The sequence below is a fragment of the Hydrogenophaga palleronii NBRC 102513 genome, from assembly GCF_001571225.1.
GTDB lineage: Bacteria > Pseudomonadota > Gammaproteobacteria > Burkholderiales > Burkholderiaceae_C > Hydrogenophaga > Hydrogenophaga palleronii.
In genome coordinates, this window is the sequence record NZ_BCTJ01000010.1 from 1 (window position 1) to 55,876 (window position 55,876).

Annotated in this window: 55 protein-coding genes (1 of these 55 cut by a window edge); 37 read left to right on the forward strand and 18 right to left on the reverse strand. The window is 64.7% G+C overall.

Translation table 11 applies throughout. The annotated features are described in order from the left end of the window. Positions 1–129: 129 nt before the first annotated feature. Genes HPA01S_RS09125 through HPA01S_RS09140 form a run of 4 tightly spaced genes read right to left on the reverse strand, consistent with a single transcriptional unit; the run spans position 130 to position 3,079 of the window. The gene (locus tag HPA01S_RS09125; protein WP_066269132.1) at positions 130–780 is read right to left on the reverse strand and encodes a glutathione S-transferase family protein; all 651 of its coding nucleotides are present in this window, start codon (positions 778–780) and stop codon (positions 130–132) included. A 2-nt stretch (positions 781–782) separates the two neighbouring features. Beyond that, entirely contained in the window at positions 783–1,763 is a 981-nt protein-coding gene (locus tag HPA01S_RS09130) for an amidohydrolase (protein WP_245638606.1), read from the reverse strand. Continuing rightward, positions 1,763–2,446 carry a dienelactone hydrolase family protein gene (locus tag HPA01S_RS09135; protein ID WP_066269136.1) on the reverse strand — a complete coding sequence of 228 codons (684 nt, stop codon included), beginning with the start codon at positions 2,444–2,446 and terminating at the stop codon, positions 1,763–1,765. Before HPA01S_RS09135 ends, HPA01S_RS09130 begins: the two co-directional genes overlap by 1 nt. Before the next feature lie 30 nt (positions 2,447–2,476). Then, positions 2,477–3,079: a 2-hydroxychromene-2-carboxylate isomerase gene (locus HPA01S_RS09140; protein WP_066269137.1), complete on the reverse strand. Its 603-nt coding sequence runs from the start codon at positions 3,077–3,079 to the stop codon at positions 2,477–2,479. A gap of 96 nt (positions 3,080–3,175) precedes the next feature. Between HPA01S_RS09140 and HPA01S_RS09145 the strand changes: the two genes are divergently transcribed. The 5 genes from HPA01S_RS09145 (at position 3,176) to HPA01S_RS09165 (ending at position 9,675) form a co-directional block, all read left to right on the forward strand. Next, positions 3,176–3,925 carry an SDR family oxidoreductase gene (locus tag HPA01S_RS09145; protein WP_066269362.1) on the forward strand — a complete coding sequence of 250 codons (750 nt, stop codon included), beginning with the start codon at positions 3,176–3,178 and terminating at the stop codon, positions 3,923–3,925. Between the two features lie 2 nt (positions 3,926–3,927). Then, positions 3,928–4,425, forward strand: coding sequence for a MaoC family dehydratase (locus HPA01S_RS09150; protein ID WP_066269138.1), 498 nt, complete (start codon positions 3,928–3,930; stop codon positions 4,423–4,425). A gap of 69 nt (positions 4,426–4,494) precedes the next feature. Next, the gene (locus HPA01S_RS09155) at positions 4,495–5,115 is read left to right on the forward strand and encodes a MarC family protein (protein ID WP_066269141.1); all 621 of its coding nucleotides are present in this window, start codon (positions 4,495–4,497) and stop codon (positions 5,113–5,115) included. 528 nt (positions 5,116–5,643) lie between these two features. Next, positions 5,644–6,621, forward strand: a complete 978-nt coding sequence (locus HPA01S_RS09160; RefSeq protein WP_066269365.1) for a Bug family tripartite tricarboxylate transporter substrate binding protein — start codon at positions 5,644–5,646, stop codon at positions 6,619–6,621. Positions 6,622–6,909: 288 nt separating this feature from the next. After that, positions 6,910–9,675: a winged helix-turn-helix domain-containing protein gene (locus HPA01S_RS09165; RefSeq protein ID WP_157084948.1), complete on the forward strand. Its 2,766-nt coding sequence runs from the start codon at positions 6,910–6,912 to the stop codon at positions 9,673–9,675. 80 nt (positions 9,676–9,755) lie between these two features. On the opposite strand, the gene HPA01S_RS09170 is transcribed toward HPA01S_RS09165, so the two are convergent. The 3 genes from HPA01S_RS09170 to HPA01S_RS09180 all read right to left on the reverse strand — a co-directional run bounded on the left by HPA01S_RS09170 (position 9,756) and on the right by HPA01S_RS09180 (position 14,000). Then, positions 9,756–10,760: a PDR/VanB family oxidoreductase gene (locus HPA01S_RS09170; protein WP_245638607.1), complete on the reverse strand. Its 1,005-nt coding sequence runs from the start codon at positions 10,758–10,760 to the stop codon at positions 9,756–9,758. Beyond that, positions 10,757–11,860: a Rieske 2Fe-2S domain-containing protein gene (locus HPA01S_RS09175; RefSeq protein WP_066269143.1), complete on the reverse strand. Its 1,104-nt coding sequence runs from the start codon at positions 11,858–11,860 to the stop codon at positions 10,757–10,759. Before HPA01S_RS09175 ends, HPA01S_RS09170 begins: the two co-directional genes overlap by 4 nt. A 370-nt stretch (positions 11,861–12,230) precedes the next feature. Then, positions 12,231–14,000 (reverse strand): sigma-54-dependent Fis family transcriptional regulator, encoded by a 1,770-nt coding sequence (locus HPA01S_RS09180; protein WP_066269145.1) that lies wholly within the window; start codon positions 13,998–14,000, stop codon positions 12,231–12,233. 276 nt (positions 14,001–14,276) lie between these two features. On the opposite strand from HPA01S_RS09180, the gene HPA01S_RS09185 reads away from it, so the two are divergent. After that, a complete protein-coding gene (locus HPA01S_RS09185; RefSeq protein ID WP_066269150.1) occupies positions 14,277–15,278 on the forward strand; it encodes a PDR/VanB family oxidoreductase in 1,002 nt (333 codons plus the stop codon). Between the two features lie 68 nt (positions 15,279–15,346). Further along, positions 15,347–16,459: a Rieske 2Fe-2S domain-containing protein gene (locus HPA01S_RS09190; RefSeq protein WP_084360576.1), complete on the forward strand. Its 1,113-nt coding sequence runs from the start codon at positions 15,347–15,349 to the stop codon at positions 16,457–16,459. 12 nt (positions 16,460–16,471) lie between these two features. Here HPA01S_RS09190 and hpaI read toward each other — a convergent pair whose 3' ends face one another. From hpaI to hpaR, 10 genes are all read right to left on the reverse strand, one after another. Then, complete coding sequence (gene hpaI, locus HPA01S_RS09195) at positions 16,472–17,284, reverse strand: 4-hydroxy-2-oxoheptanedioate aldolase (RefSeq protein WP_066269151.1); 813 nt, start codon at positions 17,282–17,284, stop codon at positions 16,472–16,474. Further along, on the reverse strand, positions 17,281–18,309 hold the full coding sequence (locus HPA01S_RS09200) for a 2-dehydropantoate 2-reductase (protein ID WP_066269152.1): 1,029 nt from the start codon (positions 18,307–18,309) through the stop codon (positions 17,281–17,283). The genes hpaI and HPA01S_RS09200 overlap by 4 nt, the downstream gene beginning before the upstream one ends. Beyond that, the gene (locus tag HPA01S_RS09205) at positions 18,306–19,067 is read right to left on the reverse strand and encodes a class II aldolase/adducin family protein (protein ID WP_066269154.1); all 762 of its coding nucleotides are present in this window, start codon (positions 19,065–19,067) and stop codon (positions 18,306–18,308) included. The genes HPA01S_RS09200 and HPA01S_RS09205 overlap by 4 nt, the downstream gene beginning before the upstream one ends. Before the next feature lie 35 nt (positions 19,068–19,102). Beyond that, on the reverse strand, positions 19,103–19,930 hold the full coding sequence (hpaH, locus tag HPA01S_RS09210) for a 2-oxo-hept-4-ene-1,7-dioate hydratase (protein WP_066269156.1): 828 nt from the start codon (positions 19,928–19,930) through the stop codon (positions 19,103–19,105). 4 nt (positions 19,931–19,934) lie between these two features. Further along, positions 19,935–20,381 (reverse strand): 5-carboxymethyl-2-hydroxymuconate Delta-isomerase, encoded by a 447-nt coding sequence (locus tag HPA01S_RS09215; protein WP_066269158.1) that lies wholly within the window; start codon positions 20,379–20,381, stop codon positions 19,935–19,937. Between the two features lie 10 nt (positions 20,382–20,391). Continuing rightward, positions 20,392–21,315, reverse strand: a complete 924-nt coding sequence (hpaD, locus tag HPA01S_RS09220) for a 3,4-dihydroxyphenylacetate 2,3-dioxygenase (RefSeq protein ID WP_066269161.1) — start codon at positions 21,313–21,315, stop codon at positions 20,392–20,394. A 116-nt stretch (positions 21,316–21,431) separates the two neighbouring features. Next, positions 21,432–22,907: a 5-carboxymethyl-2-hydroxymuconate semialdehyde dehydrogenase gene (gene hpaE, locus HPA01S_RS09225; protein ID WP_066269163.1), complete on the reverse strand. Its 1,476-nt coding sequence runs from the start codon at positions 22,905–22,907 to the stop codon at positions 21,432–21,434. A 5-nt stretch (positions 22,908–22,912) separates the two neighbouring features. After that, a complete protein-coding gene (locus tag HPA01S_RS09230; protein ID WP_066269165.1) occupies positions 22,913–23,692 on the reverse strand; it encodes a fumarylacetoacetate hydrolase family protein in 780 nt (259 codons plus the stop codon). Further along, positions 23,689–24,345, reverse strand: a complete 657-nt coding sequence (locus HPA01S_RS09235; RefSeq protein WP_066269167.1) for a fumarylacetoacetate hydrolase family protein — start codon at positions 24,343–24,345, stop codon at positions 23,689–23,691. The genes HPA01S_RS09230 and HPA01S_RS09235 overlap by 4 nt, the downstream gene beginning before the upstream one ends. Further along, entirely contained in the window at positions 24,342–24,836 is a 495-nt protein-coding gene (gene hpaR / locus HPA01S_RS09240) for a homoprotocatechuate degradation operon regulator HpaR (RefSeq protein ID WP_066269169.1), read from the reverse strand. The genes HPA01S_RS09235 and hpaR overlap by 4 nt, the downstream gene beginning before the upstream one ends. A 78-nt stretch (positions 24,837–24,914) precedes the next feature. On the opposite strand from hpaR, the gene HPA01S_RS09245 reads away from it, so the two are divergent. From HPA01S_RS09245 to rffA, 9 genes are all read left to right on the forward strand, one after another. Then, positions 24,915–25,955 carry an NAD(P)H-dependent flavin oxidoreductase gene (locus HPA01S_RS09245; protein WP_066269171.1) on the forward strand — a complete coding sequence of 347 codons (1,041 nt, stop codon included), beginning with the start codon at positions 24,915–24,917 and terminating at the stop codon, positions 25,953–25,955. A 111-nt stretch (positions 25,956–26,066) separates the two neighbouring features. Beyond that, positions 26,067–27,893 carry a hypothetical protein gene (locus HPA01S_RS09250; RefSeq protein WP_157084949.1) on the forward strand — a complete coding sequence of 609 codons (1,827 nt, stop codon included), beginning with the start codon at positions 26,067–26,069 and terminating at the stop codon, positions 27,891–27,893. Next, on the forward strand, positions 27,890–28,585 hold the full coding sequence (locus HPA01S_RS22670; protein ID WP_084360586.1) for a WbqC family protein: 696 nt from the start codon (positions 27,890–27,892) through the stop codon (positions 28,583–28,585). The genes HPA01S_RS09250 and HPA01S_RS22670 overlap by 4 nt, the downstream gene beginning before the upstream one ends. Next, a complete protein-coding gene (locus tag HPA01S_RS22675; RefSeq protein WP_084360577.1) occupies positions 28,582–29,514 on the forward strand; it encodes a glycosyltransferase family 2 protein in 933 nt (310 codons plus the stop codon). Before HPA01S_RS22670 ends, HPA01S_RS22675 begins: the two co-directional genes overlap by 4 nt. 12 nt (positions 29,515–29,526) lie before the next feature. Further along, positions 29,527–30,279, forward strand: coding sequence for a class I SAM-dependent methyltransferase (locus HPA01S_RS09265; protein WP_084360578.1), 753 nt, complete (start codon positions 29,527–29,529; stop codon positions 30,277–30,279). Between the two features lie 6 nt (positions 30,280–30,285). Then, the gene (locus HPA01S_RS09270) at positions 30,286–31,929 is read left to right on the forward strand and encodes an HAD family hydrolase (RefSeq protein WP_066269180.1); all 1,644 of its coding nucleotides are present in this window, start codon (positions 30,286–30,288) and stop codon (positions 31,927–31,929) included. 97 nt (positions 31,930–32,026) lie between these two features. Further along, the gene (locus HPA01S_RS09275; protein WP_245638612.1) at positions 32,027–32,380 is read left to right on the forward strand and encodes a GtrA family protein; all 354 of its coding nucleotides are present in this window, start codon (positions 32,027–32,029) and stop codon (positions 32,378–32,380) included. Next, positions 32,377–33,270 carry a class I SAM-dependent methyltransferase gene (locus HPA01S_RS09280; protein ID WP_084360580.1) on the forward strand — a complete coding sequence of 298 codons (894 nt, stop codon included), beginning with the start codon at positions 32,377–32,379 and terminating at the stop codon, positions 33,268–33,270. The genes HPA01S_RS09275 and HPA01S_RS09280 overlap by 4 nt, the downstream gene beginning before the upstream one ends. After that, positions 33,267–34,412: a dTDP-4-amino-4,6-dideoxygalactose transaminase gene (gene rffA / locus HPA01S_RS09285; protein WP_066269181.1), complete on the forward strand. Its 1,146-nt coding sequence runs from the start codon at positions 33,267–33,269 to the stop codon at positions 34,410–34,412. Before HPA01S_RS09280 ends, rffA begins: the two co-directional genes overlap by 4 nt. Positions 34,413–34,455: 43 nt before the next feature. Here the strand turns inward: rffA and HPA01S_RS09290 are convergent, their stop codons facing one another. After that, positions 34,456–35,529 carry a coiled-coil domain-containing protein gene (locus HPA01S_RS09290; protein WP_157084950.1) on the reverse strand — a complete coding sequence of 358 codons (1,074 nt, stop codon included), beginning with the start codon at positions 35,527–35,529 and terminating at the stop codon, positions 34,456–34,458. Between the two features lie 28 nt (positions 35,530–35,557). Here HPA01S_RS09290 and radA point away from each other — a divergent pair, with 28 nt between their 5' ends. The 21 genes from radA to HPA01S_RS09395 form a co-directional block, all read left to right on the forward strand. Then, positions 35,558–36,934 carry a DNA repair protein RadA gene (gene radA / locus HPA01S_RS09295; RefSeq protein ID WP_066269376.1) on the forward strand — a complete coding sequence of 459 codons (1,377 nt, stop codon included), beginning with the start codon at positions 35,558–35,560 and terminating at the stop codon, positions 36,932–36,934. A gap of 62 nt (positions 36,935–36,996) precedes the next feature. Continuing rightward, positions 36,997–37,446, forward strand: a complete 450-nt coding sequence (locus HPA01S_RS09300) for a glycerate kinase (protein ID WP_066269184.1) — start codon at positions 36,997–36,999, stop codon at positions 37,444–37,446. A 52-nt stretch (positions 37,447–37,498) separates the two neighbouring features. After that, positions 37,499–38,449, forward strand: coding sequence for a branched-chain amino acid transaminase (locus HPA01S_RS09305; protein ID WP_066269185.1), 951 nt, complete (start codon positions 37,499–37,501; stop codon positions 38,447–38,449). 10 nt (positions 38,450–38,459) lie between these two features. Further along, positions 38,460–38,666, forward strand: coding sequence for a zinc-finger domain-containing protein (locus HPA01S_RS09310; RefSeq protein WP_066269187.1), 207 nt, complete (start codon positions 38,460–38,462; stop codon positions 38,664–38,666). Between the two features lie 99 nt (positions 38,667–38,765). Then, positions 38,766–39,827 carry a dTDP-glucose 4,6-dehydratase gene (rfbB, locus tag HPA01S_RS09315; RefSeq protein WP_066269189.1) on the forward strand — a complete coding sequence of 354 codons (1,062 nt, stop codon included), beginning with the start codon at positions 38,766–38,768 and terminating at the stop codon, positions 39,825–39,827. A 67-nt stretch (positions 39,828–39,894) separates the two neighbouring features. Continuing rightward, on the forward strand, positions 39,895–40,767 hold the full coding sequence (locus HPA01S_RS09320; RefSeq protein ID WP_066269190.1) for a Wzz/FepE/Etk N-terminal domain-containing protein: 873 nt from the start codon (positions 39,895–39,897) through the stop codon (positions 40,765–40,767). A gap of 10 nt (positions 40,768–40,777) precedes the next feature. Beyond that, positions 40,778–41,683 carry a dTDP-4-dehydrorhamnose reductase gene (rfbD, locus tag HPA01S_RS09325; RefSeq protein ID WP_066269191.1) on the forward strand — a complete coding sequence of 302 codons (906 nt, stop codon included), beginning with the start codon at positions 40,778–40,780 and terminating at the stop codon, positions 41,681–41,683. A gap of 14 nt (positions 41,684–41,697) precedes the next feature. Further along, positions 41,698–42,582, forward strand: a complete 885-nt coding sequence (gene rfbA, locus HPA01S_RS09330) for a glucose-1-phosphate thymidylyltransferase RfbA (RefSeq protein WP_066269196.1) — start codon at positions 41,698–41,700, stop codon at positions 42,580–42,582. Then, positions 42,582–43,121, forward strand: a complete 540-nt coding sequence (gene rfbC, locus HPA01S_RS09335) for a dTDP-4-dehydrorhamnose 3,5-epimerase (protein ID WP_066269197.1) — start codon at positions 42,582–42,584, stop codon at positions 43,119–43,121. The genes rfbA and rfbC overlap by 1 nt, the downstream gene beginning before the upstream one ends. Positions 43,122–43,142: 21 nt before the next feature. Further along, entirely contained in the window at positions 43,143–44,441 is a 1,299-nt protein-coding gene (locus HPA01S_RS09340; protein ID WP_066269199.1) for a nucleotide sugar dehydrogenase, read from the forward strand. A 13-nt stretch (positions 44,442–44,454) separates the two neighbouring features. After that, positions 44,455–45,393, forward strand: coding sequence for a Gfo/Idh/MocA family protein (locus HPA01S_RS09345; RefSeq protein WP_066269201.1), 939 nt, complete (start codon positions 44,455–44,457; stop codon positions 45,391–45,393). A 29-nt stretch (positions 45,394–45,422) separates the two neighbouring features. Further along, entirely contained in the window at positions 45,423–47,279 is a 1,857-nt protein-coding gene (locus tag HPA01S_RS09350) for an acyltransferase family protein (RefSeq protein ID WP_066269203.1), read from the forward strand. Continuing rightward, a complete protein-coding gene (wbpD, locus tag HPA01S_RS09355) occupies positions 47,276–47,854 on the forward strand; it encodes a UDP-2-acetamido-3-amino-2,3-dideoxy-D-glucuronate N-acetyltransferase (protein WP_066269206.1) in 579 nt (192 codons plus the stop codon). Before HPA01S_RS09350 ends, wbpD begins: the two co-directional genes overlap by 4 nt. A 15-nt stretch (positions 47,855–47,869) precedes the next feature. Further along, positions 47,870–48,961 (forward strand): DegT/DnrJ/EryC1/StrS family aminotransferase, encoded by a 1,092-nt coding sequence (locus tag HPA01S_RS09360; RefSeq protein ID WP_066269208.1) that lies wholly within the window; start codon positions 47,870–47,872, stop codon positions 48,959–48,961. Positions 48,962–48,995: 34 nt separating this feature from the next. Beyond that, positions 48,996–50,327 carry a lipopolysaccharide biosynthesis protein gene (locus HPA01S_RS09365; RefSeq protein ID WP_066269210.1) on the forward strand — a complete coding sequence of 444 codons (1,332 nt, stop codon included), beginning with the start codon at positions 48,996–48,998 and terminating at the stop codon, positions 50,325–50,327. A 162-nt stretch (positions 50,328–50,489) separates the two neighbouring features. Next, complete coding sequence (locus HPA01S_RS09370; protein ID WP_157084951.1) at positions 50,490–51,605, forward strand: hypothetical protein; 1,116 nt, start codon at positions 50,490–50,492, stop codon at positions 51,603–51,605. Next, positions 51,602–52,513 (forward strand): glycosyltransferase family 2 protein, encoded by a 912-nt coding sequence (locus tag HPA01S_RS09375; RefSeq protein ID WP_066269214.1) that lies wholly within the window; start codon positions 51,602–51,604, stop codon positions 52,511–52,513. Before HPA01S_RS09370 ends, HPA01S_RS09375 begins: the two co-directional genes overlap by 4 nt. A 26-nt stretch (positions 52,514–52,539) precedes the next feature. Next, the gene (locus HPA01S_RS09380) at positions 52,540–53,682 is read left to right on the forward strand and encodes an N-acetyl sugar amidotransferase (RefSeq protein WP_066269216.1); all 1,143 of its coding nucleotides are present in this window, start codon (positions 52,540–52,542) and stop codon (positions 53,680–53,682) included. Beyond that, the gene (hisH, locus tag HPA01S_RS09385; protein WP_066269220.1) at positions 53,679–54,293 is read left to right on the forward strand and encodes an imidazole glycerol phosphate synthase subunit HisH; all 615 of its coding nucleotides are present in this window, start codon (positions 53,679–53,681) and stop codon (positions 54,291–54,293) included. The genes HPA01S_RS09380 and hisH overlap by 4 nt, the downstream gene beginning before the upstream one ends. Before the next feature lie 9 nt (positions 54,294–54,302). Next, positions 54,303–55,088, forward strand: coding sequence for an AglZ/HisF2 family acetamidino modification protein (locus HPA01S_RS09390; protein ID WP_066269222.1), 786 nt, complete (start codon positions 54,303–54,305; stop codon positions 55,086–55,088). A 27-nt stretch (positions 55,089–55,115) separates the two neighbouring features. Further along, positions 55,116–55,876, forward strand: partial view of a polysaccharide biosynthesis protein gene (locus HPA01S_RS09395; protein ID WP_066269378.1) — the 5' portion only. 283 nt of this gene lie beyond the right edge of the window; the window shows 761 of its 1,044 coding nt (coding positions 1–761); its start codon is at positions 55,116–55,118; its stop codon lies off the right edge, out of view.

Here is a 55,876-nt window from a genome sequence, read left to right on the forward strand (position 1 = left end):
GGCGGAGCCGAGCCCTTGCTGCCCCTGGTCTGGCGTTGTCTCTTCCGTGGTGGGTCGCACGCCGGCTGTGTGCTCCCCTGTGCCGCTGCGCTTCACCCAGCGCTGAATCGCGTCCCGCCGATGTGCCCCTCACACATAGGGCTCACTCAGGCCTTCGTTCGCCATCACCCGCTGCATCGACGGCCGCGCCAGCATGCGCTGCAGGTAGGGCCCGAGGTGCGGCCGCTTTCGTGCCGGTGCGCTGGAAAAGTGGCGCGTCCAGCGGCACAGCGTGAACACGTACGCATCGAGCAGAGTGAAGTGCTCGCCCATGAACCAGGGGCCGCCGTGGCGCGCGAGTTCGGCGTCGAGCTGGTCAAGCAGCGGCCCCACGCGGGCCTGAGCGTTGCGCCGCACTTCGGCGGCAACGTCCGTGTGGCCGCTGTCGGCCCAGCGCTCGGGGTAGAAGTAAACGATGAGCGTGGCCTGCAGCGTGTTGGTCAGCCACATCAGCCACTTGTAGGCGTGGGCGCGGTCGCGCGTGCCCATGGCCGGCATCAGCCCGGCCTGCGGGTGCGTGTCGCTCAGGTGCAGGCAGATCGCGGCGGTTTCGTAGAGCACCAAGTCGCCATCGACCAGCACCGGGATCAGGCCATTCGGGTTGAGCGCGAGGTAGGCCGGGGTCTTGTGCCCACCGCTCTGCGGGTCCACCCACACGCGTTCGTAAGGCACGCCAATGTCTTCGAGCAGGATGTGGGGCACCATGGCAGCGGTGCTGGGCGCGATGTGCAGCTGGAGCATGTTCAAGGTGTTGGTGTGGGCACGCCAAAGAGTTTCGCGCCGTTGTCCCAGGCGATGCGCCGGGCCACGTCGGCGGGCAGGCCGCCGAGCCAGGTGCGGTAGCCCTTCATGAGGTCGTCGTAGTACAGCCAGCGCTGGTTGACCCAGGTGTCGGAGCCGATCATGAAACGGTCCGGGTACTTGAGCAGCAGCGCGCGCCATTCGGGGCAGAGCTGGCCGTCGCTGCAGGTGAGGCCGGGGCGGTAGGACAGCTCGCCCATCAGGCGCGGGTAACGCGCGAACATCGCGTCCACACGTTCCACCGGCGTGCCACCGATGCCGGTGTGCGCCCAGACAAGCAGGGACTTGCGCCCTTTGGATGGCGTGTTTGCCATCAGCAGGTCCACCGCCACATCGTCCACGTGCGCGAGGATGGCGAGGTCCTTCTCTTCGGCCAGGGCCATCAACTGTTTGGCCACCGGGCCGTTGGCGTTGGCACTGTCGTAGAGGTGGAACTCGCCCAGGCCGCGGTACGGCCCGGCGGGGGTGCCGCGCTGCAGTTCGGCGTTGACCATCTCGACGATGCTCGGGTCGCGGAACCAGTTGTTGTAGTCGGCGCGGTCGCGGTAGAGGCGCACGAAGGGCACCACCGCCACGCCGAACTCGCGCGTCAGCTCGCGCGCGCTGGCCAGCGCCCGCGTGCCGTCGTTGGGCCGCGAGTTGGCGACGATGCCGCGCACGCCGTTGCGCCGCATGCGTTCGAGCACGTCGGACATCGGGTGCGGGCAGCCCGCGGCCGGCGTGTCGTGTGTGCAGGCCTCGTTGTTGTAGTGCAGGTGGGCGTCGAACAGCGGGCCGCTGTAGTCGGCCGCGACGGCGGTCGAAGCCCAGGCCGTTGCGGCGAACAGGCAGGCGGCCCGGAGCCGCCGCGCCACCGGCTGCGCCCGGCCGCCGGCACCGCCCCCTGGCAGGAGGTGACGCGCGGTGCGGCGGGCGTGGGCCATCAGCTCAGGTGCTGGGCGAAGAAGGCCAGCGTGCGTTCGCGCGCCAGCTTGGCCGCCGCTTCGTTGTACGCGCCGCGCTGGTCGCAGTTGAAGCCGTGGTTGGCGTCGTAGACGTGCACGGTCACGGCGGGCTGGGCTTTCTTGAACGCCTCCACGGTGTCGAGCGGAATCCAGTGGTCTTGCGCGCCGAAGTGCACCATCACCGGCACGGTGGGCTGGCACAACAGGTCGTCACCCACCGTCATGCCGCCGCCGTAATACGGTACCGACGCCGACAGGCCCTGCAAGGCGCTGGCCGCGCGCCAGCTCAGCAGGCCGCCCCAGCAGTAACCCACGATGCCGACCTTGCCGGCTTGCGCGGCGTGGTGGATGGCGGCCTGGATGTCTTGCATCACACCCGGTGCGGGCAGGCCTTCGACGGCGGCCTTGAGGCCGATGCCGGCCTTCATGTCGTCTTCCTGGTAGCCCAGGTCCACGCCGGGTTTGACGCGGTGGAAGGTGTGCGGAGCAACCACGAAGTAGCCATCGGCCGCATAACCATCGGCCACCGCACGGATGTGCGGGTTGAGGCCGAAAATTTCCTGCAGCACCACCAGCGCGCCCCGGGGCTTGCCGCTGGGTTGTGCCACGTAGGCAGGAAATTTGAAGCCGTCGGCGGATGTGAGTTCGATGGTCTGACCCATGTCTTGTCTCCTGTTGTCGGGTTGAAAAATTCAGGCCGCGCGCAGCGCGCGCTCCACAAAGTCGAGCCGGTCCTGGCCCCAGAACAGCTCACCGTCGATGACGTAACTCGGCGCGCCGAACACGTTCAGGTCGATGGCGGCCTGGGTCTGTGCGTCGTAACGCGCACGCACCGGCGGCGTCTGCGACTGCGCCAGCCGCCCGCCATCCAGACCGTTCTCCGCCAGCAGCTCGGCCAGCACTTCGGGCGCGGCGATGTCGCGCTGCTGCGTCCACACGGCGGCCAGCACCGCGCCGGTGAGCCGCATCGCGGCCTCGTCGCCGTCGTGCTGGGCCACGGCGGTGATCAGCAACGCTGCCGGGTCGCCCGCGACCGGAAAGAAACGCGGCTCGGGGTGGATGGGCACGCCCAGCGCCTCGCTGAAGCGGCGCAGCTCCAGCAGGCGGTAGGCCTGGCGTTGCGGCGCGCGCTTCTGCAGCGGCAGGCCGCCAGAGAGCGGAAAGATGCGCCCCAGGTCCATGGGCAGCACGCGCACGGCGGTGCCGGTGTCGCGCAGCAGCGCGGCGAAGCGCTCGTGCCCGAGGTAGGTCCAGGGGCTTTGGGGAACGAAGTAGTAGTCGACTGTGCGACCCATGGCAGTCTCCTGTCGCTGTTGTAATGACGCGCGGGATGGCAAGCCCGTGTTGTACGCGATGCCACCGCATTCTGCAGGAGACAGTTTATGGGCGACATGACAGGCCGGGCGCTGCTGGTCACCGGCGGCGGGCGCGGTATCGGCGCGGCCACCGCGCGGCTGGCTGCACGACAGGGCTGGGCCGTGGCGGTGAACTACACCGCGAATTCGCTTGCCGCCGACGAGGTGGTGCGCGCCATCCGCGCCGACGGTGGCACGGCCATCAGCGTGCAGGCCGACGTGGCACACGAAGAGCAGGTGCTGGCCATGTTCGCGAAGATCGACGCCAAGCTCGGCCGGCTGCGCGGGCTGGTCAACAACGCCGGCGTGGTCGACGTGACCGCGCGCGTGGACCAGATGAGCGTGGCGCGCTGGCGCCGCATGTTCGACATCAACGTGATCGGCTCCATGCTCTGCGCGCGCGAGGCAGTGCGGCGCATGAGCACGCGGCACGGCGGCGAAGGTGGCTCCATCGTCAACGTGTCCAGCGCGGCCTCGCGCCTGGGCGCGGCCGGGCAGTACGTGGACTACGCCGCGGCCAAGGGCGCCATCGACGCCTTCACCATCGGCCTGGCGCGCGAGGTCGGCGGCGAGGGCGTCCGCGTCAATGCGGTGCGCCCGGGCCTGATCGAGACCGACATCCACGCCTCGGGCGGCCTGCCCGACCGCGTGCGCGACCTGCAACACCAGGTGCCGATGCAGCGCGGCGGCCAGGCCGACGAGGTGGCACAGGCCATCGTCTGGCTGCTGTCGGACGCCGCGAGTTACACCACCATGTCCTTGATGGACGTTTCCGGAGGACGTTGAACATGAGCACCAGGAACCCCGCCGACACATCCCACATCCTGTACTGGTGGGAAGACCTGCAGGTCGGCCAAACGCGCGATCTCGGCACCATCACGCCCACGCGCGAAGACACGCTGGCTTTCGCGCAGCAGTTCGATCCGCAGCCCTTCCACCTCGACGAGGACGCGGCCAAGGCCTCGGTGTTCGGCGCGCTCAGCGCCAGCGGCTGGCACACCTGCGCCATGGCCATGCGGCTGATGGCCACCAACTTCCTCAACCAGAGCTCCAGCCTGGGCTCGCCGGGCCTGGAGAGTTTGAAGTGGTTGAAGCCGGTGTTCCCCGGCGACACGCTGCGCCTGCAGCACACCATCCTGGAGAAACGCCCCATGAGCAAACGGCTGGACGTGGGCCTGGTGCGCACCGCCTGGGAGATGTTCAACCAGCATGGCGACAAGGTGCTGTTCATGGATGGCTACGGCATGTTCCGGCGCCGCGAGCCGGGCACACCCGAGAAGGCGTAACGCCCGCGCTCCACCGATCCCGGCGTGCGGAGACGCGCTCAGCGCGGCGGGGGTGCGCCACAATCCACCATGGACTTCAAGCCGCTCATCACCCTGCTGGCCATCGTCAACCCGCTGGCGATCGTGCCGTTCTTCATCCACTACACGCAGGGTTTCTCGCCCGCGCAGCGGCAGCGCACGGTCTTGATCTCGGCCTTCACGGCGTTTGCGGTGATCGCCACCTGCGCCCTGATCGGCCTGCAGATCCTGGCCTTCTTCAACATCTCGCTGGCGAGTTTCCAGGTCGGTGGCGGCATGCTGCTGCTGACCTCGGCGCTGTCGATGTTGAACGCGCGCCCGGCCGAAGCGAAGGTGAACGACCAGGACCTGAGCGACACCTCGGCGCGCACCTCCATCGCGGTGGTGCCGCTGGCCATTCCGCTGCTCACCGGCCCGGCCAGCATGTCCACCGTGGTGATCTACGCCGACCAGGCCAAGACCTTCTTCCAGCATGCCGCGCTGGTGGGTTATGGCGTGGTGATCGCGCTCGCCACCGCCATCTGCTTCACCCTGGCCGAGCCGATCGCCCGTTTCCTCGGCCAGACCGGCATCAACGTGATGACGCGGCTGATGGGCCTGATCCTGGCCGCGCTGGCGGTCGAGGTGATGGCCAACGGCCTGGTGAAGCTGTTCCCCGCACTATTGGGCTGAAGCCCTGCTGACGGCAACTGCGCGCATCGCGCGACGCAGCCACCGCCAAAGTTATCGATATTCAGCCCCTGGCAGGCAACGGGCCAGGTGCGCGCGGACGCGCTGCGCTTCATCAAATGATGAAAACCGGCCGGAACCACCTGCTGTTTTGCTCAAAATTCCGGCCGCCCCCAGCCTCCACCGGGCCCGGCGCCCAAGGGTTTTCACCCACGTGATCGGGGTGATCGCTTCCAAAGGCTTAGTGGTTAACCCTTCAATATCGAGATTTGCCTCGGTTTGCCCGCCTGCGGGCACGGCATGTGCAGCCCTCCGGGCGCCATGCCCACCTGTCCCACCCCACCGGCGCCCGCCACTGCCATCCCCGCCTCCCGGCAGGGGCTGGCCGTTCCGCGGCGCCGCGTGTGAACGCGCAAGCGGCGGGACGACGGCGTGGTGGGCGCGACAGCCTCGTCGGGCCGGGCCTCCAGCGGATGGCCCGCGCGCGGGATGCGCTGCCCCGGAAAAAAACCACAAAGGAGACACTCGATGATTGATCGCAGGCAATTCATCGCTGGCACCGCCGGCGGCATCGCGCTGGCGCCGGCCGCCGGCTGGTCGCAGGAGACCTACCCCAACCGGCCGGTGAAGCTGGTCGTGCCCTTCCCGCCGGGCGGGCCCACCGACATCATGGGCCGCACGGCGGCCAAGGCCATGGGGGACGCGCTGGGCCAGTCCTTCGTGGTGGAGAACAAGGCCGGTGCGGGCGGCAACATCGGCACCGATGCGGTGGCCAAGGCCGCCCCCGATGGCTACACCCTCGGCCTGTCGGCCATCAGCAGCCTGGCCATCTCACCCCATCTGTACGACAAGCTGCCGTTCCAGGTCGAGAAAGACCTCGCGCCGATCTCCCTCGTCGGCACCACGCCCTGCGTGATCGTCGTGCACCCGAGCGCGCCCTTCAGCGACCTCAAGGGCCTGGTGGCCTACGCCAAGGCGAATCCGGGCCAGCTCGGTTACGCCACCTCGGGCATCGGCACCAGCAACCACCTGGCCGCCGAGCTGCTGCAATCGGTTGCCGGCATCCAGCTGCTGAACGTGCCGTACAAGGGGTCGAGCCAGGTGGTGCCGGATCTGTTGTCGGGCACCGTGCTCATGAGCATGGAAAGCTCGCTGGCCACCACGCTGCAGCACATCCGCTCGGGCAAGCTCAAGGCGCTGGCGGTCACCTCACCGGCGCGCGCCCAGGCCCTGCCCAATGTGCCGACGGTGGCCGAGTCCGGCTACCCCGGCTTCGCGGTGGAAACCTGGTTCGGCTTGATCGCCCCGGCGGCCACACCGCCGGCCATCGTGCAGCAGTTGCGTGATGCCTGGGCCAAGGGGGCAAAGAGCTCGGATGCGGTGGCGGCGTTCGACAACATCTCCGCCAACCTGCGGGTCACCACACCGCAGGAGTTCGGCGCCTTCATCCAGGCCGAGAACACCCGCTGGGGCGGCCTGATCCGCCAGCTCGGCATCAAGGCCGGCTGATCCCCGCGCTGCTGCGGCGCCCTCTGCCCACGAGAGCGCCGCGGCGGGTGGTCGGGGCCTCGGCCCGGAGGCCTGCGGGCCGAGGCACCGACCGTTTCTTTCCCCACGAACACAACGGAGAGCACCCCATGCCATTCGCCCGAACCCACCCGCCCGAAGGCCGCAACAAAAGCCCTGGGCGCTAGCCGGCGGCGCGGGCGGCAGGCCATGCCGTCGGGTTTGTCCCGATGCTGTGCCTGAACCCGTTTACCTCTAATCGCACAGGAGTTCCGTCCCTCAAAAAACAACGTGGATCAAGCACCCGCCATTGATCCCTACCCCACGATGCAACCCGAAACGCTGGCGCCCATGGTCAACTGGACCAAGCTCGCGCCGCCTGGCAAACAAGCTGAATGGCTCGTGGACCGCACGGGCCTGGAGGCACTGATCGCGCAGCGCGTGCAGCAGCACGCGGTCGTGATCACCGCGCCCGCCGGCTACGGCAAGACCAGCCTGCTGGCACAGGTGCGCCGGCACATCGCGCCCAACGCCATCACCGGCTGGCTCAGCCTGGACGCGGGCGACAACGACCTCGGGCACTTCCTGCTGCATTTCGTCGAAGCCATCCGGGCCGGTGGCTCGCACGCCGGGCAAGCCACGCTGGCCCTGTTGCGCTCGGGGGTGGGCCTGCCGCCCTCGGTGCTCAAGGCCACGCTGCTCAACGAGCTGGCCGCCATCGAGAAGAACACCCTGCTCTTCATCGACGACTTCCACCTCATCACCGACGAAGCCGTCATCGCCACCGTGCAGGCGATCCTGCTCGCCCCGCTCGGGCATTTCCGCCTGCTCATCGCCACGCGCACCGCACACACCTTGCCGATGTCGCCCCTGCGGCTGCGCAACGCCGTGCTGGAGCTCGGTGGCCAGGAGCTGCGTTTTTCCGCGCCCGAGGTGGGCGAGTTCTTCGCGCGCCAGAACGGCAGCCCGCTGGCCCCCGATGTGCTCAGCCTGCTGCACGAGCGCACCGAAGGCTGGGTTGCCGGACTGCAGTTCGCCGCGATCGCGCTGCGCGACAGCAGCGACCCGCAGCAGTTCCTGGCGCGTTTTTCCGGCGAGCACCGCGACGTCGGCGACTTCCTGGCCGACGAAGTGTTCGGCCGCCAGAGCCCCGACGTGCAAGACTTCCTGCTCGCCACCTGCATCCTCAAACGCTTCGACACCGCGCTGTGCAACGCGGTGACCCGGCAGCAGGACGCGCGCAGCGTGCTCGACCGGCTGGAGAGCGGCAACCTGTTCATCTTCTCGCTCGACAGCGAAAAGCGCTGGTATCGATACCACCACCTGTTCGCCGAATTCCTGCAGCGGCGCCTGCGCGAGCGCCAGCCGGACCACCACGCCGAACTGCACGCGCGGGCCTGCCGCTGGCTGGCCGCGCACGGCTTCACGCTGGACGCGATCGCACACGCCTTCGCGGCCGGCGACGAGGCCTTTGCCGCCGAACTGCTCGACACCGCCAGCCCGCACCTGTTCGCCACCGGCCAGTTCGCCACGGTGCAGGCGCTGGCCTCACGGCTGCCGCCCGCGGTGGCGGCCGACTGCCCGCGCCTGCAGCTCGACCTGGCCTGGGACTGCGAGCTGCGCTGGCAATTCCCGCAGGCCCGCCATGCCTTGCGCAACGCGCGCGCCACGCTGGAGCGCTGGGCCGCCGAACCCATGGACGCGGCCGCCGCGAGCCGGCACGAGCGGCTGATGTCCACCCTCGCCCACCGCGAGATGATGCTGTCGATGCTCAGCGACGACATCGTGGCCACCCACGAGCGCAGCCGCCGTTGGCTGGACGCGGACACCGGCACCGACGGCTTCATGCGCGCCTCCACCGAGACCGCGATGATGTTGTGCCAGCGCGAGACCTACTGCGTCGAAGGCGCGGCGGCGGCGGCCGAGATCACCTACCAGAACTTCGTGCGCCACGGCGCCACCTACGGCACCGCGTTCCACAACAGCGTGGCCGGCACGCTGCTCTTTGCCGCCGGCGATCTCACGCGTGCCGCCGCCACCTACGAGCTGGCGCGCGACTGGGCCGTGCGCCTGCATGGCGACAAATCGGCGTTGGTGGCCATGCCTTCGATGCTGCTGGCCGAACTGGCCTACGAGCGTGGCGAGCTCGACACCGCCCGCCGCCTGATCCAGGACCACAGCGCCATGTCGCGCGAACTGGGTTTCGTCGACAACCTGATCGCTGGCTTCATCACCGCCGCGCGCCTCGCCAGCGCCGAACGAGACCCACGCACCGCCGCGGCCGTGCTCAATGACGCCGCGCACTTTGCCGAGCGTTACGACTTCAACCGCCTGCGCGCCCACGTGCTGGCCGAGCGGGTGCGCCAGTGCATGCTGGCGGGCGACACGCGGGAGGCCCAGCGGCTGCTCGTTGCGGCCGGCGCCCACCCCGCGCGGCTGCTGCCCGGGGCGCACACCACCAGCGAACACGAGCTGCTGGCCATCGCCTGCGCCCGCGCCAGCAACGACGAGGCGGCCCTGCCGTTGATGAAGAGCTGGTTCGCCCATGCGCGCAGCCGGCATTGCGTGCGCTCTGCGGTGCGTTGCGCCGTGCTGCTCGCCAGACTCTCCTTGCGCCAGGGGCAACGCACTGCCGCGCTGCGCCAGCTGATCGAGGCACTGGACCTCGGCACCGACGCCGGTTTCGTGCGCAGCTTTCTCGACGAGGGCGATGACGTGATCGATCTGCTGCGCCACCTGCTCGCGCACAGCGACGTGGTGCCGACGTCTGCGCAGCAAGCGGCCGCGCGCCTCCTGGCCCATGTGGACAGCCAGGCACCGGCGTCACCGGAAGCCGCCCCGGAGGCAGCCGCCGCCGGCGCGCTGACACCGCGCGAGATCGAGATCCTGCGGCTGGCGGGTGCCAGCATGCTCAACAGCGAGATCGGCGTGTCGCTCGGCCTGGCCGAGAGCACCGTCAAGTGGTACTGGCAGAAGATCTACGAAAAGATGGGCGTGCACCGGCGTTCGCTCGCCGTGCAGCAGGCGCGGCGCATGCGGTTGATGCCACCGCCCTGAGTGCTTTCGTCAAGCATCGACATCGGCCCGCACACCCGGGTGGCGTGCGGGCCGATGCCGGGTTTTGTGCGCAGATCGGACTACAGATCGAGCTCCAGCACCTCGCCAGCGCAGCCGCGCGAAACGCAGACCAGCATCACGTCGTTGGCGGCCCGCTGCGCGGCCGACAGCACGCCATCGCGGTGCTCGATGCGGCCGGAGAGCACACCGGTCTGGCAGGTGCCACACAAACCCTCCTTGCACGACCAGGGCACACACGCGCCGTTGGCCTCCATCGCGTCCAGCAGGCTCTGCTCGGGTGCCACCTTGAAGCTGGCGCCGGTGCTGCGGATCTTCACCTCGAAGCCACCGGCCGGTGGTGCCGACTCGGGCGCTGCCGGTGCCGCGAACCATTCGAAGTGCACCGTCTCCGGCGGGCGCCCTTCGCTGGCGCGCTGCACCGACTGCATCAGCGGTGCCGGTCCGCAACAGTAAACGTGTTCGCCTGGCTCGAGATCGCTCAGGGCCTCGGCCGGATCGAAGAAGCGCCCGCCCTGCTCGTCATCGGCGTGCAGGTGCAACGCGCTGCCGCCCGGGTCCAGCTCGCGCAGCACTTCAAAGAACGCCGCGCGCTGGCGCGAGCGCACGCAGTAGTGCAACCGCCAGGGTTTGCCGTGGTCGATGCACCAGTGGATCATCGACAGCAGCGGCGTGACCCCGATGCCGCCCGCGACGAAGCGGTAGGCCGCCGCGTCCTGCACCAGCGGGAAGTGGTTGCGCGGCGCCGAGCTGCGGATCACGTCGCCGCGCCGCAGCGCGTCGTGTACGAAGCGCGAGCCACCGCGGCTGTTGGGCGAGAGGCCCACGCCCACCACGTAGCGGTCGGACTCGGCCGCGCTGTTGCACAACGAGTAGTGCCGCACCAGGCCGTTGGGCAACTGCAGCTCAAGGTGGGCGCCCGGCGCAAACGGCGGCAGACTCCCACCACCCGGCGCGCGCAGCTCCAGGCACAACACGTCGCGTGCCTCGCTGCGCACGGCCGCCACCTCGAGCGCCAGCGCAGCACCCGTCTGGGCCGGGCGCTCCATGGTGGTGGCGGCGGTCACGACGCGGTGGCGATGGCCACGACCGGACGGCCGGCTTCGCGCGCAGGCACAGGCGCAGGTGCCGGCGCTGCCGCCTTCTCTTCGCGGATCAGCTTGTCCAGCACCCACAGCATCTTGCCGGGGCCGGCGTCGTGGGAGATGTCGACCATCTTCAGGTCCGGCTTCTCGCGGCGGCGGATGTGTTGCGCCTCCAGCATGATCCGGTCTTCGGTGAAGGCCTTGTCCAGCCCGCGGCCGAGCATGTCGCTCAGGCCGGGGAACTCGGTGTCCTTGCTCGCGCCCCAGGAGTAGTAGTAATCGACCGAGTCCTCGTCGCAGGGCGTCACCGCCTGGCAGGTCCAGGTGTCGACCAGCAACTGGCCGTTGGACTCGCCCTCGGTGGCCGTGCCGGCGGCGAAGGCGCGGAAGCGCATCACCCAGTTGCAAGGCACGGTGTGCTGGATGTCGAAGCAGATGTCCAGCTTCATGTCTTCCGGGAAGATGTGGCGCACCAGCGCCGTCGGCTTGACCGAGCGCACCCAGAACAGCGTGTTGACACCGCGTGGCGTCAACGTGTGCTTGGGCTTGATCTCGCCATAGGCCGGGTCACCACCCACGGTGTTCTCGTGCACCCAGGTCAGGTGGCTGAGGTCGGCGAGGTTTTCGATTTCCCAACGGTAGTTGGTCTCGACGTGCATCTTCGAGGTCTTGATGTGCCAGCCCGGATCGGACGGCCCGACCGAGAAGCAGATCAGTGCCGGGTCGGCCTTCTCGGGCTCACCCATCCACACCCAGACCCAGTTGTCCTTCTCGACCACCGGGAACGAGCGCACGCAGGCGCGCTCCGGAATGCTCTCCTGGCCGGGGATGTGGTCGCAGACACCATCGGGGCCGAACTTCATGCCGTGGTACATGCACCGCAGCGATTCACCTTCCTTGCGGCCCAGCGACAGCGCCGCCTGGCGGTGCGGGCAGCGGTCTTCAAGGGCCACCACCTTGCCGCTGGGGGTGCGGTACAGCACCACCCGCTCTCCGGCGATCTTGCGGGCAATGATGGCGTCGGCGCCCTGGTGGAACTCGTTGTCCCAACCAGCGCAATACCAGGCGTTCTTCAAAAACATGTCTCTCTCTCCTCGTTGTGGGGTGGACGCGCCTTCCGGCTGCGGTCCGCACGGTCCAGAGGGGCCGCGGCCGGGGCGCTGAGAGCCATTCTGGGGAGCACCCCGCACAGGGTCACCCATTGCGAAGGCGGGCGCATCGCAGGGCCAACCGCACGGTGGCGGGGTGGGTTCTATCCTTTTGGGAGGGAGGGTTAACCAGTGCCTGGGGTGGGGCAGGCGCCCGGGCGCTGCTTCCGGGGTGGTGCCGGTGGGCCGTCACCCAATCGACCAGAAGAAACCTCCACCCGCCTGCGTTTTTCAGAAACCGGCCTGGCACGGTTTGTCACTTTGGCCGCTCTGTCGCCGTTCCGCGCGCTCGAGAGCGCCGGCCTCAGCCCCCGCTCTCGCGCCGCTTGATGCGGTATTCCACCTGGCCGCGCCGCAGCTGCAGCAGCCTTGCCACGGCAGACACATTGCCGCCGCAGCGGTCCACGGCGCGGTCGATCAGCATGGCTTCGATGTCGGTGAACGAGGCCTGTTGATCGAGCAGCTGATCCACGAGGGCGGGCAGGTCGCCGGACGGGGCGTCTGCGCTGGCGTGGCCGTGCCCTCTCTCGCGCACCAGGTCGCCCGCAGGGCCGAGGCTCCAGGTGGTGCCGCGCAAGGTCTCGCCGCCCGCGAACAGGTGTTGCACGTCGATACTGCCGCCTTCTTCCGCGAGGATGACGCCGCGCTCGACCATGTTCTCCAGCTCGCGCACATTGCCCGGCCAGTCGTAGTCCCACAGGGCGGCGTAGGCCTGCGGGCTCAGGCCTTTGACGTCCTTGCCGCAGCGGCGCACGCTGCGCTCCAGGAACAGCGCCACCAGTAACGGGATGTCTTCGAGGCGCTCCCGCAGCGGCGGGATCTCGATCGGGAACACGTTGAGGCGAAAGAACAGGTCGGTGCGAAACCGCCCTTCGCTGACTTCCGTGCGCAGGTCGCGGTTCGCCGCCGCGACGATGCGCACATCCGCCCGCCGCACTTCGGTGCCGCCCACGCGCTCGAACTCCCGCTCCTGGATGACGCGCAACACCTTGCCTTGCGCCGGCAGGCTCAGGCTGGTGATCTCGTCGAGAAACAGGGTGCCGCCATGGGCCCGCTCGAAACGCCCGGGCCGGGTGCGGTCTGCACCGGTGTAGGCGCCGCGCTCGACGCCGAACAGTTCGGCCTCGACAAGGTTGGCCGGGATCGCCGCGCAGTTGATGGAGATCATCGGCCCGGCGGCGCGCGGGCTAATGGAATGCAGCGCGCGCGCAAAGCACTCCTTGCCCACGCCGCTTTCGCCGCGAAACAGCACCGTCGAGTTGGTGGGCGCCACGCGGCGCACGAGGTGGGCCACGGCGCGGAAACCGGCGGATGTGCCGACAAAGCCGCCCAGGTTCTCGCTGGCGTCGGCGCTGCCGGTGGGCACGCCCGATGACGGACCCGACGCCGTGCTGGTGGAGGCCCGGTCTGGCGCCGCCCGCGAACGGCTGTGGCCGACACGGTCCACGAAGGTGTCGACCTGCAGGTAGTCGGTGTCGTCTTCGTCCTGCGGCGCTTCACGCTGCCATTCGACCAGCGGCCGGCCGATGACGCGGCAGCGCGCATGCCCCATGGCCACGCACTCCACTTCGTGCCAGTGGATCGGCATGCCGGTGACGGCGGTGCAGTAGCCGTCGGCGTAACCGACCATGGTCCAGCAGGCGGGCGAGCCGCTCACGCCACAGTGGGCCAGGTGGGCCTGGGCCTCCCAGCTCGCGCTCCAGTAGTAGTCGCCCCAGAACTGGCCTTTGGCGATGTCGACCTCCATCGCGTCAACCGGCTGGTTGCGCACGAAGCCTTCCATTTCACGCAGGCGAGGCCCCAGCGCGAGCGCGGCGCCGAGGTCGGCCTCGCCCAGTTGTTCGCGCACGCGCTGGCCGTCGTCAAACCCCTGCTGGTAGCCCAGCCGCATCATGAGCGCACGCGTTTTGGCGGTGCCCAGGCTGCCGATCAGCTCGCGCCGCAGCTCGGCGAAGGACTCGGCCTGCATGAGCAGCATGCGCTGGTTGAACAGCTGGATGTGGCCCGCGTCGGGCGAGAAGTGCAGGTGGCCGGCCAGCAGCTTGGCCGGGTCGATGGCGGGGTTCTGGGACATGGTGGTGGTGGGCGCGTGGGGCTGGTGTCCGGCCGCCAGGGCAGCGCCGGTTTCAGCAAATCTTGAAATCGGCGCGAGCCGGCGTTTCCGCAAATCCTGAAGACCGGGCCCCTCCACCGCCATCATGGTTTACCCCCGCTTTGCAAAAAATCGTTGCACGACAACGGCTTGCCCGTGCCCTTCGCGCTGGCCGCGCCATGGCACAACGTTTGCGAAGCAATGCCGCAATGGCCGCCATGCAATGGGTTGACGGCGGCCCCACCCCACGGAGACAACATGAACAACCCGACCGCCGGCGCCGCCACCGGCCTGCTGCACGTGCGCGTGTCGCACCGCGAAGTGCAGGCCCAGGAGGTGGTGGCTCTCACCCTGGTGCCCGCCGAAGGCCAGGGCCCGCTGCCCGCGTTCGATGCCGGCGCCCACATCGACCTGCTCCTGCCCAACGGGCTGGTGCGCCAGTACTCGCTGTGCAACGCGCCGCACGAGCGCGATCACTACCTCATCGCCGTGCTGCGCGAACCTTCGGGAAGGGGCGGCTCGGCGTGCGTGCACGAGGCCCTGCGCGTCGGCACCGCGTTGCAGATCGGCTTGCCTCGCAACGCGTTCGCCTTGCTGCCCTGCCCGCACACGCTGTTGCTGGCCGGCGGTATCGGCCTGACGCCGCTGCTGGCCATGGCCGAGCAACTGTGGGCCGAGCAGCGATCTTTCGAGCTGCACGCCTGCGCGCGCTCGGTGACTCGCCTGCCGTTCCGGCAGCGCCTGAAGGAAGCGCCCTGGGCCCACTTGGTGCACCTGCACCATGACGACGGGCCACCCTCGCAACACTTCGATGCGCGCGCGCTGCTCGGCCAGTCGCCGCCCGGCACCCAGGCCTGGGTGTGCGGCCCGTCGGGCTTCATCGGCCATGTGCGCGAGCAGGCGCAGGCCCTGGGCTGGGCGGCCGACCGTGTGCACGTGGAGCACTTTGCGGCGCCGCCCGGCGCGGCCGGCCCGGTGGTGGCAGACGCGGCGGCGTTCACCGTCGAGTGGCAGCCCACCGGACAGCGGATACCGGTGGCGCCAGGGACCAGCGTGGCGCAGGCCCTGGGCGCGGCAGGCATTGCGTTGCAGCTCTCGTGCGAGCAAGGCATCTGCGGCAGTTGCACGGTGCGGGTGATCTCGGGCGAGCCCGACCACCGCGACCAGTTCTACACCCCGGACGAGCACGCGAACCAGGGCCATTTCACACCTTGCTGCTCGCGCTCGCGCAGCCCGCTGCTGGTGCTGGCGAACCACTAGCACCCACCACCACGATTTCCCCCACCGGCCGGCAACGGCCTTCATTCAAAGCAACGACAGGAGACAACATGGACGCCCCCACCCGAAACCCGAGCACGATCCCGATCTACGCCCACCCCAGCGGCAACCCCGTGGGCAAACCGGAGACCCCCTACCTGCTCAACTGCTGGTACGTGGCCGCGATGTCCCGCGAGCTCGGGCCGCAAGCCATGCTCACGCGCCAGCTGCTGGACACCTCGGTGCTGATGTACCGCAAGGCCGACGGCTCGCCCGTGGCCATGCACGACCGCTGCCCGCACCGCTTCGTGCCGCTGTCGATGGGCGAGCGCCACGGCGACGACGTGGTGTGCAAATACCACGCGCTGCGTTTCGACTGCACCGGCAAGTGCACCCATAGCCCGCACGGCACCGGGCACATCCCCGCCGCCGCCAAGGTCCGCACCTTCACGCTGCTGGAGAAGTACGGCTTCATCTGGATCTGGATGGGCGACGAGCCGGCCGACGCGGCCAAGCTGCCGGACTTCTCCGCGCTCGACAACGGCCCGGCCACCGGCGTGGCCCACACCTACATGCCGATGCAGGCCCACTACGAACTGATCGTGGACAACGTGATGGACCTGAGCCACATCGACCACGTGCACGGCGAGATCATCACCACGCGCGGCCAGCTCTCGCCGCTGGTGCCGCCGGTGCGGGAAGAGAACAACACCGTCAACGTGCGCTGGGAGTGGCGCCAGACCCCGGCCATGATGATCTTCGCCAACTTTCTGCCCGACCCGGCGGGCGAGGCACGCGGCTTCTTCGACATCACCTGGAGCGCACCGGCCAACATCCAGCTGAACGTGGGCGCCATCCAGGGCGAGGGCAATCTCGACCTGACGGACACGGTGGGCCAGTACGACCTGCACACCTGCACGCCCGCCAGCGCCACCGAGACCCACTATTTCTTTGCCACGCGGCGCAACCACATCGTGGATGACGGTGAGTACAACCAGATGAAGATCGAGGCGATGCACAACGCCTTCGTCACCGAGGACGGCCCCATCATCGAAGCTGTTCAGAAGGAGATGAACACCAGCGACTTCTTCTCACTCAACCCGGTGCTGATGAGCAACGACGCGGCGCCCGTTCGGGTGCGGCGCCTGCTGGCGCGGCTGATCGCGCAGCAGGGCCGGGCCTGACCCGCGCCCGGATCAGTAGCCGCCGGAGGCCGGGGGTTCGGCGGCGGCGCCGGCCACCGGCCCGAACCCCTGGCGCAGGGCGGTGGCCGCCTTCACCAGCAGCGAGGTGTCCAGCCCCACCGCCACGAACAGCGCGCCCGCGTCGAGGTACTGCTGCGCCAGTGCCGGGTCGGTGGCGAGGATGCCGGCGGCCTTGCCGGCGGCGCGCACGGTGGCGATGCCTTCCAGAATCACCTTCTGCACTTCGGGGTGGCCGGGCTGGCCGCGGTAGCCCATGCTGGCCGACAGATCGGCCGGGCCGAAGAACACGCCGTCCACGCCCTCGGTCTCGGCGATGGCTTGGAGGTTGCTCACCGCGGTCACGGTCTCGGCCTGCACCAGCAGGCACATCTGATCATTCGCCTGGTTGAGGTAATCGTCCACCTGGTTCCAGCGCGAGGCGCGCGCCAGCGCCGCCCCCATGCCGCGAATGCCTTCGGGTGGGTAGCGCATGGCCTGCACCATGAGCGCGGCCTGTTCGGGCGTGTCGATCATCGGGATCAGCAGGGTCTGTGCGCCCACGTCGAGGTACTGCTTGACCAGGGCCACGTTGCCCTCCACAGCACGCACCACCGCATGGGTCTCGCCGTAGGGGGCGATGGCACGCAGTTGACCGAGCACGCTGCGCGGATCGTTGGGCGCGTGTTCGCCGTCGATCAGCAGCCAGTCGAAGCCGCAGCCGGCCAGGGCCTCGGCCACGTCGGGGCTGGCAAAACCGACCCAGCAGCCGATCTGGGGCTTGCCGGCTTTCAGGGCATCGCGGAAGGTGTTCCGGGGGATCTTCATGGGGTCCTCGTCGGTTCGGGGTAGAGGCTGCGCATCTGGCCGGTCAGGCGGGTCAGGCCCATGAGCGCGTCCATGTTGGGCGTGGCTTCGCCCAGGTGCTGGCCGATTTCGCGCACCGCGCCCACCAGTGCGTCGAGCTCGATGGGGCGGCCGGCTTCCACGTCCTGCAGCATCGAGGTCTTGAACGAGCCGAGCTTGCGCGTGACCGCGTGGCGGTCTTCGGGATTCTGGTCAATGGGGATGCCGATGCGCGCGCCAATGGTCTGCGCCTCGCGCATCACGGCACTGCAGAAGCCGCGCACCAGCTCGTCGTCGAGGATGCGGTCGCACGGTGCGCCGGTGATGGCCGAGACCGGGTTCATGGTCATGTTGCCCCAGAGCTTGTACCAGATGTCGCGCTGGATGCGCTCGGACACGGTGACGCCGAAACCGCCCTGCGTGAGCAGCTCGCCCAGCGCCTGCACACGCGGCGAGGCGCCACCGGCCGGCTCGCCGATGATGAGCTGGTTGTTCTTGATGCGCTCGATGCGCGCGGGCTGTGGCGCAGCGGCGCTGGCGTGCACCACGCAGCCAATGACCTGCGATGTGGGAATGTGCTGCGCGGTGATGCCGCCGGGGTCCACCGCGTTGAGCCGAAGACCGGAGGCCTCACCGGGCAGGCCGTCGAAGAACCACCAGGGCACGCCGTTCATGGCAACCAGCACCACGGTGTGCGGCCCCATGAGCGCGCGCACCACGGGCGCAACCTGCGGCATGGCCGGGCCTTTGACCGAGACGATCACCAGGTCTTGCACGCCGAGGCAGGCCGGGTCGTCGCTGGCATTGACGGCCACGCTGTGTTCGGCACCTTCGGCATCGACCCAGGTGAGGCCGCGCTCGCGCAGGGTGCGCAGCGTTTCACCGCGCGCCACGGCCGAGAGCTGGATCTGCCCGGCCGGCAGGCGCGAGCCGAGCCAGCCGGCGAACAGGCCGCCGATGGCGCCGACACCGACCACCGCGACTTTCTGGAACGTTGGTGCGGTCATGCGCGATACCCCGGGTCGATGCGGTCGATCAGCCGCTGCATGGCGGCGAAGGAGTCTTCACCAGCGCCGTACTTGGGGTTGAAGTTGAGCGAGTCGCGCACACAGCTTTCGAGCACCGGCACCGGGATCTGGCGCTGCTTGCCGAGCGTGGCCGACGCCACCTGGATCTCGCAGGCCCGCTGCACCAGCCACATGAGGTTGAAGGCCTGCGGCAACGTGTGGCCGATGATCACCGGGCCGTGGTTGCGCAGCAGCAGCACGCGCCGGCCGTTGGCCGAGGCGAGGATGCGCGCGCCCTCTTCGCGGTGCACGGTGATGCCTTCGAAGTCGTGGTACGCCACCTGGTCGTGCAGCTGCGCGGCGTAGAAGTTGGTGAAGCTCAAGCCCTCTTCGCTGCAGCAGACGGCCATGGTCGGCGTGGTGTGCACGTGCATCACACAGTGCGCGTCGGGCAGGGTGGCGTGTATGGCGCCGTGGAAGGTGAAGCCGGCCGGGTTGATCGGCCAGTCGTCGTTGCCGATGATGTGGCCGTCCACATCCACCTTGACCAGGTTGGACGCGGTGACCTCGGTGTAGTGCAGCCCGAAGGGGTTGATGAGGAAGTGCTCGTCCGGCCCGGGCACGCGCAGCGAGATGTGGTTGTAGATCAGCTCGGCCCAGCCCAGGTGGGCAAAGATGCGGTAGCAGGCGGCCAGCTGCACGCGGGCTTGCCATTCCGCTTCGCTGAAGCGGCCGGGTTTGAGGAAGGCGTCGGCCATGGTCTCTGGTGTCTCCTGTGGTTTTCTGGATGGTCTCAAACGAAGCGGAAGCGCAGCACACCCAGCGGGCCGTAGTCGGCCTCGAACAGGTCACCCGCCTTGGCGGCCACCGGCCGCGTGAAGCTGCCCGCGAGCACGATCTCGCCGGCCTGCAAGGACTCGCCCCAGGGCGCGAGCTTGTTGGCCAGCCAGGCGATGCCGATGGCCGGGTGGCCCTGCACGCCGGCGGCGAGGCCGGTTTCTTCCACCACGCCGTTCTGCCGCAGGATGGCGCCGCACAACGGCAGGTCGGTGGTGAGGGCATCGGCGCGGTAACGTGCGTCGCCCTCACCGACCACGATGCCGGCGTTGGCCGCGTTGTCGCTGATGGTGTCGAACACCTTGCGCATGGCCCTGGTGTGGCGGTCGAACTGCTCGATGCGGGCGTCGATGATTTCGATGGCGGGCGTCACGTACTCGGTGGCGGCGAGCACGTCATCCACCGTCACGCTCGGCCCTCGCAGCTGCGACTTGAGCACGAAGGCAAGCTCCACCTCCACGCGCGGCGCGATGAAGCGGGCAGCGGGAATCTCCAGCACTTCGCCGGCCCGGGCCGTGAACCGCATGCTGTCGAGCAGGGTGCCGTAGTCGGGCTCGTCGATCTGGCTGGAGATCTGCATGGCGCGGCTGGTGAGGCCGATCTTGTGGCCGATGACTGTTCTGCCACCCGCCACCTGTTGCGCCACCCAGGCGCGGCCGACGCGGTAACCATCGGCCACGGTCATGGCGGGAAAGCGCCTGGAGAAATGTTCCACCGCCACGCGGCTGCGTTCGGAAGCGTCGAGCTCGGCGGCGAGTTGCTGGATGAGGGCTTCTTCGAGCATGGTGTCAGGTCCGTTGGAAAAGCGGATGCAGCGAACTGTTCTTGGCGTCGAACACCTCGTGGCCTTCGTCCACCTGCACGGTGATGCCGATGGGGCGGCTGGCGAGCTGGGTGGCGAAGTGCGCTTTCACCACCCCCTGCAGCGCCTCGCCCACGCGCTGGTGGGTGAGCGCGCTGCGGCCTTGGGCCATGCGCAGGTTCATGTAGACGAAGGCGTAGTCGCCACCCAGGCCGGCGGCGATGCCGGTCGCGCCACCGTCGGACACCGCGCTGTGCGCCGCCGGGTAGGCCAGCACACGCGTGCCGCCGGTGGGGAAAACCTGCCGGTCGGCTTCGTCGCGCACGGCGAGCATGGCGTCGCACAGCTGGCGGCAGAGCGCACCCATGTCGGCGCCGCCCTGGTCCACGCTGAGGTCCAGGTTGGGGGTGTAGAGGATGACGAGGTGCGGCATGCGGTGGGCCTCAGAGTCGGGACACGGCCTGGAAGCCCTTGGCCGACGAGGCCTGGGCGGCGGGAATGGCCTGGCCGGTCTGCGGCGTGACCGGGAACACGGCGTTGATCTGGCCGGTGCCGGAGGCGCCGAAGTACGGCGTGATGACTTCGGCCTGGCCGTCGTAGTCGCTCCAGCCGAGCGCGCCGAGCATCATGGCGGTGTCGTGCATGAAGCCTTCGCCGTGGCCCTTGGCAGCGTACTCGGGCAGCATCTCGCAGAAGGCTTTCCACTCGCCGCGTTGCCACATCTCGACGACGCGGCGGTCCAGCGTTTCGAGGAAGGGGCTCCAGACCTTGAAGGCGTAGTCGGGCGCCAGGCCGTTTTGCGCAAATCGGTGGCTGAGCGAGCCGCTGGCAAAGAAGGCGACGGTGCCGTCGTAATGGTCTTCCACCGCCTTGCGCATGGCCCAGCCGAGGCGCGCGCTGTCGTTGAGGTAGTGCGCCTGACACAACGCCGAGACCGAGATGGCCTTGAAGTGCTGGTCGGCGTTCATGTAGCGCATGGGCACGAGCGTGCCGTACTCGGGGCCGAGGGTGGTGGCGTCGTGGGCCAGGGTGTCGACACCGTGCTGGTTGCAGACCTGCGCGAGCAGCTTGCCGAGCTCCGGGTTGCCCGGAATCTCGAAGGGCATGTTGCTGATGAAGTGCGGCAGTTCGTTGCTGGTGTAGCTGCCCTGAAAATGCGGCGCGCAGTTGAGGTGGTAACTGGCGTTGACGAGCCAGTGGGTGTCGAACACAACGATGGTGTCAACCCCGAGATCGCGGCAGCGGCGGCTGATCTCGTGGTGGCCGTCAATGGCGTCCTGGCGCGTGCCTTTTCTCGGCCCGTCGATTTCGCTGAGGTACATCGAGGGGACGTGGGTGATCTTGGCGACGAGGGCTAGTTTTCCCATGCGGCTACCTTTGGCTGGTTGGGTGGTTGCTCCGTGGGCCAACGCACCGCTTCAGATCGAGAGCGCCACAGCCCAGCGATCCCGCCCACCCGCTGGAGCGAAACGCAAGCCATACCTCACACCCCCCAATGCGGAATGTGATGCGAGCCCATGGACACCGCGATGTTCTTCGGCTCCAGGAACACCTCATAACTCCAGGTGCCGCCTTCGCGCCCCGTGCCGCTGGCCTTGGTGCCGCCGAATGGCTGGCGCAGGTCGCGCACGTTCTGCGAGTTGACGAAACACATGCCAGCTTCCACCGCAGCCGCCACGCGGTGCGCGCGGCCGAGGTTCTCGGTCCACACATAACTGGACAGGCCATATTGAATGTCATTCGCCAGCTCGATCGCATGCGCCTCGTCGCGGAACGGAATCAGGCAGGCCACCGGGCCGAAGATTTCCTCTTGCGCAATGCGCATGCGGTTGTCCACATCGGCAAACACGGTGGGCCACACATAGTTGCCCTTGGCCACACGCGCCGACAGTTCGGGTGCGTACGAAGGCCGATCCAGCCCGCCGCACAACAGCGTGGCGCCCTCCTTCGGACCCAGCTCGATGTAGCTGCGCACCTTGGCCAGATGCGCCTGCGAAATCATCGGGCCGACGATGGTTTTTTCGTCCAGCGGATCGCCCACGGTGATGCGCTTGGCGCGCTCGACGAACTTCGCCACGAAGTCCGCGTAGACGTTCTGCTGCACCAGGATGCGGCTGCCGGCGGTGCAGCGCTCGCCGTTGTTGCTGAAGATCATGAACACCGCGGCGTCCAAGGCGCGGTCCAGGTCGGCGTCGTCGAAGACCACGAACGGACTCTTGCCACCCAGCTCCATGCTGAACTTCTTCAGCCCCGCGCTCTGCACGATGCGGTTGCCGGTGGCGGTGGAGCCGGTGAAGGAGATCGCTCGCACGTCCGGGTGCGCGCACAGCGGTTCGCCCGCGTCCTTGCCGTAGCCGTGCACCACGTTGAGCACACCGGGCGGAATGCCGGCCTCCAGCGCGAGCTCGCCCAGGCGCGCGGCGGTCAGCGGGGAGAGCTCGCTCATCTTCAACACCGCGGTGTTGCCGAAGGCCAGGCAGGGTGCGACCTTCCAGGTGGAGGTCATGAAAGGCACGTTCCACGGGCTGATGAGCGCGCACACGCCGACCGGGTGGAACAGGGTGTAGTTGAGGTGCGTGGGCGTGGGGTAGGTGTGGCCGTCCACGCGCGTGCACATCTCGGCGAAGTAATGGAAGTTGTCGGCCGCGCGCGGCACCAGCTGCTTGCCGGTCTGCGAGATGGTCTGGCCGCAGTCGTTGGTCTCGGTCTGCGCGATCTCGGGCACGTGGGCCGCGATCAGCTCACCGAGTTTTCGCATCAGCGTGGCGCGTTCGGTGGCCGGCCGTGCGGCCCAGGCGGGAAACGCGTCCTTGGCGGCCTGCACCGCCGCGTTGACCTCGACCGCGCCACCGGCGGTCACCTCGGCCAGCACCTCCTGCGTGGCGGGGTTGATGGTTTCGAAGGTGGCGCCGCTGGCGACGGACTTGCCGTTGATGAGGTGCTGGATGGTGGTCGTCATGCGGGTCAGGCAGAGGTGTTGGTGGTGATGGTGTTGACGAGTTCGCCAATGCCCTCGATGGCCGTGACGATCACGTCGCCCGGCTGGCAATCGACCACGCCATCGGGCGTGCCGGTGAGGATCAGGTCGCCGGGCTGCAATGTCATGAAGCTGCTGAAATATTCGATCAGCGTGGGCACGTCGAAGATCATGTCGCGCGTGTGGCCCTGCTGCGTGAGCTTGCCGTTCACCGTGGTCTGCAGCGCCAGGTTCATGGGGTCTGGAACATCGGCCGCGTCCACCAGCCAGGGGCCGAGTGGCGTGCAGGTGTCGCGGTTCTTCACGCGCAGGTTCGGCCGGTACCAGTTCTCCAGGTAGTCGCGGATGGCGTAGTCGTTGGCGACGGTGTAGCCGCCCACGAAGTCCAGCGCGTCGGCCTTCTGCACGCGCCGCGCCGTGCGGCCGATCACCACCGCGAGTTCGCACTCGTAGTGCATGAAGCCCACCCCCGCCGGGCGCACGGTGAAGCCGCGGTGGCCGGTAAGCGAGGCCTCGCCTTTCAGGAAAGCCAGCGGTTCTTCGGGCGCCTTGAAGGCCAGCTCTTTCGCGTGGTCGGCGTAGTTCAGCCCCAGCGCCAGCACGGTGCGCGGGCGTTGCGGCGGCAAGGGCTGCAGCGGTGGCAGCCAGACCACCTCGTCGAAGGACAACCGCCGGCCTTTGAAGGCGGGCGTGCGCAATTCGAGCTGGCCACCGGCTTCGATGGCGTCGTGGACCGCGCCGGCCCAGGCAATACGGGCGCGCTTCATGCCGGCACCTCCGGCACGAAGCTGTGCACCGTAGCGGTCGGAAAACCCGGGGCGCTGATGTCCACCGTGTCGCCGGCATGCACCAGCGGCCGGCTGCCGTCGGCCAGGCAGTCGCTGCCCAGCATCAGCACGTCACCGGGGCGCAGTGTCATGAAGGCGTTGACGTCCTGGAACAGGGTCGCGGCGTCGCGCAGCAGCTCGGCCAGATCCGTGGTCTGCTGGTGCACGCCGTTGATGTGCAGCTCGATCTGCAAGCCCGACAGGCCTTGCAGACCGCCGAGCTGCGCCAGCGGCACGCAGGTCGCACCCACACCCAGGAAACCGTCGGCATTGCGCGCCTTGATGGGCGGGCGGTAATAACTGTCGTGCGCGAGCGCGAGGTCGTTGAACAACACGGCGCCGCTCGGGGCGCCGTCCTCGCCCACCACCAGGCCAAGCGAGGCCGCTGCCTGTACCGCGGCGCCGGCCGGCAGGGCCACCGTGCCACCGCTGGGGGTGAAGGTGTTGGCGGTCTTGATATAGAGCACCGGTGCGTTCGGTGGCGCCTTGTAGGGCGCGTCCGCCATGCGCGGCGCCCACAGCGCGTGCTCGCGCCGGAAGTTGAGCAAGGTGCCGTAGACCGTGCCGGCCGGCATCCAGGGAAACGGGTTCATGCGGCGTCTTCCTCCAGGCCGTCGGCCTCCGGTTCGCTGTTCAGGGGTTGTTCGAGGGCGATCACTTCGTCGAGCAAGGCATACAGCTGCGCCAGCCGCGCCTTGCCCAGGCGCTGCTCCATCCAGGCGTAGTGCGCCTCGATGGTGCTGGAGAGGTTCTGCACCAGCGCCAGGCCGGCGGGCGTGGCGCGCACCACGGTGCGGCGTGCGTCCTGCGGGCAGCGGCTGCGCGCGATCAGGCCGTCGCGCTCCATGCGCGTGAGCACGCCGGTGAGGCTGGGGCCGAGCAGAAAGGCCTCGCGCGCGACACGCCCGGTTTCCACCCCGCCCGGCAGCGCCGCGTGTTCGCCCAGCACGCGCAGCACACGCCATTGCTGGTCGGACAGGCCGTGGCCGCGCAGGCTGGGCCGGGTGTGCAGCATCACGGCCTCGCGCGCTTCGAGCAGCAGCCGGGGCAGGTTGCGGTGAATGAAGGGGGTGCGGCTGCTCATTTATTTAACATGTTAAATGAATGGCAAAGATACATGTTCAGGGTTTACCCGCCAAGGCGGCACGGCGAGAATGCGCGCATGAACGCACTCACCACCCTGCTTGGCACCGAACATCCGTTGATCCAGGCGCCCATGGCGGGCGTGCAGGGCGCGGCCCTGGCCATCGCGGCCAGCAACGCGGGGGCGCTCGGCTCGCTGCCCTGCGCCATGTTGTCGCCCGAGGTGATGGAGCGCGAACTGGCGGCGATCCAGGCCGGCACGGATCGGCCTTACAACGTCAACTTCTTCTGCCACGCGCAGCCCGAGGCCGACGACGCGCGCGAAGCCGCCTGGCGTGCCTGGCTGGCCGGGTACTACCACGAAGCCGGGCTGGACATCGACAACGTGCCCGCGGGCCCCGGCCGCGTGCCATTCAACCGCGCTGCCGCCGACATCCTGGAGCGCTTCAAGCCCAAGGTGGTCAGCTTTCATTTCGGCCTGCCCGACCTCGACCTGCTGGACCGCGTGAAGAGCTGGGGCGCGGTGGTGCTGTCTTCGGCCACCACGGTGGAAGAGGCGCGCTGGCTCGAAGCCTTCGGCGCCGACGCCATCATTGCCCAGGGCATCGAGGCCGGCGGCCACCGCGGCATGTTCCTGGTGGACGACCTGACGACGCAGAGCGGCACGTTCGCGCTGCTGCCGCAGATCGTGTCGGCCGTGACGGTGCCGGTGATCGCGGCCGGCGGCATCGCCGACGCGGCGGGCGTGACCGCCGCGATGGCACTGGGCGCCTCGGGCGTGCAGGTCGGCACGTCCTTCCTGTGCTGCGCCGAAGCCACCACCAGCGCCCTGCACCGTGCCGCCTTGCAGAGCGAGGCGGCCCACCACACCGCCCTCACCCACCTGTTCACCGGCCGCCCGGCACGCGGCATCGTCAACCGCGTGATGCGCGAACTCGGCCCGATGAACCCGGTGGCACCGGCCTTCCCGCTGGCCACGACGGCGATGGCCCCGCTGCGCGCGCACTGGGAAGCCAAAGGCAGCGGAGACTTCTCACCGCTGTGGTCCGGGCAGAATGCGAGCGGCTGCCGCGAGGTGCCGGCGGCGGAGCTGGTGCTTGCACTGAGCCGCGGCTTCTAGCTTCCAGGTTCCGCGGGGGCCGCTGCGGCGGCCCGAGAGGAAAGCGCAGCAGAAGACAAGTGCTCGCGCTCTTGTGAGCGGGCAAACGCCAGGTGGTACAAAACAACCCCAATGAACAGCACCTCCATTTTTTCTTCGCCCATTCGTCTGTTGTTTCCCCTGGCTGCAGCCACCGGCCTGGCAACCCTGGTTTGGATGCTGCACTTCAGCGGCTATGGATTCGACTTCACCGACGAAGGCTTCTATCTCATCTGGGCCGCCGAGCCTTTCCGCTACAGTGTCTCTCTCAGCCAGTTCGGCTTTGTTTACCACCCCGCCTACGTTTTGCTGGACGGCGACATCGCCCTGCTGCGACAAGCCAACGTGCTGGTGACCTTCGGGCTCGCATCTGTATTGGCCTTTTCCTTGCTGCGCACCACCCCTGCAGGCGCCGCATCCCGTGCGTTCAGTGCCATGGCGTCGCTGGGCTATGCCACCACCTCGCTGGTGCTCTTCAGCCTCTGGCTTGTCACGCCCAGCTACAACAGCCTGAATGCGCAGGCACTGCTCATCACGGCCCTGGGTGTGGTGTGGGCCGCATCCCCTGGCTCTCCTCTCAGGCATCACGCAGGCCTCACGCTCATCGGTGTGGGTGGCTGGCTGGCCTTCATGTCCAAGCCCAGCACGGCAGCGGCATTGGGTGTGCTCGTGCTGCTCTACTGGATCGCCAGCGGAAGGCTGCGCTTCAAGACCGTTTTGCTCCCAGCGTGCGTGGCCAGCGCCCTGATGCTGGCGAGCGCCTGGACCATCGACGGCTCCATCGGCCAATTTGTGGAACGCATCTCCCGGGGCATGGAGCTTGGGCGCGCTTTGGGCGGCGGGCACACGCTGGAGCGTCTTGTCAGGCTGGACGACTTTTCCCTCACCACCACCGAAAGAAATCTGTTCGCGGCAGGCGTGCTGGTTCCGTGTGTGTGTGCCTGGCTCATCCGGTTCGCCAGCCCCTTGCTTCGCTTTCTGGGCGTCTCTGGAGCTGCCGCCATGGTTGGCTTCATCGGGCTTGGCATCGTTTTCGCCCTCCCCGATCTGCGCGGTCTTGGGGCCCACCGAGGCTTGCTGCTATCGGGTGTTGTGGCAGGAGCCCTGCTGTATACGGTGATCGCATTCCTCTCGCGGCGCGCTGTGCAGTTGCCGCGAGAGCGCATCTGCCTGGCGCTGTTCCTGTTGGCGCTTCCGTATTGCCACGCATTTGGCACCAACGGAAACTATTGGTGGGTAGCAGCATTTGCTGGCGTTTTCTGGGTGCTGTCCGGCATGCTTGTTGCCGCGTCCGTGGCCGAGTCAGACCCATCTTCCGGCATCGTTGCACTCTTGGCGATCACAGCCACGGCCCTCAGTGTCTTGCTGCTGCAGGCAGGCATGAACGATCCCTACCGACAGCCTCAGCCACTGAGAGCCAACGAGCACGTCATCGACGTGGGGCGGCCCGGTTCCACGCTCATGTTGACCGAGGGTTATGCCCGTTATATATCCGAGGCGCGCAACCGCGCACACGCGGCCGGCCTGGCCACGGGCACCGCGGTGATCGACTTGAGCGGCCAATCTCCAGGCCTCCTCTATGCCCTGGGCGCGCAAAGCCCCGGCCAGGCCTGGGTCATCGGCGGCTATCCGGGCAGTGCGCCGCTGGCAGAACTCGCACTCAAGACCACGACCTGTGAAGAGCTCTCTTCCGCTTGGGTTCTGGCAGAGCCACAGGGCCCACGCGCCATATCCGACACGGTGTTGAACAGCTTTGGCGCCGACATGACCAGCGACTACGAACAGGTGGGCCATTGGGCCACCGCCGCGGGCGCGGGCAGTTACCCCGAAGAGCGCAAGCAATCCCTGTGGAAGCCGACCCGGGAGCCCACAGTGGCTGCTGATGCATGCCGTACCGCACGAGCCGGGGTGTCTCCATGAAAAAAGTCGCCATCCTTCAGTCCAACTACATCCCGTGGAAGGGCTACTTCGACCTGATCGCTTCGGTGGATGAATTCATCCTGTACGACGATGTTCAGTACACACGCCACGACTGGCGTAACCGTAATCAAATCAAGACTCCTCAGGGGCTACAGTGGCTCAACGTGCCTGTTCGCATAAAGGACAAGTTTCACCAACAAATTCGACATACCGAAATCGCCGGAAACGAATGGACCGCGACTCATTGGAAGTCCTTTGTCAGTAACTATAAGCGGGCTCCGCATTTTTCTGAAATCTGCTCTTGGCTTGAACCTATTTATCGAGAAGAAAGCTTCACACACCTCTCCGCATTAAATCGACGCCTTATTGAATCCATCTGCGAATACTTGGGAATACACACCACAATACGCAATGCGTGGGAATATGATCAAATAATTGGGAAAACCGAACGTGTTGTCGACCTATGCATTAAAGCTGGCGGCACAGAATATATCTCTGGCCCAGCCGCAAAGAATTACATCGATGAAGCCGCGTTCGACCAACGAGGAGTGAAGCTAACATGGTTCGACTACTCGGGCTACCGAAAACATCCTCAGCTTTGGGGGGAATTCACCCACCATGTTAGCATCATCGACTTGCTAGCCAATTGCGGTAGGCAATCGGTCATTTATATGAAGCACGCGCCAAAATGAACCCCAAACTATCTATCGTCTCCACCTTATACAAGTCCCAGAATTACGTTGAACAATTTTTGGATGAGGCATTGAAGGCTGGCGAGGGATTTTGTGACGACTTCGAGATTCTGCTGGTAGATGATGGCTCTCCTGATGCATCCCGCGCCCTTGCCGAGAAACGCGCAAGTCTTGACTCTCGCGTTAAAGTCATTCAATTGACTCGCAACTTTGGGCATCATCCCGCTTTCTGGTGCGGCATGCACCATGCAAAAGGCGACTACTGCTTTCTTATCGACAGTGACCTTGAAGTCAACCCGCAAGTGCTCGCCGATTTCAAACTTCGCATGGAGGAAGATGGTGCAGATGTCGTGTACGGCGTGCAGGATGTTCGGAAAGGCGCCACTCAAACCCGTGTTTTGGGTGGCGCCTTCTGGCGCATATTCAGCGCGCTTTCCAATGTGGACGTGCCACAAGACATCATGACGGAACGTCTGATGAAGCGCCCCTATCTGGACGCACTGCTGTCCATGCAGGACTACAACCTGTTCCTCGGCGGCATGTTTTACTGGCCCGGCTTTCAGCAAACGCCCCTTAAGCTGATCAAGCAGCCTCGCAGCGGAAGGGGCGCCTACTCCGCGCTTGATCGCTTCAAACTGCTAGTCGAGGCGATCAGTTCTTTTTCGAGCTTTCCGCTTACTCTGATTTTCTGGCTGGGGGCAATCGTCTCTCTCTTCAGTGCCACGTATTCCATCTACCTTCTGGCGCGACGCCTTCTGTTTCCTGAGACAGTGCTGGACGGATTCACCTTTTTGGCGCTCGTTTCTGTGGGCAGCGCGGGAATGATCCTTGTCGCTTTGGGCGTGATCGGCCTGTATATTCACCGGATTTTCAAACAGGTTCAGGCGCGACCCATATTCATCGTGAAGCAAATCTACTCAAAAAAATAGGGCCGGAAAAACATGGAAGACCTAGATCAGTACGCACGAGCCTATGAGGGTTCTTTTCCCTATGCGAGGGACAATCATGGTGTGTTGACCGCCTATGCAAAACAGTTGATTGGCGCGTGCGAGTCGGTGGACGGCTTGGTCGACATTTGCAGCTTGGGCATTGGCTACGAAACCGTCAGCAGAAGCCTGGCCCAGAATCTGGCCAAAAAGATCCGCTCGTACACCGCAGTCGAAGGCTCTCGCCTGCTGATTGAGCGTTATAAAAAAGATGCAGACTTTCCGTTTCCATTCGAGCTGGTCCACGGTTACTTCGAAACCTTCGAAACCGAGCGCCGCTTCGACGTGATTGAAATGGGGTTTGTCCTGGAGCATGTCGATGACCCGGCATTGGTCGTCCAACGATTTTCCCGGCTCCTCAAGCCGGGTGGCGTCATCTGTGCGGCGGTACCCAACGCACTCTCCATGCACCGCACGTTGGGTGTTCGGGCCGGACTCCTCCAGGACCCCTACGCGCTCAACGAATGGGATCTGCAGTTGGGCCACAAACGCTATTTCGATCGGGATAGTTTTCGCGCGTTGTTCGATGGGTTGGGCCTATCCGTCGAGCGAGAGACCGGCTTGATGCTCAAACCCTTCTCGACAGCACAAATGGATGCTCTCAACCTACCTGAGTCGGTTTGGGATGTGCTTTTCCACTCAGGCGACTTGGCTCCCAGCTATGCCTACGGTATTTACGCAGAAATCCGCGTTCCGCAGTCCTCGTAACCGCTTATGAACAGCGCCATATTGGTGGGTGGCGGGGGCTTTCAAGGGCTGCCCGTTCTGAGAGCGTTGCACTCGATCGGCTGGCGTGTCGTCATTGCTGACAGTGTGCGGGAGAGTTTGAATCGGTTTGAGGCGGACGCCTTCTGTCAAATGCCGGAGGCGCGGCACGTCCAGGCGTTCCGCGAGGCTCTCTTTGCGCTGGTCGAGGCTCACTCCGCCGCAGCGGTCTTCCCCACGACCATGTTCGATCTGCCGCTGCTGGCGACATTGCGACCCGACCTGGAAAGCCGTGGTGTACGAACCTTCGCAAGCAACCCAGAGCTCATCTCCCTCCTGAGCAAAAAAACGCAATCTGAGCAGGCTTTTCGCGACGCACGGCTACCTGTGCTCCCCTCTGTTGCCCCGGGCAATCACGACTTTTCGTTCCCCCTGATCGGCAAGCCGTCCAGAGGCTGGGGTGGCACCGGCATTCTCAGGGCACCGTCGCTGGCGGCTTGGCAGGAGGTGTCCAAAGGGGGCGCCTCGATTGACCACCTCTGGCAACGCGAACTCACCGAATTCTTCGAATGGTCTGTTGACTTTGCGATACGTGCCAGTGGGGAGTGCTCCCCAATGGTTTGTCGAAGACGTTTGCGCTCTACCGGCGGGTTTGCCGTTGTCAACGAGGTGGCGCAAGGCGGCCAGGTAGAAACGCTCGCTTTGCAGACTGCGACGTGGCTCGCAGCACAAGGGGGGTATGGGCTGTTCAACATCCAGTTCCTGCAAGAGCAGGATGGCCGCATCTGGCTCAGCGATGTAAATCCCAGACCCGGCACGTCGTCCGTGTGCGCATTGGAATCCGGTGTCAACTTGGTTCAATTTCTCCTCGACGAAAGCCGTATGCCTCAGGCGCCGACTCCCGGCTGGGTCGTACGGACTTTGAGTGAGACATTCCTGCCTCGACTGAATCGGCCTATCAAAGGCGTTGTGTTCGATCTGGACGAGACCTTGATATGCCAAAAGAGTTGGATGCAGGCCAAGCTTGACCTCATCACAACGCCTCTTCACAGAGAAATCGGATCAGAATCACTTGCCCGTTTCGAGATGGAAGTCATGAGGATCATCGACGAGGGTCCGTGGAACCAACTCATTGACTTGGCACTGGAGCGGTCCGGTCTGCCCGCAACGCTCGCGGGCCGCCTGATTGCGTTGTGGAGAAAGGCGCACCCTGAGCAATTGGTGATTCATCAAGACGCACGGGCCTTCTTGCACGTCTTGCAGGATCTCAAGATTCCTACTGCACTGCTGAGTGACAACCCCGCAGTCTCGCAAAAGCAAAAAATTGCCCGCCTCCCCGGCGATCTATCCTTCAAGGCGGTGGTACTGACCGACGAGCTGTCGGCGCCCAAACCAGACACCACGGGTTTTTTGGCTGCGGCCTCCGCACTCTCAATACCGCCGGAGCAATTGCTCATGGTGGGTGACAGCCCTTGGCGAGACGGGCTCGGCGCGCTCCATGCTGGGTATGCTGGCGCGCTGCTCATTTCACGACAGGGCAGCATGACCAATCCGCTTCGCAGCATGTTCAAAGCTGTCTGCAAAGACGACTACAACCGTCGAATCGCCTGGGTATCCTCCCTTTTTGGCGCTGAGCGAATACTCAATGGTTAGGAGGCAGAGAACCAAAGGCACGGGTTTGCCCCATGCGGTCGCCACGCCATGGCGGCGGTCGGACCAAACGTGGGTTCAACTCATCCGGTATGGCTTGGTGGGCATCGTCAGCAATGGTGCAGGGTATCTCGCCTACCTACTGATTACGCATCTAGGTGGCACACCCAAGACGACGATGAGCGCTCTGTACGTCATTGGCGCCACCATCGGATTCTTCGGCAATCGCAATGTGACCTTCTCGCATTCGGGAAGTTATCTGCGGTCCGCATCACGCTATGTTTTGATCCATACCATCGGCTACTTCATCAACCTCACCATACTGCTCGTCTGCGTGGACAAATTGGGTTATCCACACCAGCTTGTGCAAGCGGTCTCCATATTTGCCGTGGCGGCGTTCCTTTTCACCGCATTCAAATTGTTCGTTTTTTCGTCGACGTCCGGAAAAAGATGAAACGTTGCCTCACCTGTGGTGCTACCTACCCATCTTCGGAACGAGCCTGCAACGCCTGCGGCGCGCACCCGGCGACGATCGACGGACTTGAAGCGCATGCCCCGGACCTCTCGCAAGATGGTGGTGGCTTCAAAGCCAACTACTTTCCCGAACTGGCCGTACTTGAACAAGCCAATTTCTGGTTTCGAGCTCGCAACGAGTTGATCGCATGGGCTGCAAAAAAGTACGCGCCGGACCTCCAGAGTTTTCTCGAGATCGGGTGCGGCACCGGATACGTCCTCTCTCGGATCGCCAAGGATTTCCCCTCAGCACAAATTTACGGCAGCGAAATTTTTTCGGCCGGCCTTCCCTTCGCCATGAAGAGGCTGCCGTCGGCTCGCTTCATGCAAATGGATGCGCGGCAAATTCCTTTCAACGATGAATTTGATGCCATCGGCGCCTTTGACGTGCTGGAGCACATCCATGAAGATCTTGACGTGCTTGCGCAAACACGCCTGGCCTTGAAGGCCGACGGTGTCTTGCTACTGACAGTGCCTCAACACCGCTGGTTGTGGAGCGCGGCCGATGTACATGCGTGCCATGTGCGCAGATACACCGCCGAGGAGCTTCATCGCAAGTTGAAAGCGACCGGATTCGACATCAAACTCAGCACGTCTTTCGTCTCCTTCCTGCTGCCAGCCATGTGGGCCTCTCGCACCCGCCAGGCAAAGGCCCCTGAAGAGTTGAGCGCTGGGGCTGAACTCGAAATACCCGACGTGCTGAATCAGATCTTTTATCAAATCATGCGTTTGGAGTCTGGTTTCATCCGGATGGGAGTCAAGTTTCCAGCAGGTGGGTCGCGCTTGATCGTGGCTCAAAAATCCAAACAAAGAGCAATGCAAAACCGATGAAAAATGCCGCCACGCTGATTCCATTCAATCGTCCCTACATGACAGGCAAAGAACGAGGCTACATCGCTGAAGCTCACAGAAACGGTGTGCTCGCTGGCGACGGCCCATTTACCAAACGCTGCCATCACTGGATCGAAGCACAAACGGGGTGCAGCAAGGCACTGCTGACTCACTCGTGTACTGCCGCATTGGAAATGGCGGCCCTGCTGCTTGACATCCAACCGGGTGACGAGGTGATCATGCCTTCGTTTACCTTCGTCTCCACAGCCAATGCGTTTGTGCTTCGCGGAGGCGCCCCGGTGTTCGTGGATATTCACGAAGACACTTTGAATCTGGATGAACGGTTGGTCGAGGCGGCAATCACACCGCGAACCCGCGCGATCGTCGCGGTTCACTATGCAGGCGTCGCTTGCGACATGGACGCACTGATGGACATCGCGAGCCGTCATGGCATTCAAGTCGTTGAAGACGCGGCCCAAGGCGTGATGTCTAGCTACAAGGGTCGTGCGCTCGGCAGTATCGGCGACTTGGGCGCATTCAGCTTTCATGAAACCAAGAACGTGATCTCCGGCGAGGGGGGCGCTCTACTGGTCAAAGATCCTGCCCAAGCACTGCGCGCGGAAATCATCCGAGAAAAGGGCACTGATCGTTCCCGATTTTTTCGCGGGGAGGTAGACAAGTACACGTGGCAGGAAGTTGGTTCCTCGTTCCTGCCTGGCGAATTGATAGCCGCATTCTTGTGGGCACAACTGGAAGACGCTCAGCGCATCACGGATATGCGGCTGGCGAGTTGGGACAAGTACCACTCAATGCTGGCTCCGTTGGAAATGCAAGGAAAACTCCGCCGGCCCGTGATTCCCGAAACCTGCCAGCACAACGCGCACATGTACTATGTGCTGCTGCCCTCTGAAGTCGATCGTCCATCGGTGTTGGACGGGTTGAAACGCGACGGCATCTACTCGGTGTTTCACTACGTCCCCTTGCACTCTGCGCCGGCCGGACTGCGCCACGGTCGCGTACACGGGTCGATGAAGTTCACCAACGAGCAATCCCGCCGTCTGATCAGACTACCGCTGTGGGTTGGTATCACGCCCCAGGAGCAAAGCAGGGTCGTGGAATCGCTTGTTCGTGCCATCGCCTGATCCTGCCAATGCAGCCCGAACCTAAATTGGCCTCGCTTCAGCGTTAATCGCGCCGCGCATTGAGCCAGCGCTTGAGGCGCACCGGGTCGTCGAGCTGCTCCAGGTCGCGGTCCAGCTGGGCCAGTGCGGCCTCCAGTGCGCTGGTTTGATCGATCCGGCTTTGCAACAGCGTGTTGGCGTTGGGTGACACGCCTTCGGGCAGATCGAACTCGTCGGCCAGCGCGCTCTGGCGTCCGGCGCGCTCGCGTTCCAGTTCGGCCACCTGGGCCTTCAGCAGCAGGGTGAGCGAGGCCAGGCGCTGATCAGACAGCTGGTGCACTGCGGTCGGGTCGGCCAGCGCGGCGCGGTCCTGGATCTGCAGCAAGGCCACCAGATCCCGCTTTTCGTATGCGGCATTGGCTTCGCTCATCAGGGCGGTCTTGAGCAGGCGCGCCTGCGGGTCGGCCTCGCGGTCCGGGTGCAGGGCGCTGGCAAGCTGGCGGAACAGGCGGCGCAGCAGGGTGTCGGCGTCGTGCTGCTCGGCGCCGTGTGCCGCGGCACCGGGTTTCTTGCGCGCACGTTTGGCTTGCGCGGCCTCGCGCCGCAGTTGTTGCGCTTCTTCCTGCTCGCGCCGCAAGCGCGCCATGCCGGCGCGCAGCAGCTCTTCGACCGTCAGCGGATGGTCTCCATCGTCCAGCGGCTCGCCGAGCACGGCCTCCAGCCGCTGGCGCAGGGCGTCTGCCGCATCCTGCTTGAGCCGGGCCAGCGTGCGTGGGCTGTGGCGGTCGTGCAGGTCGCGCATGGCGGTGTCACCGGCCTCGGCCAGGCTACGCGCCAGCTGGCACAGCAGCGCGCGCGCGGTGTCGGCCTGCACGCGGCTCAGCAGCTTGCCCTGAAGATGCTCGTCGAGCGCCAGTGCGAGTGTGCGCTGCCCGCGCGCCAGTTGGCGGCGCAGCGGGTCGACGGCGGTGTGCACGGCCAGGCGGTGTTGTTGCGCCAGTGCCTCCATCTCGGCCAGCTGGCTGCGCAGCTTGTCGATGCGCGTGAGTTGCAGGTTGTAGGCGCGGGCGGCGGCCGACAACGGTTGCGCGCTGGGCGGCAACACGCGCAGGGCGGCGGCGGGATCGGATGAGGACATGAGGCTGTCGACTATATTGCCCGGCAGCATGGCCAAAGACAAAACCCAATACATCTGCAACGAATGCGGCGGCAGCAGCCCGAAATGGCTGGGCAAATGCCCGCATTGCAACGCCTGGAACACGCTGGTCGAATCCGCGGCGGAATCGACCGCGCCTTCAAAGAACCGGTTCGCCGCCCTTGCGAAGACGGCAGAGGTGACCACCCTGGCCGACATCGAGGCCACCGACGTGCAGCGCACGCCCACCGGCCACGACGAGCTTGACCGCGTGCTGGGCGGCGGCATCGTGGAAGGCGGGGTGGTGCTGATCGGCGGCGACCCGGGCATCGGCAAGTCCACCCTGCTGCTGCAGGCGCTGGACTCGCTGCAGCGCAGCGGGCTGAAGACCTTGTATGTGACCGGCGAAGAGAGCGGCGCCCAGGTGGCCCTGCGCTCGCGCCGGCTCGGGCTGGACGGCTCGCAGGTGAGCGTGCTGGCCGAGATCCAGCTGGAGAAGATCCTGGCCACGCTGGACGCCACGCGGCCGGCCATCGCGGTGATCGATTCGATCCAGACCGTGTACTCCGACCAGCTCACCTCGGCGCCGGGTTCGGTGGCACAGGTGCGCGAGTGCGCGGCCCACCTGACGCGCGCGGCCAAGGCCAGCGGCACGGCCATCGTGCTGGTCGGCCACGTGACCAAGGAAGGCGCGCTGGCCGGCCCGCGCGTGCTGGAGCACATGGTGGACACGGTGCTGTATTTCGAGGGCGATACGCACAGCAGCTTCCGGCTGATCCGGGCGATCAAGAACCGCTTTGGTGCGGTGAACGAGATCGGTGTGTTCGCGATGACGGAAAAAGGCCTCAAGGGCGTGAGCAACCCGAGCGCGATCTTCCTCTCGCAGCACAGCGAGCCGGTGCCCGGCAGCTGCGTCATGGTGACGCTGGAGGGCACGCGGCCGATGCTGGTCGAGATCCAGGCCCTGGTGGACAGCGGCGGCCCCTCGCCGCGCCGCCTGAGCGTGGGCCTGGACCGCGACCGCCTGGCGATGTTGCTGGCGGTGCTGCACCGCCACGCCGGCGTGGCCTGCATGGACCAGGATGTGTTCGTCAACGCGGTCGGCGGCGTGCGCATCAGCGAACCGGCGGCCGACCTGGCGGTGATGCTGTCCATCACCAGCAGCCTGCGGGGCAAGGCTTTGCCCAAAGGGTTTCTTGCGTTCGGCGAAGTCGGCCTGGCCGGCGAGGTGCGGCCGGCGCCGCGCGGCCAGGACCGGCTGAAGGAAGCCGCCAAGTTGGGCTTCAGCGTGGCCGTGGTACCCAAGGCCAACCTGCCGCGCAAGAACGACAAGGCCTTTGACGGCCTCACGGTGCACGGCGTGGACCGCATCGAGGAGGCGATGGAGCTCGCCCGCAGCCTGGCCTGACGCCGGGCCATCCGTAACAGCCACAGACCCGCAACCCGAACCTGCGCCGACAATCCCCCCCCATGCCTTTTCAGAAACTGCTCTATTTCGCGGCCGGCCTCGGCCTGCTCTATCTTTCCCACCGCACCTACGGCTGGCCCGGCGTGGCGGCCGTCGCCGGCGGCCTGACGATGTGGCTGCTGCTGCACTTCAACCGCTTCATGGCGGTGCTCCGGCGCGCCTCGGAACGCCCCATCGGCCACGTGGGCAGCGCCGTGATGCTCAACGTCAAGCTCAAGCCCGGCGCCACCCTCATGCACGTCATGGCCATCACGCGCTCGTTGGGCGAACGGCTGTCCGACGAGGGCGCCCAGCCCGAGATCTACCGCTGGCGGGACAACGGCGACTCGACGGTGACGGCCGAGTTCCAGAACGGCAAGCTGGCGCGCTGGAAGCTGGAGCGTCCCGATCCCGAGGCAGCGCCCGCCAGCGGTGGCGCGGCAGACCCGGGCACGGGTGGGCCAACATCGTAAAATCGCCGGTTTTGCAGCCCGCTGCCCTCACGATCAACTCCAAAGGACCCCCATGAGCTCCATCGTTCCCTCGATGTCCGACCGCGACGGCAAGATCTGGATGGATGGCCAGATGGTGGACTGGCGCGACGCCAAGATCCACGTGCTGACCCACACCCTGCACTACGGCTGCGGCGCCTTTGAGGGGGTTCGCGCCTACAACACGGTCAACGGCACGGCGATCTTCCGGCTCGAGGAGCACACCGAGCGCCTGTTCAACAGCGCCAAGATCCTGCGCATGAAGCTGCCCTTCACCCAGGACGAGGTGAACGAGGTGCAGAAGGCCGTGGTGCGCGAGAACAAGCTGGAGAGCTGCTACATCCGCCCGCTGACCTGGATCGGCGACAAGAAGCTGGGCGTCTCGCCCAAGGGCAACACCATCCACCTGATGGTTGCGGCCTGGGCCTGGGGCGCCTACCTGGGTGACGAAGGCCTGAAACGCGGCATCCGCGTCAAGACCAGCAGCTACACCCGCCACCACGTCAACATCACCATGACGCAGGCCAAGGCGGTGAGCAACTACAGCAACTCCATCCTGGCCAACATGGAAGCCACCGACGAGGGCTACGACGAGGCCCTGCTGCTCGATTCCAGCGGCTTCGTGAGCGAAGGCGCGGGCGAGAACATCTTCGTGGTGAAGAACGGCGTGATCTACACGCCCGACCTGTCGGCCGGTGCGCTCAACGGCATCACCCGCAACACCGTGTTCCACATCGCCAAAGACCTCGGCCTGGAGATCGTGCAGAAGCGCATCACCCGCGACGAGGTCTACATCGCCGACGAAGCCTTCTTCACCGGTACGGCGGCCGAAGTCACCCCGATCCGCGAGCTAGACCGCATCGAACTCGGCAAGGGCGACTACGTCGGCACCCGTGGCCCGATCACCGAAAAGATCCAGAGCGCCTTCTTCGACATCGTGAACGGCCGCAACCCCAAGTACGCCCACTGGCTGGCCAAGGTCTGAGGAGCGCACCATGAGCCAAGCAGCCGTTGAACTCAAGGCTTCAGATCTCAACGCCCACGGCGGCGTGTTCTGCCCCAGCCCGCTGGCACACATGAAGCTGTGGAACAGCCACCCCAAGGTGTACCTGGACGTGGCCGCCACGGGCGAGGCGAAATGCCCGTACTGCGGCACCGTCTACCGGCTCAAGGCCGGCGAGACCGTTTCACACGGTCACTGATCCGACAACGGGATCTGCCGGAAGGGCCGGCAGCCCCACCATAATGCGATGGACGTGTACCGAATCCGGTACAAAACGGCCACACACATAGGGATTCACATGATTCTGGTCACAGGTGGCGCGGGCTTTATCGGCGCCAATTTTGTGCTCGACTGGCTCGCGCGGCACGACGAACCTGTCGTCAACCTCGACAAGCTGACCTACGCAGGCAACCTGGAAACCCTGGCCAGTCTGCAGGGCGATGCGCGCCATGTGTTCGTGCAGGGTGACATCGGCGACAGCGCCCTGGTGGCCCGCCTGCTGGCCGAACACCGGCCCCGCGCCGTGGTCCACTTCGCGGCCGAAAGCCATGTGGACCGCTCCATCCATGGCGCCGAAGATTTCATCCAGACCAACATCCTCGGCACCTTCCGCCTGCTGGAAGCGGTGCGCGCCCACTGGTCCAGCCTGGACGGCGCCGACAAAAGCGCCTTCCGCTTCCTGCACGTGAGCACCGATGAGGTGTACGGCAGCCTGGCGCCCGACGCGCCCGCGTTCACCGAAACGCACACCTACGAACCCAACAGCCCGTACTCGGCCAGCAAGGCCGCCAGCGACCACCTGGTGCGCGCCTGGCACCACACCCACGGCCTGCCGGTGCTCACCACCAACTGCAGCAACAACTACGGGCCGTTCCACTTCCCCGAAAAACTCATTCCGCTGATGATCGTCAACGCACTGGCCGGCAAACCGCTGCCCGTGTACGGCGACGGCATGCAGGTGCGCGACTGGCTGTACGTGAAGGACCACTGCAGCGCCATCCGCCGCGTGCTCGAGGCCGGCCGCCTGGGCGAAACCTACAACGTGGGCGGCTGGAACGAGAAGCCCAACATCGAGATCGTGCACATCGTCTGCGCCCTGCTGGACGAACTGCGGCCGCGCGCCGACGGCGCCTCCTACAGCACCCAGATCACCCACGTCACCGACCGCCCGGGCCACGACCGGCGCTACGCCATCGACGCGCGCAAGCTCGAAGCGGAGCTGGGCTGGAAACCCGCCGAGACCTTCGAGACCGGCATCCGCAAGACGGTGCAGTGGTACCTGGAGCACCCCGGGTGGGTGGCCAATGTGCAGAGCGGGGCTTATCGGCAGTGGGTGCAGGCGCAATATGGGGCGGCTTGATTGACCAAGCACTCTCTGCAAATGAATTTTCGACACGATCGTCAATAACCACATCGCAACGCAACCCATGGAAATTCACAAGGACGCAAGGCCAGAACTCGACGCCGAGCTGGACAACAACATCGACCTGTTCGACGTTTTTCTGACCATCGCGGAGAATCTTCGCCTCCTGGTTTTGGGATCCTTGTTGGCCGGTGTGTGTGCGTACGGCCTTGCATTTTTACTGCCACCCAAGTTCGAGAGCTCGGCGGTCCTCCGCGCAGATGTGTCGTTTGCCACCGCGATGACGTCCCCATCGGCTCTTCACTCGAGCCTTAAAAAGTTGGGCTATCTCGAAGGCTTGAACGACGTGGCCGCAGAAGATGCCCGCGAGACACTTGCCGAGAACGTGCGGGCCAGTGTTGGTCGCAACGACAAGCTGATAACGCTAACGGTGGCCGGCAAGTCGCCCTCCGCGGCCCAGGCGCTGAACCGAGAAATCCTCAACTACGTCTACGAAATGTCCAAGCCAAGCGCCTACGAGCTCAATCGACTGGACATAGAAAAGACTGCATTGACCCAACAAGTGGCGGAGCTCATCACAACGCTCCAGCGGGCTCAGCGACTTCTGGAGGAGGCTCCGCCGTCAGCCAACCTCGGAGCGCTCGCCGAATCGATCTCATCCATCACCAGCAACCTGATCAGCCTTCGCGAACGTCTGCGTTTGATCGACTCAACGCTGCGCGGACTGGCTGATGAAAGCCTGGTTCAACACCCCACGCTGGCACAAAAACCAGTAGCGCCCAAAAAAGGCATGCTGGCGGTTCTGGCCACTGTAGGTGCGGGGTTCGCTCTTCTGGTGTTTGTTTTCACGCGCAACTCGTGGAGAGCATCCAGCCTCGATGGACAGCGCCAGCAACGCGTGCTCGCGCTCAAGCGCCGATTCGCTTTTGCCCGCTAGCCCGTCCACCATGACCCCTTCGATTCTGCTTCTGGGCCGCAACGGGCAAGTCGGCTGGGAGTTGCAGCGCAGCCTGGCCCCTCTGGGCACCGTCGTGGCACTCGACCGACACAGCGCAGCAGCAGACGGCGGCTGCGGCGACCTGAGCCAGTTGGGCAAGTTGCGTGAGACGGTGCTGCGCCTGCAGCCCACCGTGATCGTGAACGCAGCCGCTCACACCGCGGTGGACAAGGCCGAAAGCGAGTCCGAACTGGCGCATGCGGTGAACGCATTGGCCCCGGGCGTGCTGGCCGAAGCCGCGCGCGAAGTGGGTGCCCTGCTCGTGCACTATTCCACCGACTATGTCTTCGACGGCAGTGGTGATGTGCCTTGGCGCGAAGACGCGCCCACAGGCCCGCTGAGTGTGTACGGCAGGAGCAAGCTGGTGGGAGAGCAGGCCATCGTCGCCGCAGGTGCGCGCCATCTCATCTTCCGCACCAGCTGGGTCTATGCAGCGCGGGGTGGCAACTTTGCCAGGACCATGCTGCGGCTGGCGAAAGAGCGTGAACACCTCACCGTCATCGACGATCAGTGGGGCGCCCCCACAGGAGCAGACCTGATCGCAGACGTGACGGCCCACGCCATCCGGCAGGCGCTGCGCAGTCCCGGCTGTGACGGGATCTACCACCTCAGTGCCGCAGGCAAAACCACCTGGAACGGCTATGCACGCTATGTCATTGAGACCGCACGCGCGCTGCAGCCAGCGCTGACGATCAAGGCTCAGGATGTGGCGCCCGTGCCCACCAGCGCATTCCCCACGCCAGCGCGTCGCCCCCTGAACTCACGTCTGGACACCACACGCCTGCGTGAGGCCTTTGGCCTCACGTTGCCGGATTGGCGTGAAGGCGTGCGGCGTATGCTCGCCGAAATCCTCTGATCGATCGGAATCGCATGACCCAACGCAAAGGCATCATCCTCGCAGGCGGCTCGGGCACACGCCTGCACCCGGCCACGCTCGCCGTCAGCAAGCAGTTGCTGCCGGTGTACGACAAGCCGATGATCTATTACCCGCTCACCACGCTGATGCTCGCAGGCATCCGCGAAGTGTTGATCATCAGCACCCCGCAGGACACGCCGCGCTTCTCCCAGCTGCTGGGAGACGGAAGTGCCTGGGGCATGAGCTTTCAGTACGCGGTGCAACCCAGCCCGGATGGCTTGGCACAGGCATTCCTCATTGGCGAAACGTTCCTCAACGGCGCACCCAGTGCGCTGGTGCTGGGCGACAACATCTACTACGGCCACGATTTCGCCGTGTTGCTGTCTGACGCCGATCGTCAGGCAGCAGGCGCCACCGTGTTCGCTTACCACGTGACCGATCCGGAGCGTTTCGGCGTGGTGAGTTTCGACCGGCATGGCAAGGCCATCAGCATCGAGGAAAAACCGGCCAAACCGCAGAGTAACTATGCGGTAACCGGCCTGTACTTCTATGACAACCAGGTGGTGGACATCGCCAAGGCCGTGAAGCCCAGCGCGCGCGGCGAGCTGGAAATCACCGCCGTCAACCAGGCGTATCTCGACAGAGGTCAGCTCAACGTCCAGATCATGAAACGCGGCTACGCATGGCTCGACACCGGCACCCATGACAGCCTGCTCGATGCCGGCCAGTTCATCGCCACGCTGGAGAACCGCCAGGGACTCAAGATCGCCTGCCCCGAAGAAATCGCGTGGCGGCAGGGCTGGATTGACGATACGGCCCTGGAGCGCCTGGCGCGTTCGCTCCACAAAACAGGCTACGGGCAATACCTGCTGCGCGTGCTCAACGACTCGGTGCTGTGATGAACGTAACACCCACCCGCATTCCAGACGTCCTCGTGATCGAACCCAAACTGTTTGGGGACACACGGGGGTTCTTCCTCGAAAGCTTCAACCAGGCGGCCTTTCAGGCCGCCACTGGCCTTGATGTGAACTTCGTGCAGGACAACCACAGCCGCAGCACCCGTGGTGTGCTCCGTGGTCTGCACTACCAATTGCAGCAGCCTCAGGGCAAGCTGGTGCGCGTGGTGCGCGGCACGGTGTTCGATGTCGCGGTGGACATTCGCCGTGGCTCGCCCACCTTCGGCCTGTGGGCCGGCGTCGAGCTCAGTGAGGACAACCACCGGCAGATGTGGGTTCCGCCGGGGCTGGCCCACGGTTTTGTGGTCTTGAGCGACAGCGCCGATTTTCTGTACAAAACCACCGATTACTACGCCCCACAACACGAGCGCGCGATCGCCTGGAACGACCCAGACATCGGCATCCAGTGGCCGCTCACAGAACCACCCATGCTCTCCAGCAAGGACCAGCAGGCCAAGCTGCTGCGGGACGCTGAGCTCTAAGTACCTGTCGCACCCACCCAAATGAACCTGGATCAAAAAATCATCGCAATCATCGGCCTGGGCTACGTCGGCTTGCCCTTGGCCGTGGAGTTCGGCAAACACCGGGCCGTGCTCGGGTTCGACATCGATGCCCGGCGCATCGACGAACTGCGACAAGGCCGCGACCACACGCGGGAATGCAGTGACCAGGACCTCCAGGCCGCGCAGCACCTGCGGTACAGCTGCGATGCCGCCGACTTGCGGGACGCCGGGGTGTACATCGTGACCGTGCCCACCCCCGTGGACCAGGCGAACCGGCCCGACATGACGCCGCTGGTGAGAGCCAGCGAGACCGTCGGCAAGGCACTCAAGCGCGGTGACGTCGTGATCTACGAGTCCACCGTCTACCCTGGAGCGACAGAAGAAGTCTGCGTGCCGGAGCTGGAGCGCTGCAGCGGGCTCAAATTCAACGAAGACTTTTTTTGCGGCTACAGCCCCGAGCGCATCAACCCCGGCGACAAGGTCAATACGCTCACCACCATCCGCAAAATCGTGAGCGGCAGCACGCCTGAAGTGGCCGATGCCGTCGACGCGCTGTACTCCGCCATCATCAAGGCAGGCACCTGGAAAGCCAGCAGCCTCAAAGTGGCCGAGGCGGCGAAGGTCATCGAGAACAGCCAGCGCGACCTCAACATCGCGTTCGTCAACGAGCTGTCGGTCATCTTCGAGCGCATCGGCATCGATACCCTCGAAGTGCTGGAGGCGGCCGGCAGCAAATGGAACTTCCTGCCGTTCCGTCCCGGCATGGTGGGCGGCCACTGCATCGGCGTGGACCCGTACTACCTCACGCACAAGGCCGAGGAACTGGGCTATCACCCACAGGTGATCCTGGCGGGTCGCCGGATCAACGACAACATGGCCCGCTATGCAGCGCGCAGCATCGTGCGGCGCATGTTGAAGAACGGGATTGACGTGGCGCGCAGCACGGTCGGTGTCATGGGCATCACGTTCAAGGAAAACTGCCCGGACATCCGCAACAGCAAGGTGGCCGACCTGGTGCGCGAACTCCAGGGCTGGAACGTGAACGTGGTGGTGACCGACCCGTGGGCCGACGCCGAGGAAGTGCAGCATGAATACGGCATCCAGCTGGGCAAACTCGACCCCGCCCGACCGGTGGACAGCCTGATCGTGGCCGTGGGCCACCAGGAATACCGCCAGCAAACGCCCGAGGCGCTGCGTGCGCTCTGCACGCGGCAGCACCAGCCGGTGATTGGCGACCTCAAGAGCCTGTACGACCGCCACGCCCTGGCCGCACAGGGCTTCGATGTTTTCCGTCTCTGAACCATTTAAGACCATGAAGAATTTCGCCCTCATCGGAGCCGCCGGCTACATCGCACCGCGCCACATGCGCGCCATCAAGGACCTGGGCCACAACCTGGCCGTGGCCTACGACATCAACGACTCGGTGGGCATCATCGACAGCATCTCACCGCACAGCGAGTTCTTCACGGAGTTCGAGCGCTTCCTCGAACACGCGCACCAGCTCAAGCGCCGCCCCGAAACAACCCTGGACTACGTCGCGGTCTGCTCACCCAACTACCTGCACCACGCCCATATTGCGGCCGGTTTGCGACTGGGTTGTGACGTGATCTGCGAAAAACCCCTGGTTCCCACGCCCGAGCTGCTAGATGAGCTGGCATTGGTCGAGCGGGAGACCGGGCGTCGCGTATTCAACATCCTGCAGCTGCGCCACCACGACGCCATCCAGCAACTCAAGGCCAAGGTGGAGGCCGCCCCGGCCGATACCAAATTCGACGTCGAACTCACGTACATCACGTCGCGTGGTCGCTGGTACGCCGAGAGCTGGAAGGGCGACCCCCGCAAGGCCTTCGGCGTTGCCACCAACATCGGCGTGCACTTCTTCGACATGCTGCACTTCATCTTCGGCAAGCTGCAACGCAACGTGGTGCATCACGTGGGAGAGGCCCGTGCCGCCGGCTACCTCGAATACGAACGCGCACGGGTGCGTTGGTTCCTGTCGATCGATGCCAACGATCTCCCCGAAGAGGTCAAGGGCAAGAAGACCACCTTCCGCAACATCGACATCAGCGGCGAAAAACTCGAATTCTCCGAAGGCTTCACCGAGTTGCACACCACGAGCTACCGCGAAATTCTGGCCGGACGGGGTTACGGCCTGTCGGATGCGCGGCACTGCATTGAAACGGTCAACGTGATCCGGACCGCAGTGCCTGTGCGCGGCGAGGCAGGCGAAGTGCACCCGTTCGTCAGCTGAGCCGACCTCGAAGGACCGCGCATCAGGACATGAACACCCGCACCCACATCAGACTGGACATTCAGGGTTTGCGGGCGTTGGCCGTGCTGGCCGTGATCGTCTTTCACATGCGCGCCGAGTGGTTGCCGGGTGGCTTTCTCGGCGTGGACGTGTTCTTCGTGGTGTCAGGCTTCGTGGTGTCGCGCGTCATCCTGCAGCGCGGCGACAGCTTCTCGTGGCTGGGCTTCTACGCCAACCGGGTACGCCGCATCGTGCCCGCCTACGCGGCCATGCTGCTGGTCGTTGCCCTGCTGGCCGCGGTGTTGCTCGTTCCCGAAGACTTCAAGCTATTCGAGGCGAGCCTGCGCCGCGCGCTGCTGTTCACCAGCAACCAGCACTTCGCCAAGGCGGGCGACTACTTCGCGCCCGCCGCCCACGAGTGGCCGCTGCTGCACACCTGGTCGCTCGCGGTGGAGATGCAGTTCTATCTTCTGCTGCCCCTAGTCCTGCGGTGGGCTCCGCAACGCTGGCGCTCCACGGTGCTCGGACTCCTGTGCATCGCGGGTTTCGCCATCGCGCAATGGCGGTTGACGCGCGGTAGCGGTGACCTGCAGTCGCTGTACTACGCCATGACGGCACGCGCACCCGAATTCCTGATGGGTGCCTGGCTCGCCACCGTACAAGCCTCGCGAAGCGCAACGCCGGCAGCCTGGCAACGACCGGCCGGCCTGCTGGGCATGGCGTTGATGCTCAGCGCCTTCGTGTTCCTGGATGGGGCGCGCTTCAGCCCACTCGCGGCAATCTGGCCCTGCGCGGGCGCGCTGCTGTTGATGGCCGCACAGGACCAATCCACGACCGGGCGCTGGCTTTCCCATCGCTGGCTGGTCGTGATCGGCGCGCTGTCGTACTCCCTGTACCTCTGGCACTGGCCCTTGTTGGCGCTGGCGCGCTATGTCTGGCAGGACTCGGCCCTGCCCTGGCCGCTGCTGGGCGCCATGGCGTTGTTGTTCTCGTTGCTGGCCTGGCTGTCGTGGCGATTCATCGAACGTCCATGGCAGAAGCCGCAGGCAGGTTTCAGACGGTCCGGCAGAGTTGCCGCGGTCGCCGCGATGATGGTCGCCTCGCTTGTCGCGACCCGTCCACTCAATGCTGGCGTCGCACCGACGCCAGAGAAGGCGGCATTGCGTTACGCCCCGCCGGACTCGATCTGCCACGGGCAGGTCACAGGCCTCTGCCAGCGGGGAGCCATCGACGGAGCCACTAACGTGCTGTTGTTTGGCGACAGCCATGCAGCCCAGCTCAACCTGTTCATGGATGCCTTCGGCCAGGCACACGGGGTGCGTGCGACGGTGCTGTCTGCCAGCAGTTGCGTGCCCCTCCCCGGCTTCGAGGACAAGCGGCTCGCCCATTGGGCGATCGGCCCCTGCCAGGACATGCAGAAAGCGGTTGAGGAGCGATTGGCCGAACAGCGCACGGTCATCTTGGCCGGCAAATGGTCCCAGCAGATGGCGAACCCCGCCTTTCTGCCCACGCTGACACGGTTTCTGCAGGACACGGTCCAGCACTCGCAGCGTGTGATTGTCCTGGCGCAGTTGCCGATGATGCACCGCAACCCCGTGCGCGCCCTGCGCATGGACTCGCTGGGCATCCACACGGCCAATTCGGTGACCCCTGAAGCCCGTGACGCGAACGCAGTGATCGAAGCCGTGGTGCGCGGCTTCCCCCACGCCACCTTCGCCGACTTCAGTTCGTCTGCCCTGTTTGCCGCCCCCCCGTTCTTCGACCATGAGTTGATCTACATGGACAAGCACCACCTCAACGAGATCGGCTCACTGCGTTATGCGCAGGCCGCTGCCCATCCACTGGCCCAACTGCTTTCACCATCCGGGAGGCCTGTTTCTCCATGACCACATCCATCCACCCGTCCGCCATCGTCGACGCGGGGGCGCAAATCGGCGAAGGCTCCCGCGTCTGGCATTTTGTGCATGTGTGCGCCGGCGCACGCATCGGCGCGGGCGTGTCCCTCGGACAAAACGTCTTCGTCGGCAACAAGGTGGTCATCGGTGACCGCTGCAAGATCCAGAACAACGTGAGCGTGTACGACAACGTCACGCTCGAAGAAGGCGTGTTCTGCGGCCCCAGCATGGTGTTCACCAACGTCTACAACCCGCGCGCGCTGATCGAGCGCAAGAGCGAGTACCGCGACACGCTCGTGCGCCGGGGCGCGACCCTGGGCGCCAACTGCACCATCGTCTGCGGTGTCACTGTGGGAGAGTTTGCACTCGTGGGTGCGGGCGCCGTGGTGAACAAGGACGTCCCGGCCTATGCACTGGTCGTGGGCGTGCCTGCTCGCCAGATCGGCTGGTGCAGCCAGTACGGCGAACAGCTCGATCTGCCATTGACCGGCAACGCGACGGCCATCTGTGCTCACACGGGTCAGCAATATCAGCTGACCGACGGCGTCTGCCACCCTCTTTCCTGACCCCGGAGCCGCTCCATGGAATTTATCGACCTCAAGGAACAATACCGCCGCCTCAAGACGGAGATCGACGCCGGCATCCAGCGCGTGCTCGACCACGGCCAGTTCATCCTCGGCCCGGAGGTCGGTGAACTGGAAGAGAAACTGGCCGCCTACACCGGCGCGCGCCATTGCATCACCGTGGCCAATGGCACCGATGCCTTGCAGATCGCGCAAATGGCCTTGGGCATTGGTCCAGGAGACGAGGTGATCACACCCGGCTTCACCTACATTGCCACGGCCGAAACCGTCGCGCTGCTCGGAGCCAAGCCGATCTATGTGGACGTGGATGCACGCACCTGCAACCTGGATCCTGCCTGCCTGGAGGCGGCCATCACACCGCGCACCAAGGCCATCATTCCCGTCAGCCTGTACGGTCAGTGCGCCGACTACGACGCCATCAACGCCATCGCCAGCCGACATGGCATCCCCGTCATCGAAGATGCGGCCCAGAGCTTTGGCGCGACCTACAAAGGCCGCAAGAGCTGCAACCTCACCACCATCGCCTGCGCCAGCTTCTTCCCGAGCAAGCCGCTGGGCGGCTACGGCGATGGCGGCGCCCTCTTCACCAACGACGATGCGCTCGCGCTGGTGATGCGGCAGATCGCCCGGCACGGGCAGGACCGGCGTTATCACCACATCCGCGTGGGTGTGAACAGCCGGCTGGACACGATCCAGGCGGCTGTGCTGCTGCCCAAGCTGGCGGTGCTGGACTCGGAACTGGCACAACGCCAGGTGGTGGCGGAGCGATATGCGAGCCTGCTCGCACCAACCACTGAGGTGCAGCTCCCCTGGGTCGCGCCCCACAACGTATCGGCATGGGCGCAATACACCGCGCGCGTGGCGCAGCGCGGAGCCGTCCAGGAACGCCTGAAGGCCCAGGGCATCCCCACCGCAGTCCACTATCCCATTCCCCTGAATCGCCAACCCGCCGTGGCGGACGAGAAGGCCAGACTGCCCGTAGGCGACCGGCTGGCGGAAGAGGTGATCAGCCTGCCGATGAGCCCCTATCTGTCGGCAGACGACCAGGTACGCGTCACGAATGTCATGAGGGAGCGCAATTCAGTGTGACGAAGACCAACCCCTACCTGCCCTACTCCGTCTCATGAGTTTCCTGCGCTCCGTTGCCGTGTTGGTCGGCGGCACCGCGATGGCACACGGAATCACGGCCATCGCCCTGCCGATTTTGTCGCGCCTGTATACCCCCAGTGAGTTCAGTTTGCTGGCGGTATTCGCCGGTCTGGTTGCGATTGTCTCAGTCGCGGCCTGCCTGCGTTTCGACGTGGCGATCGCCTTGCCTGAAACAGATCAGGAGGCCTTCACCTTGCTGGCGCTATCACTGGGCATTGCCATGCTGGTTTCAGCAGGTGTCGGCTTGCTGGTGTTGGTGGCACCGAGCAAAATCGTACAGGCTCTCAACCAGCCTAACCTGCAACCCCATCTGTGGCTTGTACCACTGGCCGTACTACTCGCAAGCAGCTATGCGGCATTGCAGATGTGGTTCGTGCGGCAGGGACAGTTCTCACTCATCGCTCGCAGCCGGGTGGCGCAATCTCTCGGCGGTACTGGAACACAGATTGGAGGTGGACTGATGTCCATGGGTGTTCCAAGCCTGCTTCTTGGACACACCATGAACTCCGGCGTGGCATGCCTTCTCCTTGGGTATTCGCTCCTGCGTGACGCTAACCATCGATTTGCGCTGAAGTCCATCCAATGGCATGCACTATGTGAGGCTTGGAGGAAGTACGATCGCTTTCCCAAGTTCTCCACGCTGGAAGCTTTGTGCAACAACGCGGCGATCCACCTGCCCATCATCCTGATCGCCGGGTTAGGCGCCTCCTCCGAAGGAGGTCATCTGATGATGGCGACCTACGTCATGCAGGCGCCGATGGCCCTGATCGGATCAGCAATCGGACAGGTCTACATCTCGCATGCAGCACGCGAACACAGGGATGGACGGCTGGGTGCGTTCACAGAAGATGTCTTTCTGAAGCTCATGAAAATCGGCGTCGGGCCTCTCCTGGCGGTCGGCATCCTGGCACCTTCGCTGTTCGGCTTGGTCTTTGGTGCGGAATGGCATCGAGCGGGTGTACTGGTCGCCTGGATGACCCCCTGGTTCATTTTGCAGTTCTTGGTCAGCCCAATCTCCATGGCGTTGCACGTCACCCAGCATCAACGCCTCGCTCTCGTGCTGCAAATTGGCGGACTGATTGTGCGTCTTGCGTCCATCTACATCGCTTACGCACTGGCCAACGGGTATCTCTCGGAGAGCTATGCCATCTCAGGAGCCCTCTTCTACTTAGTCTATTTGTGCTGCGTCTTCAAAACCACCTCAGCAACCGCAAGCAGGCCGCTATTGCGCTCCATTGGCTGGGTTATCTTTTACGTCGCAGCAGCAACCCTGCTGCTCGGGATCAGCACGACCCTTCAGCCATGAACAAGATGTGCACATCAGGTTGGACACCGGCTTCCATTTCGGCGGGAATGCGCTATGTCTCCATCTAAGCTGCTCATGCCCACTAACGCAGGCATGGTGTTCTGCGCCTTGCTACTGGTCACATACGCAGTCGTCCCCTTGGTGCTCTATTTGAGCGTCCCCATGGGAGAAGAATTCTTGAAGCTGTCGTTGTTGGCCCTGGTAACCGTCGCAGGCATCGTACTGGGCATGAAAACGCCACTTTTCCGCGGTCGCTTCTCTCCGAATGCACGACGCCTGAACATACGCCACGGCTGGTTTGCCATCACCATCTGGTCTGCGTTTGCCGTCCTCGTCACGGTAACGCTCTGGACCGCACCCAACATCCCGATTTTCAGCGCCCTGCGAGGTGCAGACACCGAGACCTTGAGCTTGGAACGTGGCGAATTTCTCAAAGGGAGAGAGGGTCCGTGGATAGCGTTGCTGTATCTCACGACGATTTTCACCACAACGCTAATTCCCTACGTCACCATTCTGATGTATCACGAGCGCTCACGTCTACGCCATCTATGTGCGCTCCTTTTCTTCCTATTTTGCATCAGTTTTTTGCAAAAGGCCTTGTTTCTCAATTTGATTCTACCTTTGCTGATTTATCTTGGAATCAAAGGTAGATTGAAAGGGCCTCGCGCAACGATAGGCTTGGCGGTTTGTGCTCTGGTAACGCTGGCGGGCACCTACCTGTCCCACGGCGATGCTGGCACGGGCAAACTCACTGCTGAAGGAGATATGCGCACCTATTTTTCGGCGCAATACTTGCCTGAGTCAGCACCTGACTATTTCCTCTGGCGTGCGGGGGCGGTTCCCATTTTCACTGCGACCGACACCCTACTTGTTCACTCGGAACAATTTAAAGACCTTCTCTTGCTTGGCGCAACCAGCACACTGATATCCGAACTGGCCGGCATTGAACGCATCAATCTAGAGCGCTACGTATTTGAGCACCAATTTGGCTCATGGAACGAGTCGGCCAATGCCAATGCGGTGTTCTTTGTCGATGCTTATGTGAATTTTGGCATACTCGGGATGTTCGCTCTTAGCTTCTTGGCTGGGCAGTTTTTTCTCTGGTTTTCCAGCTCACGTGATGTTGCCTTTCAGTCTCTTTGGGGAATATTTGCCTTTGCACTATTCTCAGCCTCTATGCTGGGATTGCTACTGAGCAACGGTTTTCTGTACCTGATGTTTCACGCACTGTTTGTACGAATCAAATCTTCATCCACATTTCATAGGCTTCGGGCATGAGCACCCCCTACTCACCTCTCATTGATATCTCCGTGGTCGTCGCGGCCAAAAATGAAGAAGTTTATTTAAAAACAGCCCTTGAGAGCATTCTTGCACAGCGGAGTATTAACTTTGAGCTTGTTTTTATCGACGACTGTTCAACAGATGCCACCTTGCAAATTGCACGAGAACTGGAGAAAGAGAACTTGAGACTGCGGGTTTTCCAAAATCCAAAATCCGGAAAATGTTCTGCTTTCAACTTCGGGGTGACACAGGCCAAAGGCCGTTTTATCTGCATATTTGCGGGAGATGATTTGATGCCACAGGGTAGTTTGGCCGCCAGATTTTCTGCAGTCAAAGAATATCCCGATGAAATTCCAGCTGTCGGATTGAGCAAATTAACGACCATGTCAGATATCAAGAAGTTTGATGGGCACATCATCCCACGTGCGCCCGGCCGTGGAGCTCTCAGTGGCGTCTCACCTCTCATGAATCAAACGGCCGCCCACAAAATCTTCCCCGTCCCTGAAATCCTCCCCAACGAGGATACCTGGATGGAGCTGGCCGTGCTTCACATGCCAAATTGGACAATCATTCATAGCAACATCATTTGCTGCCAATGGCGCGTTCATACAGGCAACAGCATCAACCTAATGTCCAGCTTTGTAGAATTCAATCGCAAAATCACTATTCGCATGCGCGCCAATAAATTATTTTTCGAAAGATATGGCCAAGATCTCGACAAAAATAGTCGCGCAAAACTGGAAGGGAAAATTATTTGTGAAGACCACCGCAGCAAGGGCAGCATAATCGGCATCTTGAAAAGCGATGTTGGTTTCGTCGAAAAATTGCGTGCTCTCGCCAGCGCGAATGCGTTTCTATACGGTATTCGACAACGCTTTTACGGCATTTTCAGTGGCTGGCAGTAATTTTTTAATATTGACTTGAATCGCACATGACCTATCTGAACTATCAGATCTGCAGCCATTGCATCATGGACACCTCCGATCCGAACATCACGTTCGACGGGCGAGGCCGCTGCGATTACTGCGGCAATTTCAACGCAACGATCCAACCCAACTGGGACACCGATGCCGGCGGCGAGCAAACATTGGCGCAACTGGCTGAGCGCATCAAGGCCGACGGCCAAGGCAAGGACTTCGACTGCATCATTGGCCTCTCCGGGGGCTTGGACAGTTCCTACGCCGCTTACATAGCCAAAGAGAAAATGGGGCTGCGCCCATTGCTGTTCCACGTCGACGCCGGCTGGAACACCGATCAGGCTGTGGGCAACATTGAAAAGCTGGTCGATGGTCTCGGGCTGGAGCTCTTCACCGAGGTCATCAACTGGGAGGAAATGAAGGACCTGCAGACTGCCTTCCTGCGCTCGGGCATCCCCGATCAGGACCTGCCGCAGGACGGCGCATTTTTCTCCGGCCTGTACAAGTTCGCGCGTCAGTACAAGGTCAAACACATCATTACGGGGTCCAACTTCTCCACAGAATGCTGTCGCGAGCCTGAAGAGTGGGGAGGCTATCTGGGCATCGACACCACCCTCTTCAACGACATTCACCGACAGTTCGGCCAACGGCCGCTGGAGTCTTTCCCGCTCACCGACATCCTGGTCTACAAGCTGTATTACCAGAAGATCCTGGGCATGAAGGTGCACCATCCGCTCAACCTCGTGCCCTACGTGAAGAAGGATGCCGAGGACGAGTTGAACCAGCGCTTCGGCTGGCAGCGTTTCCAGCACAAGCACCACGAGTCGCGCTTCACGCGCTTCTACGAAGACTACTGGCTGCCGCGCCGCTTCGGCTTCCACAAGCGGCGCGCCCATTTCTCCAGTCTCATCATGACGGGCCAGATGACCCGCGAGGCGGCCCTGGAGCGCATCGCGTCGCCCGAGATGGACGAGCACTTCCTCAAGCAGGAGTTCGAGTACGTCGCCCACAAGCTGGACCTCACCGTCGACGAGCTGCAGCAGATCTTCGAAGGACCGAAGAAGACCTACCGCGACTACCGGAACAAACGCTGGTTGATCGGCCTGGGCACCACGGTGCTGCGCACACTCGGGCTGGAGAAAAGGCACTTCCGATGATCCGCATCGTCGACTACGGCGTGGGCAACATCCAGGCCTTCCTGAACATGTTCAAGCGCCTGGGCTTGCCCGCCGAGCGGGCCAAGGTGCCGGCGGAACTGGCGGACGCAACACGCTTGATCCTGCCCGGCGTGGGTTCGTTCGATCACGCGATGACCTTGCTCAACCAGTCGGGCTTGCGCGAGCCCCTGGAGGCGCGCGTGCAAGGCGAGCGGGTGCCGGTGCTGGGCGTGTGTGTGGGCATGCAGATGCTCGCCAGCGGATCGGACGAAGGCGAGATGCGGGGCCTGAACTGGATCCCAGGCCGCGTGCGCGCCTTTGCCCAGACACCCGCGTCCGCCGACCTGCCGCAGCCGCACATGGGCTGGAACGATCTGCAGGTGCGGCCCGACAGCCCGTTGTTCGCAGGCTTCGAACCGCAACCGCGCTTCTACTTCCTTCACTCGTACTACTTCGACTGCGAAGACCGCGCCCACGTGGCCGCTTCGGCAACCTATGGCCTGAGCTTCGATTGCGTGGTATCGGCCGGTCACATCCACGGCGTGCAGTGCCACCCCGAAAAGAGCCACCATTTCGGCGCCCAGCTGCTGAAGAACTTCGCCACGAACTGACGACCGACCATGCTGCGCCCCCGAATCATTCCCTGCCTGCTCGTGCACAACGGCGGCCTGGTCAAGACCGTCGGCTTCAAGACACCGAAGTACGTTGGTGATCCGATCAATGCCGTCAAGATCTTCAACGAGAAGGAAGCCGACGAGCTCGTGGTGCTGGACATCGACGCCAGCGTGAAAGGCGTGGAGCCCAACTACGGGCTGATCGCCAAGCTGGCCGCCGAATGCCGGATGCCTCTGTGTTACGGCGGCGGCATCACGTCGGCACAACAGGCCGCCCGCATCATCGACCTGGGCGTGGAAAAGGTCTCCGTGAGTGCGGCCGCCGTGGCGCGCCCCGGGCTGCTCGGTGAAATGGCGGCCGCGATCGGGCGTCAGAGCGTGGTGGCGGTGATCGACGTGCGCAAGAAGTCCGGCCTGTTCGCCAGCGGCCACGAGGTGTGCACGCACAATGCGACACGCACCCATTCACAAGACCCGGTGCAACTGGCGCAGCAGCTGGAAGCTGCCGGCGCGGGCGAGATCGTGCTCAACGCGGTCGATCGCGACGGCACCTTGAAGGGTTACGACCTGGACCTGGCCCACCGCCTGCGCTCGGCCCTGAAGGTGCCACTCACCGTGCTGGGCGGTGCCGGTTCGCTGGAGCACATGGGCGCGCTCATCCAGCGTTGCGGCATCGTCGGCGCCGCGGCTGGCAGCCTGTTCGTCTTCAAGGGTCAGTACCGTGCGGTGCTGATCAATTACCCCACCCCTCAGCAAAAGGATGCGCTGTTCGCAGCGGCGCTGCCTCGATAACGCATGACGACCACAACGATGAAGAGCATGTTCAAGGACAAGACCCTCCTGATCACAGGCGGCACCGGTTCGTTCGGCAATGCCGTGCTCAAACGCTTCCTCGATTCGGACATCGGCGAGATCCGGATCTTCAGCCGCGACGAAAAGAAGCAGGACGACCAGCGCAAGCGCTACGCCCACCCCAAGCTGCGCTTCTACATCGGCGACGTGCGCGAGCGCAACGGCCTGGACCAAGCCATGCGCGGTGTCGACTTCGTGTTCCATGCCGCGGCGCTCAAGCAGGTTCCATCCTGCGAGTTCCACCCCATGCAGGCGGTGCTCACCAACGTGATGGGCACCGAGAACGTGCTCGGCGCGGCGGTCGCCGCCGGCGTGCAGCGGGTCATCTGCCTGAGCACTGACAAGGCGGTCTATCCGATCAACGCGATGGGCATCAGCAAGGCGATGATGGAAAAGGTGATGGTGGCCGCCAGCCGCAACCTGGAAGGCACCGGCACCGTGATCTGCGGCACGCGTTATGGCAACGTGATGGCGTCGCGCGGCTCGGTGATTCCGCTGTTCGTCGACCAGGTCCGCAATGGCGCGCCGATCACTGTGACCGACCCGGCCATGACGCGCTTCATGATGACATTGGCGGACGCGGTGGATCTTGTGCTCTACGCCTTCGAGCATGGCCACAACGGTGACATCTTCGTGCAGAAGGCGCCCGCGGCCACGGTTGAGGTGCTCACACGTGCCGTGCTGGAACTGCTCGGCCAGCCAGATCACCCGGTGCGTGTGATGGGCAG

What these genes read in the sequence shown, in the direction of transcription:
- HPA01S_RS09125 (WP_066269132.1), bottom strand. Translation starts at nt 780, where the DNA reads ATGCTCCAGCTGCACATCGCGCCCAGCACCGCTGCCATGGTGCCCCAC.
- HPA01S_RS09130 (WP_245638606.1), bottom strand. Translation starts at nt 1,763, where the DNA reads ATGGCCCACGCCCGCCGCACCGCGCGTCACCTCCTGCCAGGGGGCGGT.
- HPA01S_RS09135 (WP_066269136.1), bottom strand. Translation starts at nt 2,446, where the DNA reads ATGGGTCAGACCATCGAACTCACATCCGCCGACGGCTTCAAATTTCCT.
- HPA01S_RS09140 (WP_066269137.1), bottom strand. Translation starts at nt 3,079, where the DNA reads ATGGGTCGCACAGTCGACTACTACTTCGTTCCCCAAAGCCCCTGGACC.
- HPA01S_RS09145 (WP_066269362.1), top strand. Translation starts at nt 3,176, where the DNA reads ATGACAGGCCGGGCGCTGCTGGTCACCGGCGGCGGGCGCGGTATCGGC.
- HPA01S_RS09150 (WP_066269138.1), top strand. Translation starts at nt 3,928, where the DNA reads ATGAGCACCAGGAACCCCGCCGACACATCCCACATCCTGTACTGGTGG.
- HPA01S_RS09155 (WP_066269141.1), top strand. Translation starts at nt 4,495, where the DNA reads ATGGACTTCAAGCCGCTCATCACCCTGCTGGCCATCGTCAACCCGCTG.
- HPA01S_RS09175 (WP_066269143.1), bottom strand. Translation starts at nt 11,860, where the DNA reads ATGTTTTTGAAGAACGCCTGGTATTGCGCTGGTTGGGACAACGAGTTC.
- HPA01S_RS09180 (WP_066269145.1), bottom strand. Translation starts at nt 14,000, where the DNA reads ATGTCCCAGAACCCCGCCATCGACCCGGCCAAGCTGCTGGCCGGCCAC.
- HPA01S_RS09185 (WP_066269150.1), top strand. Translation starts at nt 14,277, where the DNA reads ATGAACAACCCGACCGCCGGCGCCGCCACCGGCCTGCTGCACGTGCGC.
- HPA01S_RS09190 (WP_084360576.1), top strand. Translation starts at nt 15,347, where the DNA reads ATGGACGCCCCCACCCGAAACCCGAGCACGATCCCGATCTACGCCCAC.
- hpaI (WP_066269151.1), bottom strand. Translation starts at nt 17,284, where the DNA reads ATGAAGATCCCCCGGAACACCTTCCGCGATGCCCTGAAAGCCGGCAAG.
- HPA01S_RS09200 (WP_066269152.1), bottom strand. Translation starts at nt 18,309, where the DNA reads ATGACCGCACCAACGTTCCAGAAAGTCGCGGTGGTCGGTGTCGGCGCC.
- HPA01S_RS09205 (WP_066269154.1), bottom strand. Translation starts at nt 19,067, where the DNA reads ATGGCCGACGCCTTCCTCAAACCCGGCCGCTTCAGCGAAGCGGAATGG.
- hpaH (WP_066269156.1), bottom strand. Translation starts at nt 19,930, where the DNA reads ATGCTCGAAGAAGCCCTCATCCAGCAACTCGCCGCCGAGCTCGACGCT.
- HPA01S_RS09215 (WP_066269158.1), bottom strand. Translation starts at nt 20,381, where the DNA reads ATGCCGCACCTCGTCATCCTCTACACCCCCAACCTGGACCTCAGCGTG.
- hpaD (WP_066269161.1), bottom strand. Translation starts at nt 21,315, where the DNA reads ATGGGAAAACTAGCCCTCGTCGCCAAGATCACCCACGTCCCCTCGATG.
- hpaE (WP_066269163.1), bottom strand. Translation starts at nt 22,907, where the DNA reads ATGACGACCACCATCCAGCACCTCATCAACGGCAAGTCCGTCGCCAGC.
- HPA01S_RS09230 (WP_066269165.1), bottom strand. Translation starts at nt 23,692, where the DNA reads ATGAAGCGCGCCCGTATTGCCTGGGCCGGCGCGGTCCACGACGCCATC.
- HPA01S_RS09235 (WP_066269167.1), bottom strand. Translation starts at nt 24,345, where the DNA reads ATGAACCCGTTTCCCTGGATGCCGGCCGGCACGGTCTACGGCACCTTG.
- hpaR (WP_066269169.1), bottom strand. Translation starts at nt 24,836, where the DNA reads ATGAGCAGCCGCACCCCCTTCATTCACCGCAACCTGCCCCGGCTGCTG.
- HPA01S_RS09245 (WP_066269171.1), top strand. Translation starts at nt 24,915, where the DNA reads ATGAACGCACTCACCACCCTGCTTGGCACCGAACATCCGTTGATCCAG.
- HPA01S_RS09250 (WP_157084949.1), top strand. Translation starts at nt 26,067, where the DNA reads ATGAACAGCACCTCCATTTTTTCTTCGCCCATTCGTCTGTTGTTTCCC.
- HPA01S_RS22670 (WP_084360586.1), top strand. Translation starts at nt 27,890, where the DNA reads ATGAAAAAAGTCGCCATCCTTCAGTCCAACTACATCCCGTGGAAGGGC.
- HPA01S_RS22675 (WP_084360577.1), top strand. Translation starts at nt 28,582, where the DNA reads ATGAACCCCAAACTATCTATCGTCTCCACCTTATACAAGTCCCAGAAT.
- HPA01S_RS09265 (WP_084360578.1), top strand. Translation starts at nt 29,527, where the DNA reads ATGGAAGACCTAGATCAGTACGCACGAGCCTATGAGGGTTCTTTTCCC.
- HPA01S_RS09270 (WP_066269180.1), top strand. Translation starts at nt 30,286, where the DNA reads ATGAACAGCGCCATATTGGTGGGTGGCGGGGGCTTTCAAGGGCTGCCC.
- HPA01S_RS09280 (WP_084360580.1), top strand. Translation starts at nt 32,377, where the DNA reads ATGAAACGTTGCCTCACCTGTGGTGCTACCTACCCATCTTCGGAACGA.
- rffA (WP_066269181.1), top strand. Translation starts at nt 33,267, where the DNA reads ATGAAAAATGCCGCCACGCTGATTCCATTCAATCGTCCCTACATGACA.
- HPA01S_RS09290 (WP_157084950.1), bottom strand. Translation starts at nt 35,529, where the DNA reads ATGTCCTCATCCGATCCCGCCGCCGCCCTGCGCGTGTTGCCGCCCAGC.
- radA (WP_066269376.1), top strand. Translation starts at nt 35,558, where the DNA reads ATGGCCAAAGACAAAACCCAATACATCTGCAACGAATGCGGCGGCAGC.
- HPA01S_RS09300 (WP_066269184.1), top strand. Translation starts at nt 36,997, where the DNA reads ATGCCTTTTCAGAAACTGCTCTATTTCGCGGCCGGCCTCGGCCTGCTC.
- HPA01S_RS09305 (WP_066269185.1), top strand. Translation starts at nt 37,499, where the DNA reads ATGAGCTCCATCGTTCCCTCGATGTCCGACCGCGACGGCAAGATCTGG.
- HPA01S_RS09310 (WP_066269187.1), top strand. Translation starts at nt 38,460, where the DNA reads ATGAGCCAAGCAGCCGTTGAACTCAAGGCTTCAGATCTCAACGCCCAC.
- rfbB (WP_066269189.1), top strand. Translation starts at nt 38,766, where the DNA reads ATGATTCTGGTCACAGGTGGCGCGGGCTTTATCGGCGCCAATTTTGTG.
- HPA01S_RS09320 (WP_066269190.1), top strand. Translation starts at nt 39,895, where the DNA reads ATGGAAATTCACAAGGACGCAAGGCCAGAACTCGACGCCGAGCTGGAC.
- rfbD (WP_066269191.1), top strand. Translation starts at nt 40,778, where the DNA reads ATGACCCCTTCGATTCTGCTTCTGGGCCGCAACGGGCAAGTCGGCTGG.
- rfbA (WP_066269196.1), top strand. Translation starts at nt 41,698, where the DNA reads ATGACCCAACGCAAAGGCATCATCCTCGCAGGCGGCTCGGGCACACGC.
- rfbC (WP_066269197.1), top strand. Translation starts at nt 42,582, where the DNA reads ATGAACGTAACACCCACCCGCATTCCAGACGTCCTCGTGATCGAACCC.
- HPA01S_RS09340 (WP_066269199.1), top strand. Translation starts at nt 43,143, where the DNA reads ATGAACCTGGATCAAAAAATCATCGCAATCATCGGCCTGGGCTACGTC.
- HPA01S_RS09345 (WP_066269201.1), top strand. Translation starts at nt 44,455, where the DNA reads ATGAAGAATTTCGCCCTCATCGGAGCCGCCGGCTACATCGCACCGCGC.
- HPA01S_RS09350 (WP_066269203.1), top strand. Translation starts at nt 45,423, where the DNA reads ATGAACACCCGCACCCACATCAGACTGGACATTCAGGGTTTGCGGGCG.
- wbpD (WP_066269206.1), top strand. Translation starts at nt 47,276, where the DNA reads ATGACCACATCCATCCACCCGTCCGCCATCGTCGACGCGGGGGCGCAA.
- HPA01S_RS09360 (WP_066269208.1), top strand. Translation starts at nt 47,870, where the DNA reads ATGGAATTTATCGACCTCAAGGAACAATACCGCCGCCTCAAGACGGAG.
- HPA01S_RS09365 (WP_066269210.1), top strand. Translation starts at nt 48,996, where the DNA reads ATGAGTTTCCTGCGCTCCGTTGCCGTGTTGGTCGGCGGCACCGCGATG.
- HPA01S_RS09370 (WP_157084951.1), top strand. Translation starts at nt 50,490, where the DNA reads ATGGGAGAAGAATTCTTGAAGCTGTCGTTGTTGGCCCTGGTAACCGTC.
- HPA01S_RS09375 (WP_066269214.1), top strand. Translation starts at nt 51,602, where the DNA reads ATGAGCACCCCCTACTCACCTCTCATTGATATCTCCGTGGTCGTCGCG.
- HPA01S_RS09380 (WP_066269216.1), top strand. Translation starts at nt 52,540, where the DNA reads ATGACCTATCTGAACTATCAGATCTGCAGCCATTGCATCATGGACACC.
- hisH (WP_066269220.1), top strand. Translation starts at nt 53,679, where the DNA reads ATGATCCGCATCGTCGACTACGGCGTGGGCAACATCCAGGCCTTCCTG.
- HPA01S_RS09390 (WP_066269222.1), top strand. Translation starts at nt 54,303, where the DNA reads ATGCTGCGCCCCCGAATCATTCCCTGCCTGCTCGTGCACAACGGCGGC.